The sequence below is a fragment of the Streptomyces sp. NPDC051452 genome (assembly GCF_044454765.1).
GTDB lineage: Bacteria > Actinomycetota > Actinomycetes > Streptomycetales > Streptomycetaceae > Streptomyces.
This window is the reverse complement of record NZ_JBITEB010000021.1, coordinates 1-57671: the sequence shown is the minus strand read 5'-3', so window position 1 is coordinate 57671 and position 57671 is coordinate 1. Positions and strand designations below refer to the sequence as shown.

The window sequence follows — 57671 nt, the reverse complement described above, 5'->3', positions numbered from 1 at the left end:
GACACCGCCGCCGACAACCCGGTGGAGGTGGCCGAGGACCGGGAGCTGCGGCGGTTTCTCGCGCGGGCCATCAACACGCTGCCCGACCGGGAGAAGACCGTGGTCACGCTGTACTACTACGAGGGGCTCACCCTCGCCGAGATCGGCAACGTGCTCGGTGTCACCGAGAGCCGGGTCAGCCAGATCCACACCAAGTCGGTGCTCCAGCTGAGGGCCAAGCTGGCGAGCTTCGGGCGCTGAGTCGGCCTACGTCCTCCCCTGTGGGGTGAGGGGTCCGTAAAGTGGTCGACGTGCCAAGGATTCGAGCGGCCTCCGTGGCCGAGCACCGGTCGATGCAGCGAGCCGCCTTGCTGGACGCGGCTCGTTCCCTGTTGTCCGAGGGCGGGACGGAGGCGCTGACCTTCCCCGCGCTGGCCGAGCGGACGGGACTGGCGCGGTCGTCGGTGTACGAGTACTTCCGCTCGCGTGCGGCCGTGGTCGAGGAGCTGTGCGAGGTCGACTTCCCGCTGTGGGCCGCGGAGGTCGCCTCGGCGATGGAGCGCGCGGACTCGGCCGAGGGCAAGGTCGAGGCGTATGTACGACAGCAGCTGGCGCTGGTCGGCGACCGCCGGCACCGGGCGGTCGTGGCGATCTCCGCGAGCGAGCTGGACGCGGGGGCCCGGGAGAAGATCCGGGCGGCCCACGGTGGGCTGATCGCCATGATCGTCGAGGCGCTGGCGGAGCTGGGGCAGAAGGAGCCCCGGCTGGCGGCGATGCTGCTGCAGGGCGTCGTGGACGCCGCCGTGCGACGGATCGAGCTGGGCGCCGCGGAGGATCCCGCGGCGATCACGGATGCGGCCGTGACCATGGCCCTACGAGGCGTCGGGCGCTGACCCCAGCCTCGCTCGCTGCCCGCGGGGTGGGCCTGGAGGAGCGACGCCGGCTCGCCCCCGGTGCCCCCAGAGCGCCCGCCCCCGCTCATGGGGAGCGCCGCCTCGCCCCGTGTGGTGCTCCGCCCCGAGCGGTCTCCGCCCCGTGCGGGGCCCTACGAGGCGTCGGGGGCTGACCCCAGCCTCGCTCGCTGCCCGCAGGGTGGCCTGGAGCGACGTCGGCTCGGCCTCCGTGCCCCAGAAGCGCCCGCCCCCCGCCCACGGGAGCGCCGGCCGCCCCGTGCGGTGCTCCGCCCCGAGCGGTCTCCGCCTCGTGTGCCGCCCCGCCCCGAGCGGCGCCCCGCCCGGCGTGCCGCCCCGCCCCAAGCCGTGCTCCGCCCCGAGCGGTGCCCCGCAGCTCAAGCGGTGTCCCCACCCGAGTGATGCCGCGCCTCCAAGCGTCTCCCCGCCCAGGCGGAACCCGTCCGATGCGCGCCAGCCGGTGTCCGCCCGGGCGGACACGGGTCCGTCCGCCCTGCCGGGTAGGTCACCCGCCCTGCCGGGTAGGTCGCGCGCGCGTCCGGTCTGCTCGGACTGCGGCTGCCTCTCCATCCGGCCGGTGTCCGCGGATCCGACCGTAGGGGCGCCGGGCCGGTGGGGCCGCCTTCCCCGGGGGCGCCGCCCCCCGCATGGGCTCGCCTCCTGACCTCCCACCGGACCAACGGAACCCTGCTGTCCGAGGCAGGGGTACGCCCAGTACCGGTAGGAGTCTCGACGGGCCCCTCGTCAGGAGCCAAGCGGGCAGGAGGGCGAGCGGGTTCAGGTAGGTCTCGCCTCTGCGCAGGCCCCAGTGCACGCACGGCGTCGGCCCGCAGTGCGAGCCCGTCGGCTGTACGCGGCCCACCTCCTCGGCCGCCCTCACCGCGTCCCCCTCGCGCACCGACGGTTCCACCGGCTCGTACGTGATCCGCAGATCCGTTCCGGTCAGCTCCACGGACACCACACCCCGCCCCGCCACCCGGCCCGCGAAGGACACCCGGCCGGCCGCGACCGCCCGTACCGTGGATCCGGCGGGCGCCGCGAGGTCCACGCCCCGGTGGCCGGGACCGTAGACCGTCGCCGGTGGCTCCCAGCCGCGGAGGACCGGCGGGCGGACGCCCACCGGCCAGGCCCGCCCGATGGCCGGGACCGGCGCCGGTGGAGCGCTCGGCGCCACCGGAACCGGGGTGGCCGCCCGGGCTGCCGGAATGAGCGCGGCCACGGCCAGGGCCAGCACCACGACCGCCCAGACCGAGACATATCGCATCGCACATCGCATGCGAGAACCGTCCCGCATCCGCCTCGATCAAGGTCGCGCCCTGTGGACAACTTCCCGGTTGGGGACAGTGGCGTCACCCGGTGCCCCGCCGGTCCCGTACACTTCTTCTGGCGATCCGGGTCACCGGGTCGACTTCGCACGCCCCGGTACGACACCCGTCAACGGTTCGTACCAAGCGCCCCTCGGTCCTCAGTGGCATGGCGCGTCGCGGGCGTCAGGCGCGACCGCCGTCCGGCGGGCGCGGCACAACCGAGAAAACCAAGGAGAACGGCCATGGCCGTCGTCACGATGCGGGAGCTGCTGGAGAGCGGCGTCCACTTCGGTCACCAGACCCGTCGCTGGAACCCGAAGATGAAGCGCTTCATCTTCACCGAGCGCAACGGCATCTACATCATCGACCTGCTCCAGTCGCTGTCGTACATCGACCGCGCCTACGAGTTCGTCAAGGAGACCGTCGCCCACGGCGGCACGGTCATGTTCGTCGGCACGAAGAAGCAGGCGCAGGAGGCCATCGCCGAGCAGGCCACCCGCGTCGGCATGCCCTACGTCAACCAGCGCTGGCTGGGCGGCATGCTCACCAACTTCTCGACCGTCTACAAGCGTCTGCAGCGCCTCAAGGAGCTCGAGCAGATCGACTTCGAGGACGTCGCCGCGTCGGGTCTGACCAAGAAGGAGCTTCTCGTGCTCTCGCGCGAGAAGGCCAAGCTGGAGAAGACCCTCGGTGGTATCCGCGAGATGCAGAAGGTGCCCAGCGCCGTCTGGATCGTGGACACCAAGAAGGAGCACATCGCCGTTGGTGAGGCCCGGAAGCTGAACATCCCGGTCGTCGCGATCCTCGACACCAACTGCGACCCCGACGAGGTCGACTACAAGATCCCGGGCAACGACGACGCGATCCGCTCCGTCACCCTGCTCACCCGCGTGATCGCCGACGCCGTCGCCGAGGGCCTCATCTCCCGTTCCGGCGTCGCCACCGGCGACAAGGGCGAGAAGGCCGCGGGCGAGCCGCTCGCCGAGTGGGAGCGCGACCTGCTCGAGGGTGAGAAGAAGGCCGACGAGGCTCCGGCCGCCGAGGCCGAGAAGCCGGCCGAGGCCGCTGCCGAGGCCCCCGCCGACGAGGCTCCGGCCGCTGAGGCTCCGGCCGCCGAGGCCCCCGCGGCCGAGGCTCCGGCCGCCGAGGGCGAGCAGGCCTGACGTCAGTGTTGACGGCGGGGGCGGCGACATGAAGTCCGCCCCCGCTGTTCACCCGTAGGTCGGCACGAGGTCCGCGAACCGCGTCACCCAGGTGAACCGCGAACCGTACCGATCTCCCTTCTCCGAAGACTTCGAGAAAGACTCACAGACTCATGGCGAACTACACCGCCGCCGACGTCAAGAAGCTCCGTGAGCTCACCGGCGCCGGCATGATGGACTGCAAGAAGGCGCTGGACGAGGCCGAGGGCAGCGTCGACAAGGCCGTCGAGGCGCTGCGCATCAAGGGCCAGAAGGGCGTCGCCAAGCGCGAGGGCCGCTCCGCCGAGAACGGCGCCGTGGTTTCCATCATCGCCGACGACAACTCCTCCGGTGTCCTGGTCGAGCTGAAGTGCGAGACGGACTTCGTCGCCAAGGGCGAGAAGTTCCAGGCCGTGGCCAACGCCATCGCCGAGCACGTCGCCAAGACGAACCCGGCCGACCTCGAGGCGCTGCTGGCCTCCGAGATCGAGCCCGGCAAGACCGTGCAGGCCTTCGTGGACGAGGCCAACGCCAACCTCGGCGAGAAGATCGTCCTCGACCGCTTCGCGCAGTTCGCCGACGGCTACGTCACCGCCTACATGCACCGCACCATGCCCGACCTGCCCCCGCAGATCGGTGTCCTGGTCGAGCTGGACAAGCCGAACGCCGAGGTCGCCAAGGGCATCGCCCAGCACATCGCCGCCTTCGCGCCGAAGTACCTCTCCCGTGAGGACGTCCCGGCCGACGTCGTCGAGACCGAGCGCCGCGTCGCCGAGGAGACCACCCGCGCCGAGGGCAAGCCCGAGGCCGCGATCGCCAAGATCGTCGAGGGTCGCGTCAACGGCTTCTTCAAGGACGCCACGCTCCTCGGCCAGCCGTACGCGCTGGACAACAAGAAGTCGGTCCAGAAGGTTCTGGACGAGGCCGGTGTCACCCTGAAGCGCTTCACGCGCATCAAGGTCGGCATCTGAGTCCGTACCGCGATCGACGCGCGACCCGGCGAGAAAACTCGGTAGGGTCGACAGCGGTCGTCCGCGCACACCGCCACACCCGGGCGTGGGGCGGACGGCAGCAGAACTGACGAGGAGGCCATTGCCGCGCAGGGAGCGAAAAGCGACCCCATCGGCAATGGCCTTCTTCGTATGTGCAACACGTGAAAGAGGCGGGAACTCCCATGACCACCAAAGCCGAGAAGAGCGACGACGGCAAAGTAAGCGGCCGGTTTCTGCTGAAGCTGTCCGGAGAGGCGTTCGCCGGTGGCGGCGGCCTGGGCGTGGACCCGGACGTGGTGCACAAGATCGCCCGTGAGATCGCGGCCGTCGTCCGCGACGGCGCGCAGGTCGCGGTCGTCATCGGCGGCGGCAACTTCTTCCGTGGCGCCGAGCTCCAGCAGCGGGGCATGGACCGCGCCCGCTCCGACTACATGGGCATGCTCGGCACCGTGATGAACTGCCTCGCCCTCCAGGACTTCCTGGAGAAGGAGGGCATCGACAGCCGGGTGCAGACCGCCATCACCATGGGCCAGGTCGCCGAGCCGTACATCCCGCTGCGTGCCGTGCGCCACCTGGAGAAGGGCCGCGTGGTCATCTTCGGCGCCGGTATGGGAATGCCGTACTTCTCCACCGACACCACCGCCGCCCAGCGCGCCCTGGAGATCGACGCCGAGGCGCTGCTCATGGGCAAGAACGGCGTGGACGGGGTCTACGACTCCGACCCCAAGACCAACCCGGACGCCGTCAAGTTCGACGCCCTCGGATACGGCGAGGTCATCACCCGGGACCTCAAGGTCGCCGACGCGACTGCCGTCACGCTGTGCCGCGACAACAAGCTCCCGATCCTCGTGTTCGAGCTTCTCGCGGAGGGCAATATCGCCCGTGCCGTCAAGGGTGAGAAGATCGGCACGCTGGTGGGTGACCAGGACAGCCGGGACTGACCGGCACGCTCCGGCGCGCGGGGCAGTCACCTGTCCGGGTACGGACGGGACGCGCCCTGGCCGGGGGATGGACAATGTCCTGCCGGTCGGGAACCGTGCAGGAATAAGACGCGACGCAGCCGGCCGCCGCCCGTCACAGGAACCGCAGCCGGGCCTCACTCAAGACACGCAGGAGCAAGTGGTGATCGAAGAGACCCTCCTCGAGGCCGAGGAGAAGATGGAGAAGGCCGTCGTGGTCGCCAAGGAGGACTTCGCCGCGATCCGCACCGGCCGTGCGCACCCGGCGATGTTCAACAAGATCGTGGCCGACTACTACGGTGCCCCGACGCCGATCAACCAGCTGGCCTCGTTCTCCGTGCCGGAGCCGCGCATGGCGGTCGTGACCCCGTTCGACAAGAGCGCGCTGCGCAACATCGAGCAGGCCATCCGCGACTCCGACCTGGGCGTCAACCCCAGCAACGACGGCAACATCATCCGAGTGGTGTTCCCCGAGCTCACCGAGGAGCGCCGCCGCGACTACATCAAGGTCGCCCGCGGCAAGGCCGAGGACTCCAAGATCTCGATCCGCTCCGTGCGCCGCAAGGCCAAGGAGGCCCTCGACAAGCTCGTCAAGGACGGCGAGGTCGGCGAGGACGAGGGTCGTCGCGCGGAGAAGGAGCTGGACGACACCACGCACAAGTACGTCGCCCAGGTGGACGAGCTCCTCAAGCACAAGGAAGCGGAGCTGCTCGAAGTCTGATGAGCGACTCTTCCTGGGCGGTGCCGCCACCGGTGGGCCAGGCCGGGTACTGGGGGTCCACCGAGGGCAGGCCGGGCCGGCCTGCCCAGGGGGACGCCCCGGCGGGCCCCGCGTACGATGCGCCTGAAGCGCAGCGGACTCGCCCCATGCCCCTCGTGCCCGACGTACGCGCCTACGGCGGTGGCCAGGACGGCGTCCGGGGGGCCGCTCGGCCGGGCGGCCCCTCGCTGAGAGACCAGACCTTCCAGGACCGGCCCGTCCCGGCCGAGACCCAGAATCCGGAGCCCATGCCCGACGCCCCGCATCCGGCGCCAGCGCCGCAGAAGAAGAGCGCGGGCCGTGACCTGACCGCGGCCATAGGGGTCGGCGTCGGGCTCGGTGTGGTGATCATCGCGTCGCTGTTCGTCGTCAAAGCCGTGTTCGTCGGCGTGGTGGCGGTCGCCGTCGTCGTCGGTCTGTGGGAGCTGACCAGCAGGCTGCAGGAGCGCAAGGGCATCAAGGCGCCGCTCGTGCCGCTCGCGGTCGGCGGTGCGGCGATGGTCGTCGCCGGCTATGTGCGCGGCGCCGAGGGCGCGTGGGTCGCCATGGCCCTGACGGCCCTGGCCGTTCTGGTCTGGCGCATGACCGAGCCACCGGAGGGCTACCTCAAGGACGTCACGGCCGGCGTCTTCGCGGCGTTCTACGTGCCGTTCCTGGCCACGTTCGTCGCGCTGATGCTGGCCGCCGACGACGGCCCCTGGCGGGTCCTGACCTTCCTGCTGCTGACGGTCGTCAGCGACACCGGTGCCTACGCGGTCGGCTGGCGCTTCGGCAGGCACAAGCTCGCCCCGCGCATCAGCCCCGGCAAGACCCGTGAGGGCCTGCTGGGCGCGGTGGCGTTCGCCATGGTCGCGGGCGCGCTGTGCACGCGGTTCCTGATCGACGACGGCACCTGGTGGCAGGGCCTGCTGCTGGGGCTCGCGGTCGCGGTCAGCGCCACCCTCGGTGACCTCGGCGAGTCCATGATCAAGCGGGACCTGGGGATCAAGGACATGGGCACCCTGCTGCCCGGGCACGGCGGCATCATGGACCGGCTCGACTCGCTGCTGCCGACGGCGCCGGTCGTCTGGCTGCTGCTGGTGGTGTTCGTCGGCTCCACGTGAGCACACGCCGTACGGCTTGCGGGCCCCCGTCCTGGATACAGGCGGGGGCCTTCGCCGTTGTCCGGGCCGCTTCCGGGGCCGCCGGCCCCCTGCCATGCCCCGGACCCCGGATGCCGCAGCAGAAATCGCCGGGCCCGGCCGGTGGACGGCAGACTCCCTGAGAGGACGCTCGGTGTGCGGACGGCGTGTCCTCCGTCGCGTTCGACGCCGCAGGGTGCTGTCCGCCGTCGCCCCAGACGCCGCAGGGAGTGTGCGATGCCTCTCGACCCAGCTTCCGCGCCGGTCGACCCGGCTTCCGCGCCGGTCGACCCGGCCTCCGCGCCGCCCGCCCCGCAGGTGCGCTTCTGGCCCGTCGACGACCTGCCCGCGCTCGACCCCGACCCGTTCCTGGACGAACTGCTGCGCGAGGAGCCGGTGACCCGGATCAGGCTGCCGCACGGCGAGGGGGACGCCTGGCTGGTCACCCGCTACGAGGACGTCCGCTTCGTCACCGCCGACCCGCGCTTCTCCCGGGAGCGGCTCGTCGGCCGCGACATCACCAGCATGCGCCCGGTACCGGTGGCCTCCCAGACGGCGGGCCTGCAGTACATCGACCCGCCCCGGCACAACCGGCTGCGCCGGGTCGTCGCCCGCGCGTTCACCGGCAACAGCATGCGGCGGATGCGGCCGCTGGCCGAGCGCCGGGCCGGAGAACTGCTCGACGTGATGGAACGCCAGGGCGCCCCTGCGGACCTCATGGAGCATCTGCACGGCCCGTTCCCGATCGCCGTGATCCGGGACTTCCTCGGCGTGGACGAGAAGGACTGGCACCGGTGGGCGGCGACGGGAGAGGCCCTGCTGTCGGCGGGCACCGAGTCCGAGCAGCGCGCCCGCGAGGCCGCCCAGGACGCCCGGGCCCGCATCGTCGAACTGCTCCGCAGCCGTCGTGACGAGCCGCGCGAGGACCTCGCCGGGGTACTGGCGCAGGCCGTGGCGGCGGGGGAGCTCACCGACGACGAGGCGATCTCCCTCACCACCGCCATCCAGGTCAGCGGCGGCCACGCGGTCCGCAACAACAGCGGCTCGATGATGTACGCGCTGCTCACCCACCCCGAGCAGATGGACCGACTGCGCCGGGAGCCGGAACTGCTGCCGAAGGCCGTGGACGAGCTGTTCCGCTACGTCCCACACCGCAACGGCGTCGGTATCCCGCGCGTCGCGCTCGAGGACGTCGAGGTCGGCGGCCGGCTGATCCGCGCCGGTGACGTCGTCTACAACGCCTACCTCGCCGCCAACCGCGACCCCGAGGTCTTCCCCGACCCCGACGCCCTGGACTTCGACCGCGAGGGCGCCCCCCATCTCGCCTTCGGGCACGGCCCCCACCACTGCCTGGCCGCCATCATGGCCCGCATGGAGGCCGAGGTCCTGATCGGCACGCTCCTCACCCGGTTCCCGGCACTACGCCTGGCCGTGCCCCCCGAGGACGTCGAGTTCCAACGCCAAGGCCTGATCCGCGGCCCCCGAACCCTCCCCGTGACCTGGTAGATCCCCCCACGATCCTCACTCCCGGTCCTAACTCCCGGTTCTCGGCCACCGTCCTCACCATCGGAGATCACGCATGCCTGAGCAGAAGAGTTCGAACGAGGTCCCCCGGCGACAGTTCGTCGCGCTCTCCGGGGCCATCGGCGCGGCAACACTCCTGACCGGCGCCGGAGCGATCGGAAGCGCGTCGGCGGCGGCCGGCCCGGTACGGACGGGGCCCTCGCCCGATACGTGCCCCACCCCGCCCGCGCCTCCCGGTTCCGGTTCGAGTCCCTGCCCGCCCCCGCAGATGCGACCCCTGTGCGGCCAGCCCACCGACAACGACCCGCTGTGGAACGACGTCCAGTACTGCACCCACGGGACGGTCCCGCCGCCACCGCAGCCGAAGCCCGCCTGCCTGAAGACGACGCCGAACTACGTCGTCCTGCACGGCAAGCCGGAGAACCAGCACAACTACCTCCTGATCCCCACCTGCCGGATCACCGGCATCGAATGCCCGTTCCTGGAGACCTCCGGGGCGGAGAACTACTGGAACGACGCGTGGGAGAACGCGCGGAGCGGGGGGAGCTTCCCCGTGCAGTACCCCAACATCGGGCTGGGGATCAACTCGCAGGGCGCCCGCCGCTTCGACCAGCTGCACATCCACATGGCGGGTGTCCGGGCCAGTACCCAGCGACGGTTGCAGGAACTCGACACGATGGGCCGTCTGGCCACCCAGCCCTCGCAGTGGAACGCCCCGGCCAACCAGTCCGCCGTCTCGGGCCCCCCGGGCAGCGGGGACCGCACCTACCGGATCCTCAAACTCCCCAACCTCGCGCAGAACCTCTTCACGCTGCTCTACCGCTATGTGGTGGTGCCGTCCGGCCTGAACATGGCGGACCAGACCCTGATCGTGGTGCCCAAGATGACCACCGCCGGCTTCGCCGGATCGTTCTACGTCCTCAACAGCGACACTTCCCTCCACAACGGCACCAGCACCTGCGACTACCTGCTGGTGTACAACTGAGCCAAGAGGACGAAGACTCCGCACAGGACCCCTACGCCCACGAAGGCCCACCGGAACCACGGCGGGCCTTCCCAGCGCTCCGCCCGTCGCACCGCCGCGTAGGAGGAGGTCGTTCCTCGCGTGTGCCCGGCCGTACGGCCGGGCACACGCGGACGACAGCCTTCCGCATCAACATCGACGACGCCGGACGGGTGCGGGCCGTCCCTGGGCCGTCCGAGGTCGACCAACGCTGACAGTCGCCGCCCGCGGGTGACCACCCCCACCCCGCTCTGGCCTGGGCCCCCGGCGATGATCTGCGACACTGGACGTGTTATGCCTGCACCCGGAGAACTCACTTTCGTCGCCCCGCGCGGAGCCAAGAAGCCGCCGCGGCATCTCGCCGACCTCTCGCCCGCCGAGCGCAAGGACGCGGTGGCCGAGATCGGTGAGAAGCCGTTCCGCGCCAAGCAGCTCTCGCAGCACTACTTCGCGCGGTACGCGCACGACCCCGAGCAGTGGACCGACATCCCCGCCGCCTCCCGCGAGAAGCTGCGCGAGGCGCTGTTCCCGGAGCTGATGAGCGTCGTCCGGCATCTGTCGACCGACCAGGGGACCACGCGCAAGACGCTGTGGCGGCTGTTCGACGGCACGCTCGTCGAGTCCGTGCTGATGCGGTACCCGGACCGGGTCACCATGTGCATCAGCTCGCAGGCGGGATGCGGCATGAACTGTCCGTTCTGCGCCACCGGGCAGGCGGGCCTGGACCGGAACCTGTCCACCGCCGAGATCGTCCACCAGATCGTGGACGGCATGCGGGCGCTGCGGGACGGCGAGGTGCCCGGGGGACCGGCGCGCCTGTCCAACATCGTCTTCATGGGGATGGGCGAGCCGCTCGCCAACTACAAGCGCGTGGTCGGCTCCATCCGCGCGCTCACCGACCCCGCCCCGGACGGACTGGGGCTCTCGCAGCGCGGGATCACCGTCTCGACCGTCGGATTGGTGCCGGCCATCCACCGGTTCTCCGACGAGGGCTTCAAGTGCAGGCTCGCGATCTCCCTGCACGCCCCCGACGACGAACTGCGCGACACCCTCGTCCCCGTGAACACGCGGTGGAAGGTGCGCGAGGTGCTGGACGCCGGCTTCGAATACAGCGAGAAGTCCGGCCGCCGGCTGTCCATCGAGTACGCGCTGATCCGGGACATCAACGACCAGGCCTGGCGCGGTGACCGGCTCGGCCGGCTGCTGCGGGGCAGGCCGGTGCACGTCAACCTCATCCCGCTGAACCCGACGCCGGGTTCCAAGTGGACCGCCTCCCGGCCGGAGGACGAGAAGGCGTTCGTCGAGGCAATCGCCGCGCACGGGGTGCCGGTCACGGTCCGGGACACCCGTGGTCAGGAGATCGACGGGGCGTGTGGTCAGCTCGCCGCCACCGAGCGGTAACCTGGCCGGGTCCAGTCCACATATCTTCATATTCCGACAGGGGAGCGCCACAGCGCTGAGAGTGCGGCGATCGGGCCGCAGACCCTCTGAACCTCGCCCAGGTCATTCTGGGTAGGAAGTTCGGTCATCACTCATGCTGTTGCGCCCTGCCCGGGTCCCCTCGTGGAGCCCGGGCGGGGCCGCGTCTCTTCCTGGCCAACCCCCAGGAGGACATCCAGTGCACAACAAGACCTTCGTGGCCGTGGCGGCGGGGCTCTGCCTGGCCGCCCTCCCCGCCCTGACCGGGTGCGGGTCGGGCGGCACCGTGAAGGCCACGGACGCCAAGACCGTGACCCTCGTCAGCCACGACTCCTGGGCCGTCTCCAAGAACGTCCTCGAGGACTTCGAGAAGCGGTCCGGGTACAAGGTGAGGGTCCTCAAGGACGGCGACGCCGGACAGGCCGTCAACAAGGCCCTCCTCACCAAGGACAACCCCCAGGGCGACGTCCTCTTCGGCGTCGACAACACCCTGCTCTCCCGGGCCCTGGACAACGGGCTGTTCCAGCCGTACCGGGCCAAGGACTCCGCTCTGGTCCTGCCGCCGTACCGGGTCGACCAGGACAGGCACCGTGTCACGCCCGTCGACACCGGCGACATCTGCGTCAACTACGACAAGGCCTACTTCAGCGAGCACAAGCTGACCCCGCCGCGGACCTTCGCCGACCTGGCCGACCCCCGGTACAAGAACCTCCTGGTCACCGAGAACGCGGCCACCTCCTCGCCCGGCCTCGGCTTTCTGCTCGGCAGCGCCGCGAAGTTCGGCGACGACCGCTGGCCCGACTACTGGAAGAAGCTCAAGGCCAACGGCGTCAAGGTCGTCGACGGCTGGGAGCAGGCCTACTACCAGGAGTTCTCCGGCTCCTCCGAGGGCAGGAAGGCCGGCGGCGACCGGCCGCTGGTGGTGTCCTACGCCTCCTCCCCGCCCGCCGAGGTGATCTACGCCAAGAAGCGGCCCGCGACCGCCCCGACCGGGGTGTCGGCCGGGACCTGCTTCCGCCAGACCGAGTACGCCGGACTGCTGAGCAACGCGCGGAACGCCAAGGGTGGCAAGGCGCTCCTGGACTTCTTGCTCAGCAGGGAGTTCCAGGACGACATGCCGCTGAACATGTTCGTCTACCCGGTGCGCAAGGGCGCCCAGGTGCCGCCGGAGTTCGTGAAGTACGGCCCCCAGGCCGCGGACCCCCAGATCCTGGCCCCCGACAAGATCGCCGCCGACCGCGACCAGTGGGTCAAGACGTGGACGTCACTCGTACTGAAGTAGCCCCGCGCCGGAGCGGCGGCCGGACAAGCGCGGCACGGCTGGGCCTGATGGCCCTGCCCGTCGCGTTCTTCGCGCTGTTCTTCGCCTGGCCCGTGGCCGCGATCGTCGGCCGCGGCCTGAAGACGGACGGTGGCTGGCAGTTCGGGCGGATCACGGACGTCGTCACGCAACCGGACATCCGGCACGTGTTGTGGTTCACCACCTGGCAGGCGCTCGCCTCCACCGCGCTCACCCTGCTGCTCGCCCTGCCCGCCGCCCATGTCTTCGCCCGTCTGGACTTCCCGGGCAAGCGGCTGCTGCGGGCCGTCGTGACCGTTCCCTTCGTGCTGCCGACCGTCGTCGCCGGCAGCGCCTTCCTGGCGCTCGTCGGACGGGGCGGACTGCTCGACGAGCTGTGGGGGGTACGGCTGGACACCACCGTGTGGGCGATCCTGCTGGCCCACGTGTTCTTCAACTACGCCGTCGTCGTGCGCACGGTCGGCGGTCTGTGGGCCCAGCTCGATCCCCGGCAGGAGGAGGCCGCCCGGATGCTGGGCGCCTCGCCGTTCGCGGCCTGGCGGAAGGTCACCCTGCCCGCGCTCGCGCCCGCGGTGGCCGCTGCCGCGCTGATGGTGTTCCTGTTCACCTTCACCTCCTTCGGTGTCGTGCAGATCCTCGGCGGCCCCACCTTCTCCACCCTCGAAGTGGAGATCTACCGGCAGACCTCCGAGGTCTTCGACCTGTCCACGGCCGCCGTCCTCACCCTCGTGCAGTTCGCGGCCGTCGGCGCGATCCTCGCCGTGCACGCCTGGACCGTACGGCGGCGGGAGACCGCGCTGCGCCTCGTCGACCCGGGAACGACCGCCCGCAGGCCGCGCGGCGTACGGCAGCGGGCGCTGCTCGGAGCCGTCCTCGCCACCATCGCCCTGCTCCTGGTGCTGCCGCTCGCCGTCCTGGTCCGCCGCTCCCTGGACGCGCCCGGCCTCGGCTACTATCGGGCGCTGACGAACTCCGACGGCGGTACGTTCCTGGTGGCGCCGGTGCACGCCGTGTGGACCTCGCTGCAGTACGTGGCCGCCGCCACCGCCATCGCCGTGGTGATCGGCGGCCTCGCCGCCGCCGCGCTGGCCCGCCGGGACGCGGGGCGGCTGGTACGGGGCTTCGACGCGCTGCTCATGCTCCCGCTCGGCGTGTCCGCCGTGACCGTCGGCTTCGGGTTCCTGATCGCCCTCGACAAGCCGCCGCTGGACCTGCGCCAGTCCTGGATCCTGGTGCCGCTCGCCCAGGCGCTGGTGGGCGCCCCCTTCGTCGTACGGACCATGCTGCCCGTGCTGCGTGCGGTGGACGGCCGGCTCCGGGAGGCGGCGGCCGTGCTCGGAGCCTCGCCGTGGCGGGTGTGGCGCGAGGTGGACCTGCCGATGGTGCGGCGGGCGCTGCTGGTCGCGGCCGGGTTCGCGTTCGCCGTCTCGCTCGGCGAGTTCGGGGCGACCGTGTTCATCGCCCGGCCCGACAACCCGACGCTCCCGGTCGCCGTGGCCCGGCTGCTGAGCCGTCCCGGCGATCTCAACTACGGCCAGGCGATGGCCCTTTCGACGATTCTGATGGTGGTGTGCGCGCTCGCGCTGCTCGTCCTCGAGCGGCTGCGCACCGACAGGACGGGGGAGTTCTGATGCTGCTGGGCCTCGACGCCGCGACGGTACGCTTCGGCGGGCGGCCCGTGCTCGACGCGGTCGACCTCGCGGTCGCCGAGCACGAGGTGGTGTGTGTGCTCGGGCCCAGTGGCAGCGGCAAGTCCACACTGCTGCGCGCGGTGGCCGGGCTCCAGCGGCTGGACTCCGGGCGGGTGCTGCTCGACGGGCGCGACCAGCGGGACGCGCCCGCGCACCGGCGGGGTGTCGGGCTGATGTTCCAGGACCATCAGCTCTTCCCGCAGCGGGACGTCGGCGCCAACGTGGCCTTCGGGCTGCGTATGCACGGGGTCGCCAAGGGCGAACGCGAGGCCAAGGTGGGGGAGTTGCTGGAGCTGGTCGGGCTGCCCGGTGCCGAACGGCGGGCCGTGGCCTCCCTCTCCGGCGGCGAGCAGCAGCGCGTGGCCCTCGCCCGGGCGCTGGCGCCCCGGCCCCGGCTGCTCATGCTGGACGAGCCGCTCGGGCAGCTCGACCGCTCGCTGCGCGAACGCCTGGTGGTCGAACTGCGCGAGCTGTTCGGCCGGTTGGGGACGACCGTGCTCGCCGTGACCCACGACCAGGGCGAGGCGTTCGCGCTGGCCGACCGGGTGGTGGTGATGCGGGACGGGCGGATCGCCCAGTCCGGGACGCCTCTGGAGGTCTGGCAGCGGCCAGCCGACGCGTTCGTGGCCCGCTTCCTCGGCTTCGACAACATCGTCCCGGCGACCGTCGCCGGGACCGCGGCCGACAGCGCCTGGGGCAAGCTGCCGGTGCCCGACGGCTGCGCGCAGGGCGACCGCACGCTCCTCGTCCGGCCCGCCGGGGTACGGCTCGTGGCGCCCGGCGAGGGTTTGCCGTGCACGGTGACCGCCCGCACCTTCAAGGGCACCCATGTGTCCGTCCGCCTGCGCCCCCAGGACGGCCCGCCCCTGGAGGCGGCCTCGGCGCTCCGGGACGCGCCCGGGGTCGGAGACGCGGTCGGCGTGGAGTTCGACCCGGCGGAGATCGTCCTGCTCAGCTGATCACGGGGCGCCATGACCGGGCACCCCGGCCTGGCGGGCGTACGACCGCGGCCCGTCCCCGGTGACGGGGACGGGCCGCGGTGTGGTGCGGGGGGCGAGGGGTCAGCCGTCGTTGCGGGCCCCGCGCCGGCGCATGCCGAAGAAGACCGCGCCGCCACCGACGACGACCAGGGCGGCCGCGACGCCCGCGATCAGGCCGGTGTTGGAGTCGGCGCCGGTCTCGGCGAGGTTGGAGTCGGCGGCCGCCGGGGACGGCGCGTTGCCGGGGGTGCCCGCCGGGGCGGGGGTGGACCGGGAGGCCGACGGCGTCGGGGTCGCCGACCCGGTCGGGGCCGACTTCGACGGCGTCGGGGTCGAGGAGGCCGGCGGCGTCGGGGTCGGGCTCTCCTCCTTCTTGCAGGCGGTGGACGGGGTCACCAGATCCGGCTTGACGTCGGCGTCGACGATGTTGCCCGCCTTGATGTGGACACGGTAGGTCGCGTTCGGCTTCCAGTCCTCCCGGAAGGTGGCCTGGGTGCCCTCCTTGGATCCCTTGACCACCTGGTCGGCGACCTTCGTCTCGACGCCGCCGGCACCCTCGAGGAAGACGCTGACGGCGGCCGGGACGCCGGAGGCATCGATGTCGGTGACGACGATGACGCCCTTGGCACCGTCGCACTTGGCCTCGGCCTTGAAGTCACCGATGGCGCAGGCGAAGGCGGAGCTCGACAGTCCGAGCACCACCGCGGCCGAGGCGGACGCGACACCGAGGGCGCGCACGGAACGGCGTGCACTACGACGAGTTATGGACACGTTTGTCCTTTACAGAGCATAACTGCGGGGGGCTGAGGGGGAGTTGGGACGACGGATGAGGTGATGTCCCAGCGCCCCCAAGTGGCTCACAGGTCTATAAGCGCTCCGTCGGCAGTGTCAATGCATATGCCGTCAACAGCGAGCGGCTTTGCCCGTTTATTAACCACCGAGACGTTTGATCGCGGCCGGAGCCTGCTCGATCCGGTCAACGAGGGTGATTCGGGACTCCATTGACCGCCCCCGCGCCAGCGACCGCAGCAACGGCCACGCCGGCAACTCCCGTGTCCAGTGCGCCTCGTCCACGAGCACCATCGGCGTCGGCTCGCCGCGCGACTCGTAGTAGTTCGGGGTCGCGTTGTCGAAGATCTCCTGTACGGTCCCGGCGGCACCCGGCAGGAAGACCACACCGGCGGTGGACCGGGCCAGCAGGCCGTCCTCGCGGGTGGCGTTGGCGAAGTACTTGGCGATGTGCGCGGCGAACGCGTTCGGCGGCTCGTGGCCGTAGAACCAGGTGGGGATGCCCACCGACTCCCCGCCGCCGGGCCAGCGTTCGCGGACCTCGAAGGCGGCCCGCGCCCAGTCGGTGACCGAGGGGCGGAACGAGGGGGCCGCGGCGAGGATCCCGAGCGCGTCGTCGAGCATGCCGTCGTCGAAGGGCGCGGCGTAGGCACCGAGGTTCGCCGCCTCCATCGCACCGGGCCCGCCCCCGGTGGCCACCGTGAACCCGGCACGGGTCAGCTCGCGGCCCAGCCGGGCGGCGCCGGCGTAGGCGGTGGTACCGCGCGCCATGGCGTGTCCGCCCATGACCCCCACCACCCTTGACTTGACGAGGAGTTCGTCCAGGGCGTCGGAGACGGCGTCGTCGTGGACGGCCCTGAGCATCGAGGCGAAGACGTCGCCGTCGGCCTTCGTCCGCTGGAACCAGGCGTAGGCCCGCGCGTCCGGTGTCGCCTCGTAGCCCTCGCCCAGTGACGCGAACAGCTCGTCCGGCGCGTAGACGAAGCCGCGGTAGGGGTCGAAGGGGAGGCCGGGCATCGGGGGGAACACCAGGGCGCCCGACGACCGGACCCGGGCGGCGGCCTCGGGTTCCATCGGGCAGCCGAGGAAGACGGCGCCCGTCGTGTCGAGGCCGAGCAGGGCGTCGGTGCGGGCGGTCAGGTCGACGGCCTGCACACGGAACCCGGTCAGTGAGCCGTGCGCGGCGACCACCTCGTCGAACTCGGCGAGGGACTCTATCTCGCGGTCGGGGGCGGGTGGTTGCGGCTGGGCGGGTATCGGATGCACCCGCCCATGCTGGCACGGTCGTCCGGCCGGACGGGTCAGCCCTGGACCGCCGACGGGTCCATCCACATGACCTCCCAGGTGTGGCCGTCGAGGTCGTCGAAGGCCCGGCCGTACATGAAGCCGTGGTCCTGGGTCTCGCCGCTCGCCGTGCCGCCGGCCGCGAGCGCCTTGTCGACCAGCTCGTCGACCTTCTCGCGGCTCTCCGCGCTCAGACAGAGCAGCACCTCGCTGGTCGTCGTCGCGTCGGCGATCTCCTTCTTGGTGAAGGACGCGTAGAACGGCTTGGTGAGCAGCATCGCGACGATGGTGTCGCTGATCACCACCGAGGTGGCCTTCTCGTCGCTGAACTGGGCGTTGATCGTGTAGCCGAGTTCCGTGAAGAACTTCTTCGAGGCGTCGAGGTCGTTCACGGGCAGGTTGACGAAGATCATCTGCTGGTACATGGGGGCTCTCCCGTCAGGGTTCGACATGGTCGTCCGTCCGCGCCGGATCGCGGTCGGTGGGTAGACCGGCGTACCCCGCCGAACTCATCGGCGGGGTGAGGGAATCGTCGAAACGGGACCGCTCAGCGGACCAGCGGCAGGGCCGCCAGCGCGGCGATCACCGCGGTGAGCGGGACGAACAGGCCGATCAGGACGGCCGCGCGGAGGGCGGCGGCGGCGCGCAGCATGGTGGCCGGCGCGCCGAGGCGGAGCAGGGCCGCGATGGTGTCGGCGCGGCACTGGCGGGCCTCGACCGCCGCGGTGAGCAGGGTCGCGACCGCGCAGCCGCCGACCAGGGCCGCGCCGAGGGTGGTCAGCGGCCCGACGGCGCGCGCCGAGTGGTCGTACAGGGTGGCCATGGCGTAGCCGGCGGACGCCACCGCGCAGACCACGCCCAGGGGCCGGCCGATCCGGCCGGCCTCCGCCATGAGGACCCGGCCCGCGAGCAGCCGTAGCGCACCCGGGCGCGCCGCCTGAAGCAGCCGGCCGCTCAGATCGGTGAGACCGGGGGCGGCCAGGACGAGCCCGGCGGCGGTGAGCGACCAGCCGAGCAGCACGGCGACGGCTCCGCCGGGGAGGGTGGTGAGGGAGGGGGCGGAGGTGGAGCGGTCGGCGTACGCCGGCAGGGCGAGGCCGGCGGCGAGGAGGGCGATGCCCCAGGGCAGGCCCAGTCCGGCGGAGACCCGGTCGGCTCCGGCCAGGGCGGCGTCGGCCGAAGGGGAGCCGGCGGACCCGGGGTCCTCCGGGGCCGGGGTCTCGGCCGTGACCACCGAGTCCGGGGCCGGGGGCTCGCCGGTGGGCGGACCGCCCGGGGCAGGAAGCCCGGACGGCCCCGCGCCGCGCGACACCGGCGTGGTGCCGTCGGCCACCGAGACTACTGCCGCGCCGCTCAGGGCGACGGCCGCCCCGCCCGTCGGCACGGCGGGGGTGGCGTCCCGCGTCCCGGTGGCGTCCGCTTCCTTCGGCGCGGCGTCCGCGGGCCGGGGGCGGCGCCTCGCCCCGAACCGTCCGTAGGCCCCGAACGTCTCGCGCCGCGCGGCGCGCCCGTACGCGCCGAAGCGCCCGTACCCTCGGAACCCCGCGGTGGGGCGGGGATCGGTCGGCCGGAAGGCGAGGGCCACGGCCGCCGAGGTGATGGCCGGCGTCAGGGACAGCAGGATGAGGGTGGCCGGGGCGGGCAGGGGCTGGTCCGCCGCCAGGAAGTCCGCCGCGGCGCCGTCGAAGGGCATCCCCGTCAGATCGCCGCGCAGATGCAGGAAGGCCAGCAGGGCCAGCGTCGAACCGAGAGCGCACGCCAGGGCCGTGGTGAGGGCCGAGATCGCCATCAGCCGGGCCGGTCCGAGGCCGACGGCGGAGAGTCCGGAGCGCTGCCGGGTGCCGGGGTCGGTGCGGGCGACCGCGAGCGCGAAGTACACCGTGGCGGCCAGCGGCAGCGCGCACCACGCCAGGCGCAGCGCGGCGGCGTCCGCCGCCGCGGGGTGCTTCAGGGCGTAGCCCAGGCAGGACAGCAGCAGGAATCCGGTGCCCGCCGAGGCCGCCGCCACCAGCAGGCGGCGCAGCTGGACGGCGGGGCGGGCGGCGCGGGTCAGACGGAGAGCGAGCACGCGGCCCGGCCCTCCGCGTCGGCGACGTCCGGCAGGTGCACGGTGTTCACACGCCGGCCGTCCAGCAGGCCCACCGTGCGGTCGGCGAGGGCGGCGGTGTCCGGGTCGTGCGTGGCGAGGACCACCGTGATGCCGTGCGAGCGGGCCGCCGCGGTGAGCATGCGCAGGACATGGGCGCGGTCGGCGCGGTGCAGCGGGGCGGTCGGCTCGTCGGCGAAGAGGACCGTGGGCGCGGGGGCGAGCGCGCGGGCGATGGCGACGCGCTGGCGTTCGGTGTGCTGGAGCTCGTGCGGCCGTCTGCGCGCCTTGTCGCCCACGTCCAGGCGCTCCAGCCACTCCAACGCGGCCACCTTGGCCCGCCGGCGGCTGGTGCCGCGCAGCATCAGCGGCAGCGCGGCGTTCTCCCAGACGTTCAGCTCGGGGATCAGGACCGGCTCCGGGTCGATCCAGCCGAAGCGCTCCCGGCGCAGCCGCTCCCGCGCCATCGGCCCGAGGGTGTGGACGGGCGAGCTGTTGAACCAGACCTCGCCGTGCCGCACCGGCACCTGGCCCGACAGACAGCGCAGCAGCGTGGTCTTGCCGCTGCCGCGTGGGCCGCTGACGGCGAGGATCTCGCCCTCCCGCACGCCGAACGAGACCCCGGCGAGACCGGGGGAGCCGTCGGGGTGCAGAAAGTGCAGTGAGCGTGCCCAGAGCACGTCGTTGTCCGGCGGGGCCTCCATGGGCGTACACCTCGGTTCAGATCCGTTTTCCCGTGCCTGTTCCCCCGTGCGGGGGAACGAGGGCTGGGCCGATCGGTCACTGGAACGCTAGGCAGCCGGTGCGGTGTGGCCGGACAGCACACGGCCCCGGGCCGCCGTTCCCACTCGAACGGACGGCACCGGGGCCGGGGTCGATCATCCAGTCGGATGATCAGAGCTTCGTCCACGCCTCCGTGAGGGTGGCGCGCAGGATCTGCTCGATCTCGTCGAAGGTCTCCTGGTTGGAGATCAGCGGCGGGGCGAGCTGGATGACCGGGTCGCCACGGTCGTCGGCACGGCAGTACAGGCCGTTGTCGAACAGCGCCTTGGAGAGGAAGCCGTACAGGACGCGCTCGGTCTCCTCGTCGTTGAACGACTCCTTGGTGTGCTTGTCCTTCACCAGCTCGATGCCGTAGAAGAAGCCGTTGCCGCGGACGTCGCCGACGATCGGCAGGTCGTGCAGCTTCTGCAGGGTCTGCAGGAAGGCGCCCTCGTTGTCCAGCACGTGCTGGTTGATGCCCTCGCGCTCGAACAGGTCGAGGTTGGCCACGCCCACCGCGGCGGAGACCGGGTGGCCACCGAAGGTGTAACCGTGCAGGAAGGTGTTGTCGCCCTTGTAGAACGGCTCGGCGAGCTTGTCGGAGATGATGCAGGCGCCGATCGGGGAGTAGCCCGAGGTCATGCCCTTGGCGCAGGTGATCATGTCCGGGACGTAGCCGAACTTGTCGCAGGCGAACATCGTGCCGAGGCGGCCGAAGGCGCAGATGACCTCGTCCGAGACGAGCAGTACGTCGTACTGGTCGCAGATCTCGCGCACGCGTTGGAAGTAGCCGGGCGGGGGCGGGAAGCAGCCGCCGGCGTTCTGCACGGGCTCCAGGAAGACCGCGGCGACCGTCTCCGGCCCCTCGAAGAGGATCTGCTGCTCGATCTGGTCGGCGGCCCAGCGGCCGAAGGCCTCCGGGTCGTCGCCGAAGAGCGGGGCGCGGTAGATGTTGGTGTTCGGCACCTTGTGCGCGCCCGGGACGAGCGGCTCGAAGGGGGCCTTCAGGGCCGGCAGGCCGGTGATCGACAGGGCGCCCTGCGGGGTGCCGTGGTAGGCGACCGCGCGGGAGATGACCTTGTACTTGGTCGGCTTGCCCTGGAGCTTGAAGTACTGCTTGGCGAGCTTCCACGCGGTCTCGACGGCCTCGCCGCCGCCGGTGGTGAAGAAGACCTTGTTCAGGTCGCCCGGGGCGTAGTCGGCGAGGCGCTCGGCCAGCTCGACGGCCTTGGGGTGGGCGTAGGACCACACCGGGAAGAAGGCCAGCTCCTGGGCCTGCTTGAACGCGGTCTCGGCGAGTTCCGTGCGGCCGTGACCGGCCTGGACCACGAACAGACCCGCGAGACCGTCGAGGTAGCGCTTGCCCTTGTCGTCGTAGATGTAGGTGCCCTCGCCCCGCACGATGGTCGGGACGGGGGAGTTCTCGTACGAGGACATGCGGGTGAAGTGCATCCACAGGTGGTCGTACGCGGTCTTGCTGAGGTCCTTAGAACTCACGGTTATCGGGTTCCCCACATGTAGGTCTGCTTCTTGAGCTTGAGGTAGACGAAGCTCTCGGTGGAGCGCACGCCGGGCAGCGCCCGGATGCGTTTGTTGATGACGCCCAGCAGGTGGTCGTCGTCCTCGCAGACGATCTCGGCGAGGATGTCGAACGAGCCCGCGGCCATCACCACGTACTCGACTTCCGACATGTCAGTCAGCGCGTCCGCGATCGACTCGACATCACCTTCGACGTTGATCCCGACCATCGCCTGCCGGCGGAAGCCCACGGTGAGCGGGTCCGTGACGGCGACGATCTGCATCACGCCCTGGTCCAGCAGCTTCTGGACGCGCTGGCGCACGGCCGCCTCGGAGAGGCCGACGGCCTTGCCGATCGCGGCGTAGGGCCTGCGGCCGTCCTCCTGGAGCTGCTGAATGATGGCGAGGGAGACGGCATCCAAGGTAGGGGTGCCGCTCCTGGACTCGCGGGACGAGTCCCTCTGGTCTGCGCTTCGACTGGCCACGACGCCACTGTGCACGAGGTCTCGACAGTTTCGCAAGCCCTGAGCGATGAAATTCGTTGTCTGGGAGCCCGCAGTGTGCGGATTTCGCAGAAGTGATGGCGGCGGGGGTGTTGAAAACGTCGGTATGGCGATTAGGGTGGGGTGTCTCAGCGATTGGACAGCCGGAGCGGGCTGCACCGGCTGAGCCGCTAGAACCCTCGAACCAGATCAGGAGGCCGGCAGTGAGCACCGAGCTGCGTCGTCTGCGCAACTACATCGACGGTGAGTTCCGGGACGCCGCCGACGGACGGACCACCGAGGTGGTCAACCCCGCGACGGGCGAGGCGTACGCGACCGCGCCGCTGTCCGGACAGGCCGACGTCGACGCCGCCATGGAAGCCGCGGCCCGCGCCTTCCCGGCCTGGCGCGACACGACCCCCGCCGAGCGGCAGCGGGCCCTGCTGAAGATCGCGGACGCCTTCGAGGAGCGCGCCGAGGAACTGATCGCGGCGGAGGTGGAGAACACGGGCAAGCCCGTCGGGCTCACCCGCTCCGAGGAGATCCCGCCGATGGTCGACCAGATCCGCTTCTTCGCGGGCGCGGCCCGGCTGCTCGAAGGCCGCTCGGCCGGCGAGTACATGGAGGGGCTGACCTCGATCGTCCGCCGCGAGCCGGTCGGCGTCTGCGCCCAGGTCGCCCCCTGGAACTACCCGATGATGATGGCCGTGTGGAAGTTCGCCCCCGCCATCGCGGCCGGCAACACGGTCGTCCTGAAGCCGTCCGACACCACCCCGGCCTCCACGGTCCTGATCGCCGACATCATCGGTTCGATCCTGCCCAAGGGCGTCTTCAACGTCATCTGCGGCGACCGCGACACCGGCCGCGCGATGGTCGAGCACCCGACCCCGGCGATGGCCTCCATCACCGGCTCCGTCCGCGCGGGCATCTCGGTCGCCGAGTCCGCCTCCAAGGACGTCAAGCGGGTCCACCTGGAGCTGGGCGGCAAGGCCCCGGTCGTCGTCTTCGAGGACACCGACATCGCCAAGGCCGTCGAGGACATCTCGGTCGCCGGCTTCTTCAACGCCGGCCAGGACTGTACGGCCGCGACCCGCGTCCTGGTCCAGGAGTCCATCCACGACGAGTTCGTGGCCGCGCTCGCCAAGGCCGCCTCCGAGACGAAGACCGGTCAGCCGGACGACGAGGACGTCCTCTTCGGCCCGCTGAACAACCCGAACCAGCTCAAGCAGGTCGCGGGCTTCATCGACCGCCTGCCCGCGCACGCCAAGGTCGAGACCGGCGGCGAGCGGGTCGGCGACAAGGGCTACTTCTACGCCCCGACCGTCGTCTCCGGCCTCAAGCAGGATGACGAGATCGTCCAGAACGAGGTCTTCGGCCCGGTCATCACCGTGCAGTCCTTCTCGGACGAGGACCAGGCCGTCGAGTGGGCCAACGGCGTCGAGTACGCCCTCGCCTCCTCGGTGTGGACCAAGGACCACTCCCGCGCGATGCGCCTGTCCAAGAAGCTCGACTTCGGCTGCGTGTGGATCAACACCCACATCCCGCTGGTCGCCGAGATGCCCCACGGCGGCTTCAAGAAGTCCGGCTACGGCAAGGACCTGTCGGCGTACGGCTTCGAGGACTACACCCGCATCAAGCACGTCATGACCTCGCTCGGCGAGTGACGCCCCGCGCTCCACGGGGGCGTACGGCATGACACGACCGGCCTCGGACGGGCTCGCATCCCCGTCCGGGGCCGGTCGTGTCCTCGTCCGGGGCCATTGATCGACAAGGTGTCCGGCAGGCCGGGGCTTGCTCGACGCAGCGTCGATTGTCCGGCCGCGCGCGGGGGCGACATGCTGCCGGGGTGCCCCAGACTTCGTCACGTACCCCCGCGCCGTCCCGCCGTTCCCTCCTGCGCGCCCTCGGCGGCACCGCCGCGCTCGGCGCCCTGGCCGGCTGCGGGGTCCCCGCCGCCTACGTCGCCCCCGGCGAGCGCGCGGTGGCCGACACCTCCGCGGCCGACAGAAGGCTGAAGTGGGCGAACTGGCCGCTGTACATCGACACCGACGACGACAACCCCAACCGGCGGCCCACGCTGGAGGGGTTCGAGAAGCGCACCGGGATCTCCGTGGACTACGTCGAGGAGATCAACGACAACGACGAGTTCTTCGGCAAGATCAGCCCCGCGCTGATGAACCATCAGTCCACCGGCCGGGATCTGATCGTCGTCAGCGACTGGATGTGCGCCCGGTTCGTGCGGCTGGGCTGGGTGCAGCAGATGGACCGGGCCCACCAGCCGAACGTGGCGAAGCACCTGGACCCGCTGCTGCGCTCGCCCGCCTTCGACAAGGGGCGCCGGTACACGGTGCCTTACCAGTCGGGCATCACCGGCATCGCCTACAACCGCAGGAAGCTCGGCCGCGAGATACGGCACGTGAAGGACCTCTGGGCGAGCGACCTGAAGGGCCGCGTGACGCTTCTGTCCGGCCTGGACGAGTCCTTCGCGCTGCTGATGCAGGGCAACGGGGTGGACATCACCCGCTGGACCGCCGACGACTTCCACCGGGTCTGCGACCAGGTCGAACGAGAGGTCCGGCGGGGCCAGATCCGCCGCTTCACCGGCAACGACTACACCAAGGACCTGGTCAGCGGCGATGTCCTCGCCTGTCAGGCGTACTCCGGTGACGTCATCCAGCTCCAGGCGGACAACCCCGACATCCACTTCGTCGTCCCCGAGGAGGGCGCCGAGCTGTGGTCGGACTCCCTGATGATCCCCGACCGCGCCCGCCACAAGGCCAACGCCGAGCGCCTGGTCGACTATTACTACGACCCCGAGGTCGCCGCGAAACTCGCCGCCTGGGTCAACTACGTCTGCCCCGTCCCCGCCGCCCGCGAGGTCCTGGCGACGGCGAAGGACAAGGACACCGCGGCCCTCGCGAACAACACCCTGATCTTCCCCGACTCCGGCATGCGCGAACGCCTCGCCATCGCCCGGGACATCACCTCCACGGAACGGGTGGAGTTCGCGAAGCGGTGGAACCGGATCGCGGGGCTGTGAGACGGCACGGTACGGCGGCCCGACCCGCACGAGAGGGTTTTGAACACGTTCAAATGTAGGCGTACTCTCTGATCATGAGCGACAGAGCCGCCCTTCTCCGGGGCATCCGTGTCTGGCTGGTCATCTTCGTCGTGTGTCTCGTGCTCAGCGGGGCCACCGCCTTCCCGCTGGTGCACGAACTGCGCTGGACCGAGGGCGCCTTGCGCGCGCTGTCCGTGCCCGAGCACCTGCCGGCCCTCGTGGAATGGATCGCGAGGGTGCGGCGCGGGCTCGACACCGTCGACGCCGAGTACCCGTTCGTGCTCTACGGGACCGACTGGCTGGCGTACGCGCACCTGGTCATCGCGGTCGCCTTCTACGGCCCGTACCGGGACCCGGTCCGCAACATCTGGGTGATCGAGTTCGGGATGATCGCCTGCGCGGGGATCGTCCCGCTCGCCCTCGTGTGCGGACCGGTGCGCGGCATCCCCTTCTGGTGGACCCTGATCGACATGTCGTTCGGGATCTTCGGTGTCGTCCCGCTGTACGTCGTACGCAGGAAGATCAAACGGCTGGAGGCCCTCGGTGGGCCGCCCGTGCCCACCGCCGTCGCCGTGACCGGGTGACCGAGCCGGGGCTCAGCGGTTGAACGCGGGGTAGCCGAACCGCTCGGCGGTGGGCCGGCCGTCGCCCTTCGCGTCCGTCGACTCCACCGAGTAGACGAGGGTGCGGGACAGGTCGCGGGTCGCGGCGATCACGGTGGCGTAACCGGGCCGCGATCCCGTCTTGCCCCAGATCACCTTGCCGTTCAGGTCGAACCGCTCCAGGCCGGCGCTGTAGCGCGCGCCGGGCACGTCGGGAAGCGTGAACATCTCCTTCAGCTGTGGTTCGGGCACCACCCGGCCCCGGAACAGGCCCACCAGCAGCCGCTCCAGATCGGCGGTCGTCGAGATCAGATCGCCGGCCGCCCAGCGGTCGGACATGTTCCAGTCGGTCACGTCGACCAGCTTGCCGTCGATCCAGTCGTAGCCCCGGTCGTGCGGCCCGTGGATATAGGGGTCCGCGCCCACGGGGAAGGAACTGTCCCGCATCCCCAGCGGCCTGAAGATCCGCACCGCCGCCTGGTGCGCGTACGAGTCGCCGGTCACCTTCTCGATGAGCATGCCGAGCACGGTGTAGTGGATGTTGTCGTACTCCTGGTGGGTGCCCGGCTCGTACCCCGGTCCCTGTGCCACGGACGCCGCCACGACCTGCCGGGGCGTCAGTGTCTCGAAGCGGTGCGGGTAACCGTCCTCGACCGTGTCGCCGAGGGACGCGCCCGAGTGCAGGCCGCTGGTGAAGTCGAGCAGCTCGCGCACGGTGATCGGGGCGAAGTCCTCGGTCAGCAGGCCCGGCAGGTAGTGCTGCACGGTGCCGTCGAGGTCGAGGCGTTTCTCGGCGGCCAGCTGCAGCACGATCGCCGCCGTGACCACCTTGGTCACCGAACCGGCGCGGAACCGACCGTTCTCCAGGGCCGGCGCCCCGCTCCGGATGTTCCGCACCCCGGCCGTGCCGCGCCAGGTTCCCTGGCCGCCGACGCGCAGTTGGGCCGCGGTGGCGTCGTGGTCGGGAAGTCCGGCTATCGCCGCGGCGAGGGCCTCGGCGTCCGGGCCGGAGGTCGTGCCGTTCGCCCCGCCGGCCCGCGCGAGGGCCGGAGCGCTTGCCGTCGTCGGCCGGCCGGGTGCGGCGAAGGCGGGCGCGGCCAGCGGGCCGGCGGCCAGCGCGACGGCGAGTCCGGCGGCCAGGACGGTGGCGCGGCTGTCTCGGCGCATGGGTGACTCCTCGAATGATCGCGGTGACGGTTCGCGATCATCCTCCGTCCGCGCGCCGGGCCACGGATCCTCACCAGGAGGGAGCTGCGACCCGGACGTGTCCCTGCGACAACGCCCCGCGGAGGTAGCGGAGTTGTCCGGGGTGTCCCCTACGGGAACAGGTTGCCCCCATGGGGGATGCCGAGGAGTCAGACGTCCTGGGTGCGCAGGGCGTGCAGGACGTCGATCCGGTTCGTCGTGATCGAGTCGACCCCCAGGTCCAGCAGCCGGCGCAGGGAGCGGCGGGTGTCCGGGGTCCACACCGACAACAGCCGGCCTTCGTGGTGGACGCGCGCCGCCAGGTCCCGGGTCACCAGCGAGAAGCGGTAGTTGAGCCAGCGCGGCTCGACCGCGTCCAGCAGCGCCGGCCGGGGCGGGGCCAGGCTCGTCCAGGTGAGGGCGATCTCGGCGGCCGGGTCGGCGGCACGGACGGCGAGCATCGCCTCGGCGCCCGCGCAGTAGTAGACGCGGTCCCGCGCCCCGCTCTGCCGGACCACGTCCACGACCCGGTCCGCGAACCGCCGGTCCACCCGCCCGCACAGGTCCACCATCACCCGGCTGTCCCCGGTCGCGGCCAAGGCCTCCGCGAACGTCGGCACACCGCCCGCCGTGAGTCCGCGCAGCTCCTCGGCCGACAGCGCGCGCAGCGGCCGCCGCACCTGCCACAGCCGCTCCAGGCTCCCGTCGTGCAGCAGCACGGGGACACCGTCACGGGTGAGCCGTACGTCGACCTCGACCGCGTCCGCGCCCTGGTCGAGCGCGGAACGCAGCGAGTCGATCGTGTTCTCGCGGAAGCGGTAGGGGTCGCCGCGGTGGGCCACGGCGGTCACGGTCTGCATGCCTCCATTGTGGCCGTGCCGTGAGGCCTGCCGTGCCGTGAGGTCGCCGCGGCCGTGTCGCCGTGGCGGTGGCGGGTGGCGGGGAAGGGCGCGGTGGGGCGGGGCGCGGTGGGCGGACCTCAGCCGGCGAGCCGGTCGGCGGTGTAGGTGTCGATCTCCGCCGCGAGTCGCGCCTTGCCCTCGGGATCCAGGAACGACGCCTCTACGGCGTTCTTGGCGAGGTCGGCGAGGCCACGCTCGTCCAGGTCGAGCAGACGGGCGGCCACCGCGTACTCGTTGTTGAGGGCGGTGCCGAACATCGGCGGGTCGTCCGAGTTGATCGTGACCAGCACCCCGGCGCGGGTGAACTCCTTGAGCGGGTGCTCCTCCAGGGTGCGCACCGCGCGGGTGGCGATGTTGGAGGTCGGGCACACCTCCAGCGGGATGCGGTGCTCGGCGAGGTGCGCGAGCAGCCTGGGGTCCTGCGCGGAGCTGGTGCCGTGCCCGATGCGCTCGGCGCGCAGGTCGTTCAGCGCGTCCCACACCGTCTCCGGGCCGGTCGTCTCACCGGCGTGCGGGACGGAGTGCAGCCCCGCCGCGATGGCCCGGTCGAAGTACGGCTTGAACTGCGGCCGGGGCACACCGATCTCGGGCCCGCCGAGGCCGAAGGAGACCAGGCCCTCCGGGCGGATCCGGTCGTCGGTGGCCAGCCGCACGGTCTCCTCCGCGGATTCCAGGCCGGCCTCGCCGGGGATGTCGAAGCACCAGCGCAGGATCGTCCCGAAATCGGCCTCGGCCGCCTTCCGGGCGTCCTCGATCGCGGCCATGAACGCCGTCTCCTCGATCCCGCGCCGGGTGGAGGAGAAGGGGGTGAGGGTCAGCTCGGCGTACCGCACCTGCTGGCGGGCCAGGTCGCGGGCCACCTCATAGGTGAGCAGCCGGACGTCCTCCGGGGTGCGGATGAGGTCGACGACCGACAGATACACGTCGATGAAGTGCGCGAAGTCGGTGAAGGTGAAGTAGTCGGCCAGGGCCTCGGGGTCGGTGGGCACCTTGGAGTCGGGGTGGCGGGCGGCCAGTTCCGAGACGATGCGGGGGGAGGCGGAGCCGACGTGGTGGACGTGCAGTTCGGCCTTGGGCAGCCCGGCGATGAAGGTCCGCAGATCGCGGGCGGCCGTGCCGGCGGCGGGTACGGAGCTGCTGTCGGTCATGGGGTCCTCCCCGGGACGGGCGCCCGCGGAACGGAGTCCGGTCCGGGCGCGGTGATCGGCTGATCGATGACGCGGGATCATCGTAGGCCCCGGTCCGCGCCGTCCTGAGCCGGCCGTAACATGACGGGACGTCCAGCAGAAGGGGTCCTCCAGCATGTCCGACGAGGTGCCGCAGCCCATACCGTCGGAGCGGAGCGCCGGGGGAGCACCGGCGTCACCTCGCGTGTCCCTGGACAAGCCGACGGCACCACCGACGCCCGCCGAGCCGCGGGACGCGGCACCGGCCCAGCTCCCTGTTTCCGACTCCGCCGTCGGCTCGGGTTCCGGCGCCGGTCCGGTCCCCGGCTCCCCGCCCGGGCCCGCCGGTTCCGCCCAAGGCCCCGTCCCCGGTCCGCGCTCCGCCCCCGCCGCCGACCAGCGGACGCTGCCCTCGCTGCCGACGGCTCCGCCCGTGAGCGCCGAGGCCGGCGCCGGGGCCCCGTCCGGGCCCGGCTCCGGGCCCGCGTTCCGCCCCGCACCGTGGGCCGGTCCGGGCGCCCCCGCCGCGCCCGCGGTGCAGGCGTTCGCGCCGCCGGCCGGGCCCGTCGCCCCTCCGCTCTACCCACCGCCGGCGAACCCCTTCGCCCCGCCCACCGCGCGGCAGGGGGGAGTGGAGCCGGTCCCGCCGCCCCCCATCGCGCCCGACGGTCCGGGGCAGGTGCCGTACGGATACCCGGGCGGCCCGTCGGCCTACGGTTACCCCGGGCAGGGACAGCAGCCGGCGTACGCCGTCCCCTACCCGGGTCCGAGCGGTTACGGCTGGCCCGGTCTGCGGCCGCCGCCGCGCGACGGCTTGGGAACGGCCTCCCTGGTGCTGGGCATCCTCGCGTCCATCGGCTTCCTGCTGTGGCCGGTGGCGCTGGTGCTGGGCATCCTGGCGGTCATCTTCGGCGCGATCGGCCGGGGCAAGGCCCGTCGGGGCGAGGCCACCAACCCGGGCGTGGCGCTGGCCGGGCTGATCTGCGGAGCGGTCGGCATCGTCCTGGTACTCGGACTGTTCGCCTTCGTCATCGCGCTCAACCCCTGAGGGGCAGCCCCCTGAGGCGGGCCAACGCCTGAGGGGAGCAACCCCTGAGGGAGGGCAACCCCTGAGGGGGGTCCCTGAGGCGGGGCCGAGCGTCAGGGGTTCAGCAGGCCCGGGGCTCGGCAGGTCGGGAGCTCGGCATGACGCCCGAGCCACCGCGCGACCCTAGGCACCCCTCGGCACCCCCCCCCACCGAACCCAACACCCCTCAACCCGCCACCCTCAGCCCCTACCCCTCAACCCTGCCCCCCTCAACCTCTCCCGCGCCTCCATCAAAGCGAAGCCCAGCAGGTTGGGGCCGCGCCATCGCTCCGGGTCCGAGGCCGCCTCGTCCGTCGCCGCGAGGCCGATGCCCCAGACGCGGTCCACGGGGCTCGCCTCCACCAGGACCCGGTCGCCGGTGCCGAGCAGGAACGCCCGCAGGTCCCCGTCGGCCGCGAACTTGTGCACGCTGCCCTCGACCACGACTGCGAACCGCTCGCGCCGCCATATCGCGTCGTCGAAGCCCCGGACCAGTCGCCCCGCCTTCTTGGCCTCGGACGGATGCGTGGCCTGAAGGACCCGGCGCTCCGCCTCGGCGTCCCCGAACAGCCGCGCCTTGCCGGCCATCATCCAGTGCTCGGCCGTCGCGTACCGCACGCCGTCCACCACGAACGGTGACGGCCACCACTGGCTCAGACAGCTCGCGCCGATCCCGCCGTCGGGCCGCGGCCGGTGTCCCCAGAAGTGCAGGTACTTCACGCGGCCGCCCGCCCGGACCTCGCTGATCAGCGCTTCCCGCCCATCGATCTTCCCCATGCACGCGAGTCTGGCACGCACCACTGACACTCCGTCCGTCCTTTTCCGCCGTGACTCGACACCTGGTCGACAGATTCCGTTGCGTAACCAAAAGGCAACAACGGAATCACTTGTTGCAGCCCTATGGCTCTGTCAGGATCGGCACTCAAATCGAGCTGGAGCTACGCCACCCGCCCCCCGGGACGGGCGAACGGCGGAGGAGAGCGACATGCAGAACCCGGGCACCGCCACCCCGGAACGATTCCCCGCGCAGGACCGATTCGCGGACGGCGCGCAATTCGTCGCGGGACGCCTGAGCAAGGGCACCTCGGGTCGATCCCATTCCGTGGTCGACCCCGCCACCGGCGCGGAGGTGTACACCTACGAGCTGGCCGGCGCCGACGACGTCGACGCGGCCGTCGCCGCCGCCCGTGAGGCCTTCCCCGCCTGGGCGTCGACCACCCCGGGCGAGCGCTCGGACGCCCTGCACCGGTTCGCCGCCGTGGTCGCCGAGCGCGCCGAGGAGTTCGCCCGTGCCGAGTCGCTGCAGTGCGGAAAGCCGCTGAAGCTCACGCGTGAGTTCGACGTGCCCGGGACGATCGACAACATCGCCTTCTTCGCCGGTGCCGCCCGGCATCTGCAGGGGCAGTCCGCCGGTGAGTACTCGAGCGACCACACCTCGTACGTCCGGCGCGAGCCGATCGGCGTCGTCGGGTCCATCGCCCCCTGGAACTACCCGCTCCAGATGGCCGCCTGGAAGATCCTTCCGGCGATCGCCGCCGGCAACACCATCGTCCTGAAGCCCGCCGAGCTGACCCCGCTCACCTCGCTGCTGTTCGCCCAGGCCGCCACGGACGCCGGTATCCCCGCCGGTGTGGTCAACATCGTCACCGGTACCGGCAAGGAGGCCGGCGAGCGTCTCGTCGGCCACCCCGACGTGGCCATGACCTCCTTCACCGGGTCCACCGGCGTCGGCAAGCGCGTCGCCGAGATCGCCACCGCCACCGTCAAGCGGCTCCATCTGGAGCTGGGCGGCAAGGCCCCCTTCGTCGTCTTCGACGACGCCGACCTGGAGGCGGCCGCCAACGGCGCGGTCGCGGGCGCGCTCATCAACACCGGGCAGGACTGCACCGCCGCCACGCGCGCGTATGTGCAACGACCGCTGTACGACGCCTTCGTGGAGCGGACCGCGGCCCTGATGGAGACCGTGCGACTGGGCGACCCGTTCGCGCCGGGCACCGACCTCGGACCGCTCATCTCGCACCTCCAGCGGGACCGGGTCGCCGGTTTCGTGGACCGGGCGCGTGACTACGCGCGCGTGGTGACCGGCGGCGAGGCTCCGCTGGGCGACCTGGAGAAGGGGGCCTACTACCGGCCCACCCTGGTCGCCGACGCGGCGCAGGACAGCGAGATCGTCCAGTCGGAGATCTTCGGACCCGTACTGGTCGTGCTGCCGTTCGACGATGACGACGAGGGCATTCGGCTGGCCAACGACACCCCCTACGGCCTCGCCGCGTCCGCGTGGAGCGGCAACGTCTTCCGCGCGAACCGGGCCACCCGCGAGATCAAGGCGGGCTGCGTCTGGATCAACGACCACATCCCGATCATCAGCGAGATGCCGCACGGCGGTTACAAGGCCTCCGGCTTCGGCAAGGACATGTCGGCGTACTCGTTCGAGGAGTACACGCAGGTCAAGCACGTCATGTTCGACAACACCGCGGTGGCCAGGAAGGACTGGCACCGCACCATCTTCGGGGACCGGTAGAGAAGTTCCCGGCCACGTACCAGGCCGACCCCTCCCGAAAGGGCACCACGCGCATGGAGCAGTACGAGCCCGACCGCCTGTCCCCGGCCCAAGTGGCCGCCATGCGGCGCAGCCTGCGAAACGGCCGGGCGGCGATGACCCGGCGGTCGTTGCTGCGCGCCTCCGCGGGCGGCGCGCTCGCGGTCGGCGGACTGGGGACACTGAGCGCCTGCGGGATCCCCGCGGCCGGCAAGACGCAGGGCGGCACGTCCGCCGAGGACCACTCGGCCACGGAGAAGCGCGTGAGCTTCTCCAACTGGACCGAGTACATCGACGTCGACGACAGCGGCAAGCGCCACCCGACCCTGGAGACCTTCCGCAAGCGGACCGGCATCACCGTCGACTACACCGAGGACATCAACGACAACAACGAGTTCTTCGGCAAGCTCAAGCCGCAGCTCGCCGCGGGCCAGGACACCGGCCGCGACATCATCGTCCTCACCGACTGGCTGGCCGCCCGGCTGATCCGCCTCGGGTGGGTCCAGAAACTGGACCCGTCCAACCTGCCGCACGCCTACAGCAACCTCTCGCCCCAGTTCCGCAACCCCGACTGGGACCCCGGCCGCGCCTACTCCTACCCGTGGCAGGGCATCTCGACGGTCATCGCCTACAACAAGAAGGCGCTGGACGGCATCGAGGTGAAGTCGGTCTCCGACCTGCTCGACAACCCCAGGCTCAAGGGGCGCGTCGGCTTCCTGTCGGAGATGCGTGACAGCATCGGCATGACGCTGCTCGACATGGGCAAGGACCCGGCGAAGTTCACCGGCGACGACTTCGACGCGGCGATCGCCCGCCTCCAGAAGGCCGTCGACAAGGGGCAGATCCGCCGCTTCACCGGCAACGACTACACCTCCGACCTCACCAAGGGCGACTTCGCGGCCTGCGTCGCCTGGGCCGGCGACGTGGTCCAGCTCAAGGCGGACAGCCCCGACGTGGACTTCGTCATCCCGGACAGCGGCTATGTGACGTCGACCGACAACATGTGCGTCCCCAACCGGGCGCGGCACAAGACGAACGCCGAGCGGCTGATCGACTTCTACTACGAGCCCGAGCAGGCCGCCGCGCTCGCCGCCTACATCAACTACGTGACTCCGGTCGACGGTGTGAAGCCCTACCTTGCGAGGATCGACAAGGACGCGGCGAACAACCCGCTGATCGTTCCCGACAAGGCCATGCAGGCGAGATCCCATGCCTTCCGCTCCCTGAGCCCGAAGGAAGAGACGGCCTACGAAGAGAAGTTCGCGAAGCTCACAGGGGCGTGACGACGATGAAGACGACACCAGACAACAGCGGCGACGTCCGCCTCTCCGGTATCTCCAAGACCTACGACAACGGCTTCACCGCCGTACAGCCGCTGGACCTGACCGTGCCGCAGGGCTCCTTCTTCGCCCTGCTCGGTGCCTCCGGCTGCGGCAAGACCACCACGCTGCGCATGATCGCCGGTCTGGAGGAACCGTCCTCCGGCACCGTGCACCTGGGCGACCAGGACGTCACCCACCTGCCGCCGTACAAGCGGCCGGTCAACACGGTGTTCCAGTCCTATGCCCTCTTCCCGCACCTCGACATCTTCGAGAACGTCGCCTTCGGTCTGCGCCGACGCGGTATCAAAAGCGTGAAGACGCAGGTGGGGGACATGCTGGAGCTGGTCCAGCTCGGCGAGCAGGCGCGCAAGAAACCGCACCAGCTCTCCGGCGGCCAGCAGCAGCGCGTGGCGGTGGCCCGGGCCCTGATCAACCACCCCAAGGTGCTCCTCCTCGACGAGCCCCTCGGCGCCCTGGACCTGAAGCTGCGCCGCCAGATGCAGCTGGAGCTCAAGCGCATCCAGACCGAGGTCGGCATCACCTTCGTGCACGTCACACACGACCAGGAGGAGGCCATGACCATGGCCGACACGGTCGCCGTGATGAACGCGGGCCGCGTCGAGCAACTCGGCGCGCCCACCGACCTGTACGAGAACCCGCGGACGACCTTCGTCGCCAACTTCCTCGGCACCTCCAACCTCATCGAGGCCGAGGTCGACACCAAGAGCGGCGACGACATCGTGCTCAAGGCGGGCGGCGGGAAGCTCGTGCTGCCCGAGGCGCGATGTTCGGCGCCGACGACGGCCGGCGGCAAGGTGCTGGTCGGCATCCGCCCGGAGAAGATCGCCCTCACCCACGCCGACGACGCGGGCACCATCCCCGAGGGCCGCAACCGCCTCACCGGCAGGATCGCCGACGCCAGTTTCATCGGCGTCTCCACCCAGTACGTGATCGACACCCCGGTCTGCGACGAGTTCGCGGTGTACGCGCAGAACATCGAGCGGGACGGCCGTCTCGTCCCCGGCGCCGAGGTCGTCATGCACTGGAGCCCGGCCCACACCTTCGGTCTCGACGCGGCCCAGTCCCCGCTTGCCGGCACGGTGGGCTCCGCCGGCGCCGAGGAAGAGGCGGCCGCCTGATGTCGACGCTCACCGAGGCGCCCCCGCCCCTCGCCCCGGCCGCAACTGGGAAGAAGCCCGCGCGCAAGCGCGGCCGGTTGACGCCGTACTGGCTGCTGCTGCCGGGCATGCTGTGGCTGATCGTCTTCTTCGCGCTGCCGATGATCTACCAGGCCTCCACCTCCGTGCAGCAGGGCTCCCTGGAGAACGGCTACAAGATCACCTGGCACTTCGCGACCTACTGGGACGCGCTCGCCGAGTACTGGCCGCAGTTCCTGCGTTCGGTCTTCTACGCGGCCGCCGCGACGATCCTGTGCCTGGTGCTGGGCTACCCGCTGGCCTACCTCATCGCCTTCCGCGCCGGCCGCTGGAAGAACCTGATCATGATCCTGGTGATCGCCCCGTTCTTCACCAGCTTCCTGATCCGCACCCTGGCCTGGAAGACGATCCTCGCCGACAACGGCCCGATCGTGCACACCCTGAACACGCTGCACATCCTCGATCTCACCGACTGGCTCGGCTGGACGGCCGGCGACCGCGTCCTGGCCACCCCCATGGCGGTGGTCTGCGGCCTCACCTACAACTTCCTGCCGTTCATGATCCTGCCGCTCTACACCTCGCTGGAGCGGATCGACGGCCGACTGCACGAAGCGGCCGGCGACCTGTACGCCAAGCCCTCGACCACCTTCCGCAAGGTCACCTTCCCGCTGTCGATGCCGGGCGTGGTCTCCGGCACGCTGCTGACGTTCATCCCCGCGGCCGGTGACTACGTCAACGCCGAACTCCTCGGCTCGACCGACACCCGCATGATCGGCAATGTCATCCAGACACAGTTCCTGCGCATCCTGGACTATCCGACGGCGGCGGCCCTCTCCTTCATCCTCATGGCCGCCATCCTGGCCATGGTCACGATCTACATCCGCCGCTCCGGGACGGAGGACCTGGTCTAAATGACCGTCGTCACCTGGCTCAAGCGCCATCTCGTCGTCATCGCGGGCCTCATCACGCTCGCCTATCTCCTGCTGCCGAACGTCATCGTCACGGTGTTCTCCTTCAACAAGCCGAAGGGACGCTTCAACTACGAGTGGCAGCAGTTCTCCACGGCCGCCTGGAAGGACCCGTGCGGCGTCGCCGACATGTGCGGCTCGCTGTCCATCAGTCTCCAGATCGCGGTCTGGGCGACGGTCGGCGCCACCCTCCTCGGCACGATGATCTCCTTCGCGCTGGTCCGCTACCGCTTCCGCGCGCGCGGTGCCGTGAACTCGCTGATCTTCCTGCCGATGGCGATGCCCGAGGTCGTCATGGCCGCGTCCCTGCTCACCCTGTTCCTCAACATGGGCGCGCAGCTGGGCTTCTGGACGATCCTGATCGCCCACATCATGTTCTGCCTGAGTTTCGTCGTCACCGCCGTCAAGGCGCGCGTGATGTCGATGGACCCGCGCCTGGAGGAGGCCGCCCGGGACCTGTACGCCGGCCCGGCGCAGACCTTCGTGCGGGTCACCCTGCCGATCGCGGCACCCGGAATCGCCGCGGGCGCGCTGCTCTCCTTCGCGCTCTCCTTCGACGACTTCATCATCACCAACTTCAACGCGGGCTCGACCGTCACCTTCCCCATGTTCGTGTGGGGATCGGCCCAGCGCGGAACGCCCGTGCAGATCAATGTCATAGGTACGGCCATGTTCCTGGTCGCCGTCCTGTTCGTCCTGACCTCCATGGTCATCAGCAATCGCCGCAACAAGTACAAGGCGTAAAGCTCTGTAGGGAGTTGAAATCATGGCCCCAAGCGCCATGAGTCGTGGCAAAGGCAACTGGATCGCCTCTCTTTCCGAAGCCCAGCCGGTCCCGTACTGGCTGGAAGACCCCGGCAAGCCGCACGCCGAGCCCGCCCTCACCGGCAGCGAGACCTGCGACCTGCTGGTCGTCGGCGGCGGCTACAGCGGGCTGTGGACCGCGCTCAACGCCAAGGAGCGCGACCCGCGGCGTGACGTGGTCCTGCTGGAGGGCCGCGAGGTGGGCTGGGCCGCCTCGGGCCGCAACGGCGGCTTCTGCGCCGCCTCCCTCACCCACGGCCTGTCCAACGGCCTGACCCGGTGGCCCGGGGAGATCGACAGGCTGGAGGAGCTGGGCCGGCGCAACCTCGACGAGATCGAGGCCGCCGTCGCCCGGTACGGCATCGACTGCGACTTCGAGCGCACCGGCGAGATCGACGTCGCCACCGAGCCCTACCAGGCCCGCGAACTGCGCGACTGGCACGACGAGTTGGCGGAGCGGGGCCTCGCCGACGGTGTCGAGTTCCTGGACGCCGAAGCGGTGCGCGAGCAGGTGAACTCGCCCACCTTCGAGGCAGGTCTGTGGGACCGCCGGGGCGTGGCCATGCTGCACCCGGCGAAACTGGCCTGGGGCCTGAAGCGGGCGTGCGTCGAGCTGGGCGTCCGGGTGTACGAGCACACACCCGCGGTGAGCCTGAAGAGCCACGGCGCCGGCATGGCCGTACGCACCCCGTACGGCCGGATCCGGGCCCGCAGGGTCGCCCTCGGCACGAACATCTTCCCCAACCTGGTCAAGCGCGTGCGCTCGTACACCGTCCCGGTCTACGACTACGCGCTGATGACCGAGCCGCTGACCGAAGGCCAGCTGGCGGACATCGGCTGGAAGAACCGGCAGGGCCTGGGCGACAGCGCGAACCAGTTCCACTACTTCCGGCTGTCCGCCGACAACCGCGTCCTGTGGGGCGGCTACGACGCGATCTACCCGTACGGCGGACGGGTGCGCGCCGAGTACGACGACCGGCCCGAGACGTACGCCAAGCTAGCCGGGCACTTCTTCACCTGCTTCCCGCAGCTGGAGGGCGTCCGCTTCAGCCACGCGTGGGGCGGCGCGATCGACACCTGCTCCCGCTTCTCCGCGTTCTTCGGCACCGCCCACCAGGGCAAGGTGGCGTACGCGGCGGGCTACACCGGTCTCGGCGTCGGCGCCACCCGCTTCGGCGCGGACGTGATGCTGGACCTGCTGGACGGGGAGCGCACCGAGCGGACCGAGCTGGAGATGGTGCGCAGGAAGCCGCTGCCGTTCCCGCCGGAGCCCTTCGCGTGGACGGGCATCGCCCTCACCAAGTGGTCCCTGGCCCGCGCCGACGAGCGGGACGGCCGCCGCAATCTGTGGCTGCGGACGATGGACCGGCTTGGCCTGGGCTTCGACAGCTGACCGGGCCGGCGACCCCTCTCCGGCCGAGGCCGGTATGTGAGCCAGGTCACTCCAAGAGGGGTGCGCAAACCGCGTAACGCTCCCGGGAAGCCTCCCTCTCTCCTCCTGACGCGACCGCGTCGCACGAGGAAGAGGGAGGCGCATCGATGACTGGGGCGAAGACGGCGGTCGACTGGCTGGCATCCGTCGCACCGGACCCCGAGGCCTGCCGCCGGGAGTGGGAGCGCAACCCCCTCGGGGTCGCCCTGCTGCCCGCCGGTCGGGCCTGGGACGTCCTGATCCTGCCGGGCGCGCTCGGCTATCCGACCCTGGACGTGCTCACCCGCGTCCTCGACCAACCCGGCCCGGTGCTCGCCGACTTCGGCGACAACCGGGTCGGGTTCTTCGTGCCGCCCGGCACCGCCGCCCGTTGGCTGGGCACCGGCATCCGTACCGCGGGGCCCGGCACCTGGATCGTCGTGCCCTACCCGGGCCGGGCGACCCATGGGGTGCGCTGGCTGGTCCCGCCGGACGGCACGGGCCTGCTGACCGACCCCGCGCTGCTGGAGCTGGCGATGCACGAGGCGGCGGCGGGGCCGGCCGCGGAGCGGGAAGCGGACGGGTAGCGAGCGGGGGAGGGGCCGATGGCGCAGCGGACGTGAGGCGGACGTGAGGCGGACGGACAGGGGGCGGCTGGTGGGCGGCGGGCCGACGGTCGGCGCCGGAATCCCTTGACAAGAGGATTGGTCTGGACCAAGTTGAGTGCGCTCCACCCCTCCAACTCCCCCTGCCTCGGAGGCCCTTGTGGAACGTGCCCGACCCCCTCATGGTGCCCGGCGCCCCAGAACCGTCCTCGCCCTCCTCACCGCCGCGCTGCTGGCCGTGCCCGGCGTCACCGCGCTCTCGTCGGCCGCCCGTGCGGCCGACGCGGACGTGAGCCGCAACGGCGGCTTCGAGTCCGGTCTGACCGACTGGACCTGCCCGGCCGGCACCACGGTGAACACACCCGTGCACAGCGGGAGTTCCGCCCTGCGGGCCACCCCGGAGGGCGGCGACAACGCCCAGTGCGCGCAGACGGTGACCGTCCGGCCCGACGCCCAGTACACGCTCTCCGGCTATGTCCGCGGCTCCTACGTCTACCTGGGCGCGAGCGGCACCGGCACCACCGACGTCTCCACCTGGACCCAGTCCGCCCCCGACTGGCAGAAGCTGAACACCACCTTCCGCACCGGCGCCACGACCACCAAGGTCACCATCTACACCCACGGCTGGTACGGCACCGGCGCCTACTACGCCGACGACATCTCCCTGGTCGGCCCCGGCGGCGACGGCACCGGACAGCCGCCCGCCCCGCCCACCGGGCTGCGGACCACCGCCGTCACCTCGTCCTCCGTCGCCCTGTCCTGGACGGCGGTCACCGGCGCCACGAGTTACGCCGTCTATCGCGACGGCGTCAAGTCCCAAACGGTGAGCGGCACTTCGGCGACCGTCACCGGCCTCGCGGCCTCGACGGCGTACGGCTTCCAGGTCACCGCGAGCAACGACACCGGCGAGTCGGCGAAGTCCGCGGTCGTGACGGCGACCACCACCGCCGGGACCGGCGGCGGTGGCGGCGGCTCCGCCGGCCTGCCGACGCACGCCCTCGTCGGCTACCTCCACGCGAGCTTCGCCAACGGCTCCGGCTACACCCGGCTCGCGGACGTCCCCGACAGCTGGGACGTCGTCGACCTGGCCTTCGGCGAGCCCACCTCGGCCACCTCGGGCGACATCCGCTTCGACCGCTGCCCGGTCACCCAGTGCCCGAACGTCGAGAGCGACGCCGACTTCAAGGCCGCGATCAAGGCCAAACAGGCGGCCGGCAAGAAGGTGCTGATCTCCATCGGCGGCCAGAACGGCCAGGTCCAGCTGACCACGACCGCGGCCCGGGACACCTTCGTCTCCTCCGTCTCGAAGATCATCGACGACTGGGGCCTGGACGGCCTCGACATCGACTTCGAGGGCCACTCGCTGTCCCTGGACACCAACGACACCGACTTCAAGCACCCCACCACCCCCGTGATCGTGAACCTGATCTCGGCCCTGAAGACCCTGAAGGCCAGGTACGGCCCGGCGTTCGTGCTGACGATGGCGCCCGAGACCTTCTTCGTGCAGAACGGCTACCAGTACTACGGCACCGGCAAGTGGGGCGGCCAGGACCCCCGCTGCGGGGCGTACCTGCCGGTCATCCACGCCCTGCGCGACGACCTCACCCTGCTGCACGTCCAGGACTACAACTCGGGCCCGATCATGGGCCTGGACAACCAGTACCACTCCATGGGCGGCGCGGACTTCCACATCGCCATGACCGACATGCTGCTCACCGGCTTCCCGGTGGCGGGGAACCCGGACAACGTCTTCCCGCCGCTGCGCCCGGACCAGGTGGCGATCGGCATGCCGGCGTCGACGAACGCGGGCAACGGCTATGTGTCCCCTGCCGAGGTCACCAAGACCCTGGACTGCCTCACGAAGAAGACGAACTGCGGCTCGTACCCGACCCATGGGACCTGGCCGGCCCTGCGGGGTCTGATGACCTGGTCGGTGAACTGGGACCGCTTCGCGAACTGGGAGTTCCAGAAGAACTTCGACGCCTACTTCGGCTGAGCACGAGGGACAGGGTGGCCAGCAGCACCGTGCACAGGCACCAGCCGGCCACCACGTCCAGCGGCCAGTGCCAGCCGCGGCGCACCAGGCCGTACGACACCGCGAGCACCAGCGCCAGACAGCCCGCCACCAGCGTCCGGCGGGCGGCGGGCGAGCGCAGCCACGGCAGCAGAAGCAGGGTCGCGGAACCGTACGCGATCCCGGCCGTCGCCGTATGGCCGGACGGGAAGTAGCCGACGCCCGGGGGCATCACGGGGGTCCCCGGGCGCGCGGTCCACTCCTTCAGCGGTACCACGATCGCCGGGACCAGCGCCATCAGCACGGCGGCGGCGAGCGGCGGCCACCACCACCGTTCCATGCCGCTGCGGTGTCCCCGCCAGGCCGAATACCCGAGGGTCGCGGCCAGCACGGGCACGGCGACCTGGACGTTGCCGAGGTCGGAGAGGAGTTCGGAGAACCGGTCCGGATGGACCAGGGACCGGCTGAGCCGGGCGTCCAGCCCGAGGAGCGGGCCGTGGGCGAGGACCTGCCAGGTGATCAGGGCGAAGAGGACGGCCGGGACGCCGAGGAGCGGCACGCGGCGGGCTGGGGTCGACACGCGCCCAGCTTCGCAGGTCCGCTCGCGCGGGGGGCGTACCGGTGCGGTCCCGCTCGGGGCGGCGGAGAAGGAGGTCGGCCGCCCCGGAACAGGGGGGGATGGTTCCGGGGCGGCCGTCCGGACCGGAACGTCGCACGCCCCGGGGGGTTTGGGGCGGCGACCGTCCGATCGGTGAGGAGATCCCGGCGTCAGGCGCCGGTTGTGTGCGCGAGGGCACGACCAGGTCGAAGCTGGGGAGGCCCCGGCCTGAGATCGCCCACAGTCGCCTGCGGGCGGGGTGTATCTCTCATCCGGGTAGAACCTACGGCAGGCCGAGGCGCTTGGGCAGACGGAAGAACGTCCCGACATCCACCCCGCACACCTTCTTCACATGGCCTGCCGGAGGCACCCGTCAAAGGTGCGGACCACTCGCTCAGATGCGCGAAAAGGCCTGCTCGATGATGTCCAGGCCCTCGTTCAGAAGGTCCTCGCCGATGACCAGCGGGGGCAGGAAGCGCAGCACGTTGCCGTACGTGCCACAGGTGAGGACCAGCAGTCCCTCGGCGTGGCAGGCCTTGGCGAGCGCGGCGGTGGCCTCCGGGTTCGGCTCCTTGGTGGCGCGGTCCTTGACCAGCTCGATGGCGATCATGGCGCCACGGCCGCGGACGTCGCCGATGACGTCGAACTTCTCGGCCATGGCGGTGAGGCGACCCTTCATGATCTCCTCGATGCGCCGGGCCTTGCCGTTGAGGTCCAGCTCCCGCATCGTCTCGATGGCACCGAGCGCACCGGCGCAGGCGACGGGGTTGCCGCCGTAGGTGCCGCCCAGGCCCCCGGCGTGCGCGGCGTCCATGATCTCGGCACGGCCGGTCACGGCGGCCAGCGGCAGACCGCCGGCTATGCCCTTGGCCGTGGTGATCAGGTCGGGGACGATGCCCTCGTCCTCGCACGCGAACCACTGGCCCGTACGGCAGAAGCCGGACTGGATCTCGTCGGCGACGAAGACGATGCCGTTGTCGTTGGCGAACTTCACGATCTCCGGCAGGAAGCCCTTGGCCGGCTCGATGAAGCCGCCCTCGCCGAGGACCGGCTCGATGATGATCGCGGCGACGTTGTCCGGGCCGACCTGCTTGGTGATCTGGTCGATGGCCTGCGCGGCGGCCTCGGCGCCGGCGTTCTCCGCACCGGTCGGCCAGCGGTAGCCGTAGGCGACCGGGACGCGGTACACCTCGGGCGCGAACGGACCGAAGCCGTGCTTGTACGGCATGTTCTTCGCCGTCAGCGCCATGGTCAGGTTGGTGCGGCCGTGGTAGCCGTGGTCGAACACGACGACGGCCTGCCGCTTGGTGTACGCGCGGGCGATCTTGACGGCGTTCTCGACGGCCTCGGCGCCGGAGTTGAACAGCGCGGACTTCTTGGCGTGGTCGCCCGGGGTCAGCTCGGCCAGCGCCTCCGCGACCTCCACGTAACCCTCGTAGGGGGTGACCATGAAACAGGTGTGGGTGAAGTCGGCCAGCTGGGCGGAGGCCCGGCGCACGACGGCCTCGGCGGAGGCGCCGACGCTCGTCACCGCGATACCGGAACCGAAGTCGATGAGCCGGTTGCCGTCGACGTCCTCGATGATCCCGCCGCCGGCGCGCGCGGTGAACACCGGCAGCACGGAACCCACACCCTGGGCGACCACGGCGGTACGGCGGGCCTGAAGCTCCAGCGACTTCGGGCCGGGGATGGCGGTGACGACGCGGCGCTCCTGCGGAAGTGCGGTCATGGTGGCTCCCTGATGATCTTGCGTACCGGGCGGTCCCGGGCTGTACCGGGCGGTGCGTTTTCGGACGCTTACCTATCTTTCTTCGCAGGCTAGGGCCGGGTGTGCGGGGTGGGCATGCTCCATGTGGGCGTTGTCCACGGCATCCATTGTCCGCCGTGGACATAGCAGCGGGGGCGCCATACGCCCGGTCGGCGGCCTTTCTCGGCCGCGTAAGCGGTGAACTCCCCTTGCCGGGGCGTTAGATTGCTCGCTGACGGTGGACGGAACGGCTGGTCAGGGGGCAAGGCGGATGGACAGCGACGGCACACGGGACCCACGCGCCACACACCCGAACCCGGTACCGCGCCCGGCGGAGCCCCGTGAGGGGCCCGCCGTGCCACCGATGCCCTCGAACCCGCCCAGGCCGGACGGCTCCACCTTCCTGACCTGGCTACGCACCCCCCGCCCCGAGGCCCCCCCGGGAGTATGGCGCCTCGGCCACCGGCCGCGGCCTGAGGAAACCGACAGCCGGGTCTCCGACCGCTCACTACTCACGGGAGCAGTGGGCTCACTCGTTGCGGCGCTGCTCGTATGGTCGCTGTGGGTCAATAATCTCGTCCCCCACAAGAGGATCCTGCTCGAGCTGGTCACACCGTCCGACTGGTGGGGATTCGACCCGCCCCGGGCCGCGCTCACCGCGAGCGCCGTCTACGACAGCGTCTTCGCCACCCTCGTGCTCTATTACTTCGCGCGCGTGGGCAACTGGAAAGAGGTGGTCCGGCGGTACGTGACCGACCGGCCACAGCCGTCGCGCGCACTGCGCGCCGCCGCCCTCGGGGGGCTGGTCGTCTGGCTGGTCGTCTGGCACGGGCTGCTGTCGTATTACAAGCTCGCCGTGAGCGTGACGCCCTCCGACTGGTTTGTGTCGCCCGGTGACCCGGTAGGCACCCTGCACCGCCTCCGGGTCTTCAAGACCGTGCTCACTGTGCTGGTCCTGGTGCCGTTCGCCAGAGCGGGTGATTGGGCGGGGCTGCTGCGCGGTCTGCCGCGTCCGCGGACGGAGACCGAGAGCCACGCGGGGGGAGCGCACGAGCCCGTCGTGGACTGGCCCGAGCTGCATGCCTACGGTCAGAAGGTGACAGCCGAAAGGCTGACCGAGGATGCTCGCAACGGCCGCATGAACGACGTGGACTGCGCGAGGATCCGGCGTGCCTGGAGCTCCGTGGTCGCCGACCCCGCACGTCTGCCCGCGTTCACCTCGGCCGTGCTCAGCAGCGGAGCGCGCGCGTGTCTGCACCCCTCCGGCCATCGCGACCTTCCCGGCCGGACGGCCCTTCACGACCTGCTGACCTCACAGGTACGCATTGGCCGGTACGCGGACGCCGAGCGGACCCCGGCCGCCCGCCGCGCGGCGGGTGCGGCCGTGGACCCCGGCACGCTGGGCACTTCCCTGCTGGTGGTCGGGCCGCCCGGCTCGGGCAGGACCGAGCGTCTGGTGCGTCCCGTCGCGGAGTCCGTCGCGCTCCAGGCGCTCGCGGGGCAGGCCGCCCTGGTCACGGTGTGCGCCGCCGGCGCGCCCATGGGACCCGATCAGGCCTACGACATCGTGATCAGGCCCGGGGACAGGGCTTCGGCACACGACCTGGATCTCTACGGCGGGGCGCAGGACCCCGACGAGGCGGCCGCGCTCCTCGCGGATGTCCTCGCGGGCGACTGGCCAGAGGTGGAGCTGCGGCGTGCGGTCACCGTCATGGCTCAGCTCCTCGGGCCCTTCCGGGCTGTCCACGGCCGGTTCCCCTCCGTACCTGAGCTCCGACAGCTGTTGGACGGCGAGCCGTCGGCGCTGGACCGGCTGAAGGCGATGCTAGACCCGCACGATGACCCGGCGCTGCGCCGCGAATTGGACGCGCGGGCGCGGCAGACGGGCGCCCCCGGGGATCCCGGGATACTGCTCGCGGATCGGCTCGCCTGCTTCGACCGCCCAGCTTTCGCCGGTTTCTTCGACACGTCCGCCGACGCTCGGCCGTTCACGCTGCGATCGCTCGATCACCCGCTGCGCGTCAGGGTCGACCTGCCCGAACGAGCCCATCCGGAGGCGGCCCAGCTGCTGGCCCGGCTGCTGCTCGCGCAATTCACGGCAGGCATGACCACTCGTTCGGACCGGTCCCTGTTCGCCTGCCTCGTCCTGGACGACGCGGCACATGCGATCACCGCCGGGTCCGTGCGTGCTCTGCGCAGGCTGCGGGAGAGCCACGCGGGAGTGGTGTTGAGTCTGCGGGCCCTTGGAGACGTGCCGGAACACCTGAGGCAGCCTCTGATCGCCGCGGTCGGCTGTCACGCCGCCTTCTCGGGCATCACCACATGGGAGGGCTCGCTGTTCGCGCAGGCCTGGGGTACGGAGTGGGTGGAGACGACGGAGGTCGCCAAGCACACGGTGTTCGCGGACCAGCCGCTGACTCGGTTGATCCACGCTGTACGGAAGTTGGGCACGGGTAAGCCGGTCACAACAGATGCCGTCACCGTGCGGCAGGTTGAGCGGGAGCGGTGGTCTGCTTCCGAGTTGGCTCACGGGGTGCCCCCGGGGCACGCGGTGCTGTCGTTGACGACCGTGCGCGGGGAGCACGCGCCCCCCCTGCTGGTGGATCTGCGGGGATGAGACGGGGCCAGCGGGCGACCGTACGGTGAGGCAGAATCGGCCTAGGTCGTTCATACGCGGCGGCCAATAGATCACCGCGCTCGCCGGACCCCCTCACCGTGAAGGCCTCATGCCCCCGACCCTCGCCTCGCTCGTCCACCACTCCGCGCTCAAACTGACGGTGCGCGCGGGCGAGGACCGCCTCGACGTACCCGTCCGCTGGGCGCACGTCAGCGAGCTGGCCGACCCCGTCCCCTACATGGAGGGCGGCGAGCTGCTGCTGATCACCGCCCTCAAGCTGGACGCCGAGGACCCGGAGGCGATGCGGCGGTACGTACGGCGACTGGCCGACGCCGGCGTCGTCGGGCTCGGCTTCGCCATCGGCGTCAACTACGACGAGATCCCCACGGCCCTCGTCGACGCCGCAAGGGAAGCGGACCTGCCCTTGCTGGAGGTGCCCCGCCGCACCCCCTTCCTCGCCATCAGCAAGGCCGTCTCCGCGGCGATCGCCGCCGACCAGTACCGGTCGGTCACCGCCGGCTTCGCCGCCCAGCGCGAGCTGACCAAACAGGCCCTCAACACCGGCCCCGAGGGCCTGCTGGCCGCGCTCGCCGCACAGGTCGACGGCTGGGCCGCCCTCTACGACGCCTCCGGCGCCGTCGTGGCCGCCGCCCCGGAGTGGGCCGGCCGCCGGGCCGCCCGGCTGACCGCCGACGTGGAGCGGCTGCGCGAGCGGTCCGCCCCGGCGTCCTCCGTCGTCGGCGGCCCCGAGCACGAGGACCGCGTCGAGCTGCACTCCCTGGGCACCGGACGGCGACCGCGAGCGGCGCTCGCCGTCGGCACGGCCGCCGCACTCGGCACCGCCGAGCGCTACGCCGTCCACTCCGCCATCGCCCTGCTCACCCTCACCACCGAACGCTCCCGCTCCCTGCACGCGGCCGAGCAGCGGATCGGCACGGCCGTGCTGCGCATGCTGCTCGCCGGGGAGCCCGACCACGCCCGCGCCGTCGCCGGGGACCTGTACGGCGCCCTGCTGGACGCCCCCTTCCGGGTGATCGTCGCCGAGTCGGTGCCCGGCCCGGCGGCCCGCGCCCACGCGGACGCCCATCCGGACGCCCACTCGGCCCGACTGCCCACCGCGGCCGCCGGGCCGGCTCCCAAGCAGGCCGTGAAGGCGGGTGCCAAGCCGGGCGCCGCCGCGCTCACCGCCGTCGGCCCCGGCGGAGATCCGCTGGACGGCCTCGCGGAGACCGTGGAGTCCGCCGCCGCGCGCTCCGGGGAGGCCGTGCTGGTGGTGCCCGACGGCGAGCGGCTGGTGGTACTCGCCGCGGACGGCGGCGCGGCGGCGGCCGCCTGCGCCGAGTACGCCGCAGCGCTGGAGACGGCCCGCTCGGCCCCGGATCAGACAGGCCCCGCCGACGCCGGTGAGCTGGTCGTCGGCCTCTCCGCGCCCGCCGGACCGATCGCCGCCGCGGCGGCCTACAAGCAGGCCGAGCAGGCGCTGTCGGTGGCCCGGCGCCGGGGGCGGGTCCTCGTCGAGCACGAGCGGCTGGCCGCCGGATCCGTGCTGCCGCTGCTCGCCGACGACGCGGTGAAGGCGTTCGCGGACGGGCTGCTGCGGGCGCTGCGCGAGCACGACGCGACCGGGCGGGGGGACCTGGTCGCCTCGCTGCGGGCGTGGCTGTCGCGGCACGGCCAGTGGGACGCGGCCGCGGCCGACCTGGGCGTGCACCGGCACACACTGCGCTACCGGATGCGGCGGGTGGAGGAGATCCTGGGCCGCTCGCTGGACGACCCGGACGTCCGGATGGAGCTGTGGCTCGCCCTGAAGGCGACCTCGGCCGACTGACCGCGCGCGACACCCGGGTGCCAGGCGGCGACCTCGCCATTCCGGCGTACCCCCCGCCGTGACTGCTACGACTCGGACAAGCGACCGTCGGCCGCCGCCGCCCTACCGTGGAGCACGAAAGCCAAGCACACCTCCAACGCGGAAGGGCCGGGACTCGCACATGACTTCCACCCACGCCTTCTGGCTCGCCGGCCGCCAGGTCACCGGCTCGGAAACCTTCGACGTCACCTCCCCGTGGGACGGCCGGGTCGTCGGCAAGGTCAGCGTGCCGACCGACGCCCAGGTCGAGGAGGCCGTGGCCGCCGCGTACGCCGTGCGCGACGAGTTCGCCGCCACCCCGGCCCACGTACGCGCCGCCGCCCTCGACCACGTCAGCAAGCGGCTGGCCGAGCGCACCGAGGAGATCGCCCAGCTGATCTCCGCCGAGAACGGCAAGCCGATCAAGTGGGCCCGGGGCGAGGTCGGCCGTGCCGTCTCCGTGTTCCGGTTCGCCGCCGAGGAGGCCCGCCGGTTCAACGGTGGCGAGGCCCAGCGGCTGGACACCGACGCCGGTGGCCAGGGCCGTCTGGCGCTCACCCGCCGCTTCCCGAAGGGTGTCGTGCTCGGCATCGCGCCCTTCAACTTCCCGCTGAACCTGTGCGCCCACAAGGTCGCCCCGGCGATCGCCGCCGGCGCCCCGATCATCCTGAAGCCGGCCCCGGCCACCCCGCTCTCCGGTCTGATCATCGGTGACCTGCTCGCCGAGACCGAGCTGCCGGCCGGCTCCTGGAGCATCCTGCCGGTCGCCAACGACAAGATGCCCGCCCTCGTCCAGGACGAGCGCCTGCCGGTCATCTCCTTCACGGGTTCCGAGAAGGTCGGCTACGCGATCATGGACTCGGTGCCGCGCAAGCACTGCACGCTGGAGCTGGGCGGCAACGGCGCGGCCGTCGTCCTCGGCGACTACGCCTCCGACGCCGACCTGGACTGGGCCGCGACCCGCATCGCGACCTTCTCCAACTACCAGGGCGGCCAGTCCTGCATCTCCGTGCAGCGCGTGATCGCCGACGCGGCGGTGTACGACCGGCTGCTGCCGCGCGTCGTCGCCGCCGTCGAGGCCCAGGTCACCGGCGACCCGTCCGACGCCAAGACGGACGTCGGCCCGCTGGTCAGCGAGGACGCCGCCAAGCGCGTCGAGGCCTGGGTGAAGGAGGCCGTCGAGGCCGGCGCCACCCTCCACACCGGCGGCGACCGGGACGGCGCCTCCTACGCGCCGACCGTCCTCACCGACGTACCGGCGGACACCACCCTCGCCTGCGAGGAGGTCTTCGGACCCGTCCTCACCGTGCAGAAGGTGGACGGCGAGGACGAGGCGTTCGCCGCGGTCAACAGCTCCAAGTACGGCCTTCAGGCGGGCGTGTTCACCCACGACCTGCAGGTCGCCTTCCGTGCCCACCGCGCCCTGGAGGTCGGTGGCGTGGTGATCGGCGACGTTCCGTCCTACCGCGCCGACCAGATGCCCTACGGCGGCGCCAAGCAGTCCGGCGTCGGCCGCGAGGGCGTGCGGTTCGCGATGGAGGACTACACCTACGAGCGCGTACTGATCCTCACCGGTCTCGCGCTCTGACCTGCCACGGACAGGTCGAGAACCGGAACGGCCGCAACCCACTGTGCGGGGGTTGCGGCCGTTTCCCTTGCCCGGACGACTCGCAGGGGACGTTCGGTCAGGCGGTTCGAGGCCGGGTGCGGACGGTTCTGCCCCGGTACAGGCGGCCCGTGACGCCGGTGAACTCCAAGTCGAGTCCGAGGCCGTCGCGTTCGGCATGGAGGTGCAGGTGGGGCATCGTGCTGTTGCCGGAGTTGCCCACCTCGCCGAGCACCTGCCCGGCGCGCACGCGATCGCCCGTTCTCACCGTCACGGTTCCCCGGCGCAGGTGCGCGAGCTTGACGACCTCCGCGCCGGTGTCGATGAACACGTGGTTGCCATAAGGGGGTTGGTAGCGGATCGTGCCGGGTTCCTGGTCGTCCAACCGGCCCGCGGCGGAGATCACCGTGCCGGCGCAGGGCGCGTGCACGGTCCGGCCGTACACGAGGTGACCGTCGTTGCCTGCCCGCATGCCGCTGCCGGGCATCCGGACCCCACGGGAGCCGACCTGGATCACGTCCAGGGCGCCGCGCTGCTCGGGGAAGGGCGTGTGGTGGTTCAGGCCGTGCCCGCCCCCTTGTGCCACATACCAGTCGCCGCCCCGCAGGGGGAAGGTGAGGGGCCGTGACACCGCGACACCCCAACGGTGGCGGCGGGCCCGGGCCAGGAACCAGCCGAAGGCGGTGAACAGGGCGGCCCCCACGATCGGTTCCGCCACGCCGCTTCCCGACCACGGCAGTCCCGGCAGCCGCCACGCGGAGGCGAGGGCGACCGGCGCCCCGCTTTCCACGGCCCGGCGTATCCACCGCGGCAGCAGGGCCGGGGCGCTCCAGCCCTCCAGGAGCAGATAGCCGGCGGCGACGATGAGCAGGCGGCCGCACCAGGCGACGCGGGAGGGAGCCTGCCAGCACGCCTCGACCAGCGCGGCGAGGAGCAGTACCCAGATGAGCCAGGCGAGGGCGGCGCGTGCCCCGGGGGGAACGCGCAGGCGCGGTGCGCGGTAGGCGCCAGGGGAGATCAACAGGCCGTCGAGCACCCGCCCGTCACCCGTGACCGCGAAGGCGAGAGCCCGTCCCTTGGAGCCTTCGATCACCAGCCCGTCGGGGCCGTCCCGGACGCCGGTGATCTCGCCGACGCGCTCGAGGGTCCCGTCCGTGATCCGGTCGAGCCGCTCACGCCCCACGGCGGCGGCCACGCCCGGCGCGAGCGACTCCCGGTCCGCGCGCTTGGCGGTGAGGAACCCGAACAGGGCCTCGGCCGCCGGCCGCGCGGTCCCCCCGAAGTCCGCCGGCCCATCCGTCCGTCCGTGCATCCGTCGTACCGTCCCCCCCGGCCGTCACCGGCACCATGGCCGGCGCGCCGCCCGCGGGTGTCCTACCCGCGAGCCCACCCCCGTCATGATGCCCGGGCGCTCGCCCCCACGCCGACCGGGGGTCCCCCGGGCTGACCAGGTCGCTCGCTGTCGCCCTTCCCTCGGGGTGGGTTCGGGTAAAGGATTCGGCATCTACCGTTCAATTGTCTTGTCCTGTGCATGACTCGCCCGATGGGATGCGCGGAGACCACTTCGTCCCTCTCGGGACGTCTCGGCACCACTCAGGGGACTCCATGCACATAGCCCGTACCGGGCGCGGCGTCGCGGCTTCGACGGCCGCCGTCACCGCACTCGTCGCCGCCGCGCTGGCCACCACCTCGCAGGCCGGCGTCAGCGCCGCCGCGCCCGCCGCCGTGCCGCACACCAAGGCGGTTCCGGCCCTCGCGGGGCACGTCCTGGCGCATGACGTCGCCGCCCCGCTGCCCATCGCGCAGTGCCAGGCCAAGTGGCACATCGCCTGCTACAACCCGCTCCAGTACCGCACCGCGTACAACCTGAACGCGCTGTACCGGAAGGGCATCACGGGCAAGGGCCGCACGATCGTCATCGTCGACTCCTTCGGCTCCCCGACCGTCCAGCACGATCTCGACGTCTACAGCAAGCAGTTCGGGCTGCCCAGCACCAAGGTGAAGGTCGTCAAGTGGGGCCACGTCCCCGCCTTCGACCCCAAGAACTCCGACATGACCGGCTGGGCCGGGGAGACCACCCTGGACGTCGAGATGGCCCACGCCGTGGCGCCCGGGGCGAAGATCGTCGTGGTGGAGACGGGGGTGGCCGAGACGGAGGGCACGACCGGCCTGCCGGAGATGATGAGCGCCGAGAAGCATCTGATCGACCACGGCGTCGGCGACGTCATCTCGCAGAGCTTCGGCGCCACCGAGAACACCTTCCCCGGCTTCGGCCGGGGCGACTTCTCCAGCATCAAGAAGCTGCGCTACGCCTTCCAGGCCGCCGCTCGCAAGAACGTCACCGTCCTCGCCTCCTCCGGCGACGGCGGCGCCACCGACAACACCGCCGACGGCAAGGACTACTACAAGAAGCGCGTCAACTCCTGGCCCTCCTCGGACCCGCTGGTCACCTCCGTCGGCGGCACCCAGCTCCACCTGGACGACAAGGGGCGGCGCGTCAAGCCGGACAGCGTCTACAACGACTACGGCGCGGGCGGTGGCGGCCAGTCCCACGTCTTCCCCCGGCCGGCCTTCCAGAACGGCGTGAAGAAGGTCGTCGGCGCCCGGCGCGGCACCCCGGACATCTCGATGGCCGCGGCGGTCGACGGCGGCGCCTGGATCTACTCCAGCTTCGACCCGACCGCCACCGGCTGGGACGTCTCCGGCGGCACCAGCGAGGCCGGCCCGCTCTTCTCCGGCATCGTCGCCCTCGCCGACCAGGCGGCCGGCCACCGGCTCGGCGACATCAACGCCGCGCTCTACACCCTGTCGCGCCACGCCGGCACGGGTGTGGTGGACGTCAAGGACGGCACGGACAACAGCTACGCCGGAGTCAAGGGCTACAAGGCCGTCAAGGGCTACGACATGGCCACCGGCGTCGGCACCCTGGACGCCCTCCGCTTCGTACCGGCCCTGGCCAAGGCAGCCCGCCACGGCTGACCCCGCCCACCCAGGGGCACCGCCAGGGCGCCCCTGAACCACCCGAGCCACCCACCCGGCCTCGCCGCACCCATGCGGCGAGGCCGGACCCGTGAGGCCCCCACGAGGGCGGTACCGCACCCGTCCCTCATCCGCCACTCATCCGCCACCCCCACCCCCATTTCGACCCGATCGGACCGCGAGGGGTGGTGGAGACGGGCCGTTTCAGGTACCAACGATCCAGTAGCACTGGTCGGTAATGAACGGTCCGCATTCATCCCCCTTCGCGGCGAGGTGAGCCTCAATGTCCGCCACCACCACCCCACGCACCACCGTGACCGAGCGCGAGGCCCGTCAGGTGGCGGAGGCCGCCCGGCAGCAGGACTGGCACAAGCCCAGCTTCGCCAAGGAACTGTTCCTCGGGCGCTTCCGGCTCGACCTCATCCACCCCCACCCCCTGCCCGACGAGGAGTCCGTCCGGCGCGGCGAGGAGTTCCTCGCCCGGCTGCGCACCTTCTGCGAGACGGCCGTCGACTCCGCCCGCATCGAGCGCGAGGCCCGCATCCCCGACGAGGTCGTCGCCGGGCTCAAGGAACTCGGCGCCCTCGGCATGAAGATCGACCCCAAGTACGGCGGCCTGGGCCTCACCCAGCTCTACTACAACAAGGCCCTCGCCCTGGTCGGCTCCGTGAGCCCCGCCGTCGGCGCGCTGCTCTCCGCCCACCAGTCGATCGGCGTACCGCAGCCGCTGAAGATGTTCGGCACCCAGGAGCAGAAGGACGCCTTCCTGCCCCGCTGCGCCCGCACCGACATCTCCGCCTTCCTGCTCACCGAGCCCGACGTCGGCTCCGACCCGGCGCGCCTGGCCACGACGGCCGTGCCCGACGAGGGGGGAGACTACGTCCTCGACGGCGTGAAGCTGTGGACCACCAACGGGGTCGTCGCCGACCTCCTCGTCGTCATGGCGCGCGTCCCGAAGTCCGAGGGGCACAAGGGCGGCATCACGGCGTTCGTGGTGGAGGCCGCCTCCGAGGGCATCACCGTCGAGAACCGCAACGCCTTCATGGGCCTGCGCGGCATCGAGAACGGCGTCACCCGCTTCCACCAGGTCCGCGTGCCCGCCGCGAACCGCATCGGACCCGAGGGCGCCGGCCTGAAGATCGCGCTGACCACCCTCAACACCGGCCGGCTGTCCCTGCCCGCCATGTGCGCCGGCGCCGGCAAATGGTGCCTGAAGATCGCTCGCGAGTGGGCGGCCGAGCGGGAGCAGTGGGGCAAGCCGGTCGCGTTCCACGAGGCCGTCGGCTCCAAGATCAGCTTCATCGCCGCCACCACCTTCGCCCTGGAAGCCGTCCTCGACCTGTCCTCGCAGATGGCCGACGAGGACCGCAACGACATCCGCATCGAAGCCGCCCTCGCCAAGCTCTACGGCTCCGAGATGGCCTGGCTGATGGCCGACGAACTGGTCCAGATCCGCGGCGGCCGCGGCTACGAGACGGCCGAGTCGCTGCGGGCCCGCGGCGAACGCGGTGTCCCGGCCGAGCAGATCCTGCGCGACCTGCGCATCAACCGCATCTTCGAGGGCTCGACGGAGATCATGCACCTGCTGATCGCCCGCGAGGCCGTCGACGCCCACCTCTCGGTCGCCGGCGACCTCATCGACCCGGACAAGACCCTGTCCGACAAGGCGAAGGCGGGCGCGAACGCCGGCCTCTTCTACGCCAAGTGGCTGCCCAAACTGGTCGCCGGTCCGGGCCAGCTGCCCACCGCCTACGGCGAGTTCAAGCACGACGTCGACCTCTCCGGCCATCTGCGCTACGTCGAGCGCACCGCCCGCAAGCTGGCCCGCTCCACCTTCTACGCCATGTCCCGCTGGCAGGGCCGGATGGAGACCAAGCAGGGCTTCCTCGGCCGGATCGTGGACATCGGCGCCGAACTGTTCGCCATGAGCGCGGCCTGTGTGCGCGCCGAGCGGCTGCGCGGCGAGGGCGTACACGGCCGGGAGGCCTACCAGCTCGCCGACGCCTTCTGCCGCCAGTCCCGCATCCGCACGGAGGAGCTGTTCGGCCGCCTGTGGACCAACACCGACGATCTCGACCGCAAGGTGGTCAAGGGAGTCCTCGGCGGTGCGTACGAGTGGTTGGAGGAGGGTGTCATCGACCCGTCGGGCGACGGACCGTGGATCGCGGACGCGAGCCCCGGCCCCTCCGCCCGGGAGAACGCCCGCCGCCCCTTCGGCGGCTAGCGACACCGGCCGCACGCGGCCACCGCCCGCGCGGGGCAGGGAGGGAGACCGCCCTGGCCCGCGCGGTGCCGGGTACCGGACGTCGACCGGACGTCACCGTCGTGGGAGCCGGCGTCGGGAGGGCCCCGCACCCCCCGGTCCTCACCGCCGTCCCACAACGGGAGCAACGTCCCGTTCGCCGATGAATGCGGTCAACGCACCCGCCCGAGGGATGCGCTGTCCCGGCGGCCGCCGCTTACCGCGACAATGGGGGGATGACCGAACGTCCCGCCCATCCGGCACCCCTCGCCGATCCGCACCTCGTCTACGACCCCGTCGCCGGGGACGGCCCCAAGGACGTGGTGATCCTCGGCTCCACCGGATCCATCGGCACCCAGGCCATCGACCTCGTGCTGCGCAACCCCGCCCGCTTCCGCGTCACCGCCCTGTCCGCGAACGGCGGCCGGGTCGCCCTGCTGGCCGAGCAGGCGCACCGGCTCCGGGTGCGCACCGTCGCGGTCGCCCGCGAGGACGCCGTACCCGCCCTGCGCGAGGCCCTCGCCGGCGAGTACGGCGCGGGGGAACCGTTGCCCGAGATCCTCGCCGGGCCGGACGCGGCCCGCGAGGTCGCCGCCTCCGACTGCCACACCGTGCTCAACGGCATCACCGGGTCCATCGGCCTCGCGCCCACCCTCGCCGCCCTGGAGGCGGGACGCACCCTCGCCCTGGCCAACAAGGAGTCGCTGATCGTCGGCGGCCCGCTGGTCACCGCGCTCGCCAAGCCGGGCCAGATCATCCCGGTCGACTCCGAGCACGCGGCCCTCTTCCAGGCGCTGGCCGCCGGCACCCGCGCCGACGTCCGCAAGCTCGTCGTCACCGCCTCCGGCGGCCCCTTCCGCGGCCGGACCAAGGCCGAGCTGGCGGACGTCACCGTCCAGGACGCGCTCGCGCACCCCACCTGGGCGATGGGGCCGGTGATCACGGTCAACTCCGCGACCCTGGTCAACAAGGGCCTGGAGGTGATCGAGGCGCACCTCCTCTACGACATTCCCCTCGACCGCATTGAGGTGGTCGTGCACCCGCAGTCGTATGTCCACTCGATGGTCGAGTTCACCGACGGTTCCACGATCGCCCAGGCGACGCCCCCCGACATGCGCGGGCCGATCGCCATCGGTCTGGGCTGGCCCGAACGTGTTCCCGACGCCGCGCCCGCTTTCGACTGGAGCAAGGCCTCCACCTGGGAGTTCTTCCCGCTGGACAACGAGGCCTTCCCCTCGGTGGACCTTGCCCGGCACGTCGGGCGGCTCGCGGGGACGGCTCCGGCGGTGTTCAATGCGGCCAACGAGGAGTGCGTCGAGGCCTTCCTGGGCGGCGCGCTGCCCTTCAACGGGATCATGGAGACCGTCACCCGGGTGGTCGAGGAGCACGGCACCCCGGACACGGGAACCTCGCTCACCGTGTCGGACGTCCTCGAAGCGGAGACCTGGGCGCGGGCCCGGGCCCGCGAACTCACAGCCACGACGGCGACCGCGGAGGCGCGTGCATGACGACCTTGATGTTCATCCTCGGCATAGTGGTCTTCGCGGTGGGCCTGCTCGTCTCGATCGCGTGGCACGAGCTGGGGCACCTGTCCACGGCCAAGCTCTTCGGCATCCGCGTCCCGCAGTACATGGTCGGCTTCGGCCCGACCGTGTGGTCACGGAACAAGGGCGAGACCGAGTACGGCATCAAGGCCATACCGCTCGGCGGCTACATCCGCATGATCGGCATGTTCCCGCCCGACGAGGAGGGCCGGGTCTCCGCCCGCTCCACCTCCCCGTGGCGCGGCATGATCGAGGACGCCCGCTCGGCGGCCTTCGAGGAGCTCAAGCCGGGTGACGACACGCGCATGTTCTACACGCGCAAGCCGTGGAAGCGGGTCATCGTCATGTTCGCCGGACCGTTCATGAACCTGGTCCTCGCGATCGCCCTGTTCTTCACCGTGCTCATGGGCTTCGGCATCCAGCAGCAGACCACCACCGTCGCCTCCGTCTCGCCCTGCGTCATCGCCCAGAGCGAGCACCGCGACAGCTGCAAGAAGTCCGACCCCGCCTCCCCGGCCCAGGCCGCCGGCATCCGCAAGCGCGACAGGATCGTCTCCTTCGACGGCAGGTCCACCAAGGACTGGAACACCCTCTCGGACCTGATCCGCGACAGCGCCGGCAAGACCGTGCCGATCGTCGTCGACCGCGACGGCGAACAGCTCACGCTGCACGCCAGGATCGCCACCAACCTGGTCGCCAAGAAGGACTCCAGCGGCACCTACGTCCAGGGCAAGTACGTCGAGGCCGGCTTCCTCGGCTTCAGCTCCGCCACCGGCGTGGTGAAACTGGACTTCGGCGACTCCACCACCTGGATGACCGACCGCGTGGGCGACGCCGTCGACTCACTGGCCGTCCTGCCCGGCAAGATCCCCGCCCTGTGGGACGCCGCCTTCGGCGACGGCCCGCGCGAGCCGGACTCCCCGGTGGGCATCGTCGGCGCGGCCCGGATCACCGGCGACATCGCCACCCTGGACATCCCCGCCTCCCAGCAGGTGGCGATGTTCGTGATGCTGCTCGCCGGGTTCAACCTCTCGCTGTTCCTGTTCAACATGCTCCCGCTGCTCCCGCTCGACGGCGGTCACATCGCGGGCGCCCTGTGGGAGGCCCTGCGCCGGAACCTGGCCCGGGTGCTGCGCCGGCCGGACCCCGGTCCGTTCGACGTCGCCAAGCTGATGCCGGTGGCCTACGTGGTGGCCGGGATCTTCGTCTGCTTCACGCTCCTGGTCCTGATCGCGGACGTGGTCAACCCGGTGAAGATCTCGTAGCCACGCGCTGTGCCAGGCGGCCCGGAACCCCCGTGGTTCCGGGCCGCCTTCCATCGAGTGGGTTTGGCGGGTGGGATGTGCTCGTGCCGGGGCCGGTGCCGTAATCTCGAAGCCTGGAGCCCGCCGTCCACGGGACGGCACTTTGATCCACGACTTGGGGTTGCACAGCAGATGACTGCGATTTCTCTCGGCATGCCGTCCGTCCCGACCAAGGTTGCCGAGCGCCGGAAGAGCCGGCAGATCCAGGTCGGAAGCGTGGCGGTCGGCGGAGACGCGCCCGTCTCGGTGCAGTCGATGACGACGACCCGTACGTCCGACATCGGCGCGACCCTCCAGCAGATCGCCGAGCTGACGGCGTCCGGCTGCCAGATCGTCCG

The 57671-nt window shown here is 71.4% G+C and carries 45 protein-coding genes, 4 pseudogenes and 1 riboswitch (1 of these 50 running past the window's edge); of the genes and pseudogenes, 34 read left to right on the top strand and 15 right to left on the bottom strand.

What is annotated here, in order from left to right:
• Positions 1 to 240 carry the end of an RNA polymerase sigma factor WhiG gene (whiG, locus tag ACIBA9_RS34150; RefSeq protein ID WP_399369180.1) on the top strand. 603 nt of this gene lie to the left of the window's left edge, so the window shows 240 of its 843 coding nt (coding positions 604-843); the start codon falls outside the window, past its left edge; it ends in the stop codon at positions 238 to 240.
• 74 nt (positions 241 to 314) lie between these two features.
• Positions 315 to 872, top strand: a complete 558-nt coding sequence (locus ACIBA9_RS34145; RefSeq protein ID WP_399369267.1) for a TetR/AcrR family transcriptional regulator — start codon at positions 315 to 317, stop codon at positions 870 to 872.
• A 715-nt stretch (positions 873 to 1587) separates the two neighbouring features.
• On the opposite strand, the pseudogene ACIBA9_RS34140 reads toward ACIBA9_RS34145, so the two are convergent.
• A pseudogene (locus tag ACIBA9_RS34140) lies at positions 1588 to 2184 on the bottom strand (murein hydrolase activator EnvC family protein); the annotation flags it as partial.
• A gap of 255 nt (positions 2185 to 2439) precedes the next feature.
• Between ACIBA9_RS34140 and rpsB the strand changes: the two are divergent.
• The 11 genes from rpsB (at position 2440) to ACIBA9_RS34085 (ending at position 15106) form a co-directional block, all read left to right on the top strand.
• The gene (gene rpsB, locus ACIBA9_RS34135; RefSeq protein WP_399369178.1) at positions 2440 to 3360 is read left to right on the top strand and encodes a 30S ribosomal protein S2; all 921 of its coding nucleotides are present in this window, start codon (positions 2440 to 2442) and stop codon (positions 3358 to 3360) included.
• Between the two features lie 152 nt (positions 3361 to 3512).
• Positions 3513 to 4349, top strand: a complete 837-nt coding sequence (gene tsf, locus ACIBA9_RS34130) for a translation elongation factor Ts (protein ID WP_393902722.1) — start codon at positions 3513 to 3515, stop codon at positions 4347 to 4349.
• A gap of 203 nt (positions 4350 to 4552) precedes the next feature.
• Positions 4553 to 5311: a UMP kinase gene (gene pyrH, locus ACIBA9_RS34125; protein ID WP_362161063.1), complete on the top strand. Its 759-nt coding sequence runs from the start codon at positions 4553 to 4555 to the stop codon at positions 5309 to 5311.
• Between the two features lie 181 nt (positions 5312 to 5492).
• Positions 5493 to 6050 carry a ribosome recycling factor gene (gene frr, locus ACIBA9_RS34120; protein ID WP_161294514.1) on the top strand — a complete coding sequence of 186 codons (558 nt, stop codon included), beginning with the start codon at positions 5493 to 5495 and terminating at the stop codon, positions 6048 to 6050.
• Positions 6050 to 7192 (top strand): phosphatidate cytidylyltransferase, encoded by a 1143-nt coding sequence (locus tag ACIBA9_RS34115; RefSeq protein ID WP_399369175.1) that lies wholly within the window; start codon positions 6050 to 6052, stop codon positions 7190 to 7192. The genes frr and ACIBA9_RS34115 overlap by 1 nt, the downstream gene beginning before the upstream one ends.
• A gap of 255 nt (positions 7193 to 7447) precedes the next feature.
• Positions 7448 to 8716, top strand: a complete 1269-nt coding sequence (locus tag ACIBA9_RS34110; protein ID WP_399369173.1) for a cytochrome P450 — start codon at positions 7448 to 7450, stop codon at positions 8714 to 8716.
• A gap of 286 nt (positions 8717 to 9002) precedes the next feature.
• The gene (locus ACIBA9_RS34105; RefSeq protein WP_399369171.1) at positions 9003 to 9719 is read left to right on the top strand and encodes a CDP-diacylglycerol diphosphatase; all 717 of its coding nucleotides are present in this window, start codon (positions 9003 to 9005) and stop codon (positions 9717 to 9719) included.
• A gap of 312 nt (positions 9720 to 10031) precedes the next feature.
• The gene (gene rlmN / locus ACIBA9_RS34100; protein WP_399369169.1) at positions 10032 to 11138 is read left to right on the top strand and encodes a 23S rRNA (adenine(2503)-C(2))-methyltransferase RlmN; all 1107 of its coding nucleotides are present in this window, start codon (positions 10032 to 10034) and stop codon (positions 11136 to 11138) included.
• Positions 11139 to 11166: 28 nt separating this feature from the next.
• Positions 11167 to 11274: riboswitch (TPP riboswitch) on the top strand.
• Positions 11275 to 11355: 81 nt separating this feature from the next.
• Positions 11356 to 12438: a thiamine ABC transporter substrate binding subunit gene (locus tag ACIBA9_RS34095; protein WP_399369167.1), complete on the top strand. Its 1083-nt coding sequence runs from the start codon at positions 11356 to 11358 to the stop codon at positions 12436 to 12438.
• Between the two features lie 47 nt (positions 12439 to 12485).
• Positions 12486 to 14087 carry an ABC transporter permease gene (locus ACIBA9_RS34090; RefSeq protein ID WP_399369165.1) on the top strand — a complete coding sequence of 534 codons (1602 nt, stop codon included), beginning with the start codon at positions 12486 to 12488 and terminating at the stop codon, positions 14085 to 14087.
• Positions 14087 to 15106: an ABC transporter ATP-binding protein gene (locus tag ACIBA9_RS34085; protein WP_399369163.1), complete on the top strand. Its 1020-nt coding sequence runs from the start codon at positions 14087 to 14089 to the stop codon at positions 15104 to 15106. Before ACIBA9_RS34090 ends, ACIBA9_RS34085 begins: the two co-directional genes overlap by 1 nt.
• Before the next feature lie 102 nt (positions 15107 to 15208).
• On the opposite strand, the gene ACIBA9_RS34080 is transcribed toward ACIBA9_RS34085, so the two are convergent.
• From ACIBA9_RS34080 to ACIBA9_RS34050, 7 genes are all read right to left on the bottom strand, one after another.
• Positions 15209 to 15898 (bottom strand): LAETG motif-containing sortase-dependent surface protein, encoded by a 690-nt coding sequence (locus tag ACIBA9_RS34080; protein WP_399369161.1) that lies wholly within the window; start codon positions 15896 to 15898, stop codon positions 15209 to 15211.
• A 159-nt stretch (positions 15899 to 16057) separates the two neighbouring features.
• Complete coding sequence (locus ACIBA9_RS34075) at positions 16058 to 17182, bottom strand: LOG family protein (RefSeq protein ID WP_399369159.1); 1125 nt, start codon at positions 17180 to 17182, stop codon at positions 16058 to 16060.
• 35 nt (positions 17183 to 17217) lie between these two features.
• Positions 17218 to 17625 carry a VOC family protein gene (locus ACIBA9_RS34070; protein WP_362161090.1) on the bottom strand — a complete coding sequence of 136 codons (408 nt, stop codon included), beginning with the start codon at positions 17623 to 17625 and terminating at the stop codon, positions 17218 to 17220.
• 122 nt (positions 17626 to 17747) lie between these two features.
• Positions 17748 to 19268, bottom strand: a complete 1521-nt coding sequence (locus ACIBA9_RS34065; protein WP_399369157.1) for a hypothetical protein — start codon at positions 19266 to 19268, stop codon at positions 17748 to 17750.
• The gene (locus ACIBA9_RS34060; RefSeq protein WP_399369155.1) at positions 19250 to 19990 is read right to left on the bottom strand and encodes an ABC transporter ATP-binding protein; all 741 of its coding nucleotides are present in this window, start codon (positions 19988 to 19990) and stop codon (positions 19250 to 19252) included. Before ACIBA9_RS34060 ends, ACIBA9_RS34065 begins: the two co-directional genes overlap by 19 nt.
• Positions 19991 to 20180: 190 nt before the next feature.
• Complete coding sequence (locus tag ACIBA9_RS34055) at positions 20181 to 21563, bottom strand: aspartate aminotransferase family protein (protein ID WP_362161099.1); 1383 nt, start codon at positions 21561 to 21563, stop codon at positions 20181 to 20183.
• Positions 21548 to 22066, bottom strand: coding sequence for an Lrp/AsnC family transcriptional regulator (locus ACIBA9_RS34050; RefSeq protein WP_362161102.1), 519 nt, complete (start codon positions 22064 to 22066; stop codon positions 21548 to 21550). Before ACIBA9_RS34050 ends, ACIBA9_RS34055 begins: the two co-directional genes overlap by 16 nt.
• Positions 22067 to 22272: 206 nt before the next feature.
• Here ACIBA9_RS34050 and ACIBA9_RS34045 point away from each other — a divergent pair, with 206 nt between their 5' ends.
• From ACIBA9_RS34045 to ACIBA9_RS34035, 3 genes are all read left to right on the top strand, one after another.
• On the top strand, positions 22273 to 23712 hold the full coding sequence (locus ACIBA9_RS34045; RefSeq protein ID WP_399369153.1) for a gamma-aminobutyraldehyde dehydrogenase: 1440 nt from the start codon (positions 22273 to 22275) through the stop codon (positions 23710 to 23712).
• A 182-nt stretch (positions 23713 to 23894) separates the two neighbouring features.
• Entirely contained in the window at positions 23895 to 25088 is a 1194-nt protein-coding gene (locus ACIBA9_RS34040; protein WP_399369151.1) for an extracellular solute-binding protein, read from the top strand.
• A 74-nt stretch (positions 25089 to 25162) separates the two neighbouring features.
• Positions 25163 to 25693, top strand: coding sequence for a hypothetical protein (locus tag ACIBA9_RS34035; protein WP_399369149.1), 531 nt, complete (start codon positions 25163 to 25165; stop codon positions 25691 to 25693).
• Between the two features lie 12 nt (positions 25694 to 25705).
• Here the strand turns inward: ACIBA9_RS34035 and ACIBA9_RS34030 are convergent, their stop codons facing one another.
• The 3 genes and pseudogenes from ACIBA9_RS34030 to ACIBA9_RS34020 form a co-directional block, all read right to left on the bottom strand.
• Positions 25706 to 26878 carry a serine hydrolase domain-containing protein gene (locus tag ACIBA9_RS34030; protein ID WP_399369147.1) on the bottom strand — a complete coding sequence of 391 codons (1173 nt, stop codon included), beginning with the start codon at positions 26876 to 26878 and terminating at the stop codon, positions 25706 to 25708.
• 188 nt (positions 26879 to 27066) lie between these two features.
• On the bottom strand, positions 27067 to 27756 hold the full coding sequence (locus ACIBA9_RS34025; RefSeq protein WP_399369145.1) for a glycerophosphodiester phosphodiesterase: 690 nt from the start codon (positions 27754 to 27756) through the stop codon (positions 27067 to 27069).
• Positions 27757 to 27875: 119 nt separating this feature from the next.
• Positions 27876 to 29082, bottom strand: a pseudogene (locus ACIBA9_RS34020) (adenosine deaminase).
• Between the two features lie 18 nt (positions 29083 to 29100).
• On the opposite strand from ACIBA9_RS34020, the gene ACIBA9_RS34015 reads away from it, so the two are divergent.
• A complete protein-coding gene (locus tag ACIBA9_RS34015) occupies positions 29101 to 30012 on the top strand; it encodes a DUF4190 domain-containing protein (protein WP_399369143.1) in 912 nt (303 codons plus the stop codon).
• Positions 30013 to 30231: 219 nt separating this feature from the next.
• Here ACIBA9_RS34015 and ACIBA9_RS34010 read toward each other — a convergent pair whose 3' ends face one another.
• Positions 30232 to 30807 (bottom strand): NADAR family protein, encoded by a 576-nt coding sequence (locus tag ACIBA9_RS34010; RefSeq protein WP_399369141.1) that lies wholly within the window; start codon positions 30805 to 30807, stop codon positions 30232 to 30234.
• 208 nt (positions 30808 to 31015) lie between these two features.
• Here ACIBA9_RS34010 and ACIBA9_RS34005 point away from each other — a divergent pair, with 208 nt between their 5' ends.
• From ACIBA9_RS34005 to ACIBA9_RS33970, 8 genes are all read left to right on the top strand, one after another.
• On the top strand, positions 31016 to 32551 hold the full coding sequence (locus ACIBA9_RS34005; protein WP_399369139.1) for a gamma-aminobutyraldehyde dehydrogenase: 1536 nt from the start codon (positions 31016 to 31018) through the stop codon (positions 32549 to 32551).
• 53 nt (positions 32552 to 32604) lie between these two features.
• Positions 32605 to 33852 carry a spermidine/putrescine ABC transporter substrate-binding protein gene (locus ACIBA9_RS34000; protein WP_399369137.1) on the top strand — a complete coding sequence of 416 codons (1248 nt, stop codon included), beginning with the start codon at positions 32605 to 32607 and terminating at the stop codon, positions 33850 to 33852.
• 5 nt (positions 33853 to 33857) lie between these two features.
• On the top strand, positions 33858 to 35030 hold the full coding sequence (locus ACIBA9_RS33995; RefSeq protein WP_393901506.1) for an ABC transporter ATP-binding protein: 1173 nt from the start codon (positions 33858 to 33860) through the stop codon (positions 35028 to 35030).
• Entirely contained in the window at positions 35030 to 35959 is a 930-nt protein-coding gene (locus tag ACIBA9_RS33990) for an ABC transporter permease (protein WP_399369135.1), read from the top strand. Before ACIBA9_RS33995 ends, ACIBA9_RS33990 begins: the two co-directional genes overlap by 1 nt.
• Positions 35960 to 36760, top strand: coding sequence for an ABC transporter permease (locus ACIBA9_RS33985; RefSeq protein ID WP_362161137.1), 801 nt, complete (start codon positions 35960 to 35962; stop codon positions 36758 to 36760).
• A 22-nt stretch (positions 36761 to 36782) separates the two neighbouring features.
• On the top strand, positions 36783 to 38213 hold the full coding sequence (locus ACIBA9_RS33980) for an NAD(P)/FAD-dependent oxidoreductase (protein WP_399369133.1): 1431 nt from the start codon (positions 36783 to 36785) through the stop codon (positions 38211 to 38213).
• A 146-nt stretch (positions 38214 to 38359) separates the two neighbouring features.
• Positions 38360 to 38818 carry a hypothetical protein gene (locus ACIBA9_RS33975; RefSeq protein ID WP_393901502.1) on the top strand — a complete coding sequence of 153 codons (459 nt, stop codon included), beginning with the start codon at positions 38360 to 38362 and terminating at the stop codon, positions 38816 to 38818.
• Between the two features lie 178 nt (positions 38819 to 38996).
• The gene (locus ACIBA9_RS33970; RefSeq protein ID WP_399369131.1) at positions 38997 to 40832 is read left to right on the top strand and encodes a chitinase; all 1836 of its coding nucleotides are present in this window, start codon (positions 38997 to 38999) and stop codon (positions 40830 to 40832) included.
• Positions 40833 to 40887: 55 nt separating this feature from the next.
• Here ACIBA9_RS33970 and ACIBA9_RS33965 read toward each other — a convergent pair.
• Together ACIBA9_RS33965 and gabT are read right to left on the bottom strand one after the other, a co-directional pair.
• A pseudogene (locus ACIBA9_RS33965) lies at positions 40888 to 41082 on the bottom strand (phosphatase PAP2 family protein); the annotation flags it as partial.
• Positions 41083 to 41842: 760 nt separating this feature from the next.
• A complete protein-coding gene (gene gabT / locus ACIBA9_RS33960) occupies positions 41843 to 43177 on the bottom strand; it encodes a 4-aminobutyrate--2-oxoglutarate transaminase (protein ID WP_399369129.1) in 1335 nt (444 codons plus the stop codon).
• A gap of 541 nt (positions 43178 to 43718) precedes the next feature.
• Between gabT and ACIBA9_RS33955 the strand changes: the two genes are divergently transcribed.
• From ACIBA9_RS33955 to ACIBA9_RS33940, 4 genes and pseudogenes are all read left to right on the top strand, one after another.
• Positions 43719 to 45812 carry an ATP/GTP-binding protein gene (locus tag ACIBA9_RS33955; RefSeq protein WP_399369127.1) on the top strand — a complete coding sequence of 698 codons (2094 nt, stop codon included), beginning with the start codon at positions 43719 to 43721 and terminating at the stop codon, positions 45810 to 45812.
• Positions 45813 to 45921: 109 nt separating this feature from the next.
• Positions 45922 to 46239 (top strand): annotated as a pseudogene (locus ACIBA9_RS33950) (PucR family transcriptional regulator ligand-binding domain-containing protein); the annotation flags it as partial.
• A 1059-nt stretch (positions 46240 to 47298) separates the two neighbouring features.
• Positions 47299 to 47640: a PucR family transcriptional regulator gene (locus tag ACIBA9_RS33945; RefSeq protein ID WP_393901511.1), complete on the top strand. Its 342-nt coding sequence runs from the start codon at positions 47299 to 47301 to the stop codon at positions 47638 to 47640.
• Between the two features lie 160 nt (positions 47641 to 47800).
• Positions 47801 to 49246, top strand: a complete 1446-nt coding sequence (locus tag ACIBA9_RS33940; protein WP_399369125.1) for an aldehyde dehydrogenase family protein — start codon at positions 47801 to 47803, stop codon at positions 49244 to 49246.
• 97 nt (positions 49247 to 49343) lie between these two features.
• On the opposite strand, the gene ACIBA9_RS33935 is transcribed toward ACIBA9_RS33940, so the two are convergent.
• Entirely contained in the window at positions 49344 to 50576 is a 1233-nt protein-coding gene (locus ACIBA9_RS33935) for a M23 family metallopeptidase (RefSeq protein WP_399369123.1), read from the bottom strand.
• 293 nt (positions 50577 to 50869) lie between these two features.
• On the opposite strand from ACIBA9_RS33935, the gene ACIBA9_RS33930 reads away from it, so the two are divergent.
• From ACIBA9_RS33930 to ACIBA9_RS33910, 5 genes are all read left to right on the top strand, one after another.
• Positions 50870 to 52243 carry a S8 family serine peptidase gene (locus ACIBA9_RS33930; RefSeq protein WP_399369121.1) on the top strand — a complete coding sequence of 458 codons (1374 nt, stop codon included), beginning with the start codon at positions 50870 to 50872 and terminating at the stop codon, positions 52241 to 52243.
• 283 nt (positions 52244 to 52526) lie between these two features.
• Entirely contained in the window at positions 52527 to 54467 is a 1941-nt protein-coding gene (locus ACIBA9_RS33925; protein WP_362161164.1) for an acyl-CoA dehydrogenase family protein, read from the top strand.
• A 254-nt stretch (positions 54468 to 54721) separates the two neighbouring features.
• Entirely contained in the window at positions 54722 to 55993 is a 1272-nt protein-coding gene (dxr, locus tag ACIBA9_RS33920) for a 1-deoxy-D-xylulose-5-phosphate reductoisomerase (RefSeq protein WP_399369119.1), read from the top strand.
• On the top strand, positions 55990 to 57294 hold the full coding sequence (locus tag ACIBA9_RS33915; protein WP_399369117.1) for a M50 family metallopeptidase: 1305 nt from the start codon (positions 55990 to 55992) through the stop codon (positions 57292 to 57294). The genes dxr and ACIBA9_RS33915 overlap by 4 nt, the downstream gene beginning before the upstream one ends.
• Positions 57295 to 57465: 171 nt before the next feature.
• Positions 57466 to 57671, top strand: a 206-nt coding sequence (locus ACIBA9_RS33910) for a flavodoxin-dependent (E)-4-hydroxy-3-methylbut-2-enyl-diphosphate synthase (RefSeq protein ID WP_399369115.1), incomplete at its 3' end; no start/stop codon positions are given.

Excerpts from the sequence above, each read along its gene's own strand:
- ACIBA9_RS33985 (WP_362161137.1), top strand. The coding sequence starts at position 35,960 with ATGACCGTCGTCACCTGGCTCAAGCGCCATCTCGTCGTCATCGCGGGC.
- ACIBA9_RS34025 (WP_399369145.1), bottom strand. The coding sequence starts at position 27,756 with ATGCAGACCGTGACCGCCGTGGCCCACCGCGGCGACCCCTACCGCTTC.
- ACIBA9_RS33975 (WP_393901502.1), top strand. The coding sequence starts at position 38,360 with ATGACTGGGGCGAAGACGGCGGTCGACTGGCTGGCATCCGTCGCACCG.
- ACIBA9_RS34085 (WP_399369163.1), top strand. The coding sequence starts at position 14,087 with ATGCTGCTGGGCCTCGACGCCGCGACGGTACGCTTCGGCGGGCGGCCC.
- gabT (WP_399369129.1), bottom strand. The coding sequence starts at position 43,177 with ATGACCGCACTTCCGCAGGAGCGCCGCGTCGTCACCGCCATCCCCGGC.
- ACIBA9_RS34110 (WP_399369173.1), top strand. The coding sequence starts at position 7,448 with ATGCCTCTCGACCCAGCTTCCGCGCCGGTCGACCCGGCTTCCGCGCCG.
- ACIBA9_RS34105 (WP_399369171.1), top strand. The coding sequence starts at position 9,003 with ATGCGACCCCTGTGCGGCCAGCCCACCGACAACGACCCGCTGTGGAAC.
- ACIBA9_RS34115 (WP_399369175.1), top strand. The coding sequence starts at position 6,050 with ATGAGCGACTCTTCCTGGGCGGTGCCGCCACCGGTGGGCCAGGCCGGG.
- ACIBA9_RS33995 (WP_393901506.1), top strand. The coding sequence starts at position 33,858 with ATGAAGACGACACCAGACAACAGCGGCGACGTCCGCCTCTCCGGTATC.
- ACIBA9_RS34060 (WP_399369155.1), bottom strand. The coding sequence starts at position 19,990 with ATGGAGGCCCCGCCGGACAACGACGTGCTCTGGGCACGCTCACTGCAC.
- ACIBA9_RS33915 (WP_399369117.1), top strand. The coding sequence starts at position 55,990 with ATGACGACCTTGATGTTCATCCTCGGCATAGTGGTCTTCGCGGTGGGC.
- ACIBA9_RS33940 (WP_399369125.1), top strand. The coding sequence starts at position 47,801 with ATGACTTCCACCCACGCCTTCTGGCTCGCCGGCCGCCAGGTCACCGGC.
- ACIBA9_RS34090 (WP_399369165.1), top strand. The coding sequence starts at position 12,486 with ATGGCCCTGCCCGTCGCGTTCTTCGCGCTGTTCTTCGCCTGGCCCGTG.
- ACIBA9_RS33935 (WP_399369123.1), bottom strand. The coding sequence starts at position 50,576 with ATGCACGGACGGACGGATGGGCCGGCGGACTTCGGGGGGACCGCGCGG.
- ACIBA9_RS34035 (WP_399369149.1), top strand. The coding sequence starts at position 25,163 with ATGAGCGACAGAGCCGCCCTTCTCCGGGGCATCCGTGTCTGGCTGGTC.
- rpsB (WP_399369178.1), top strand. The coding sequence starts at position 2,440 with ATGGCCGTCGTCACGATGCGGGAGCTGCTGGAGAGCGGCGTCCACTTC.
- tsf (WP_393902722.1), top strand. The coding sequence starts at position 3,513 with ATGGCGAACTACACCGCCGCCGACGTCAAGAAGCTCCGTGAGCTCACC.
- ACIBA9_RS34030 (WP_399369147.1), bottom strand. The coding sequence starts at position 26,878 with ATGCGCCGAGACAGCCGCGCCACCGTCCTGGCCGCCGGACTCGCCGTC.
- ACIBA9_RS33925 (WP_362161164.1), top strand. The coding sequence starts at position 52,527 with ATGTCCGCCACCACCACCCCACGCACCACCGTGACCGAGCGCGAGGCC.
- ACIBA9_RS33990 (WP_399369135.1), top strand. The coding sequence starts at position 35,030 with ATGTCGACGCTCACCGAGGCGCCCCCGCCCCTCGCCCCGGCCGCAACT.
- ACIBA9_RS33930 (WP_399369121.1), top strand. The coding sequence starts at position 50,870 with ATGCACATAGCCCGTACCGGGCGCGGCGTCGCGGCTTCGACGGCCGCC.
- ACIBA9_RS34005 (WP_399369139.1), top strand. The coding sequence starts at position 31,016 with ATGCAGAACCCGGGCACCGCCACCCCGGAACGATTCCCCGCGCAGGAC.
- ACIBA9_RS33980 (WP_399369133.1), top strand. The coding sequence starts at position 36,783 with ATGGCCCCAAGCGCCATGAGTCGTGGCAAAGGCAACTGGATCGCCTCT.
- pyrH (WP_362161063.1), top strand. The coding sequence starts at position 4,553 with ATGACCACCAAAGCCGAGAAGAGCGACGACGGCAAAGTAAGCGGCCGG.
- ACIBA9_RS34010 (WP_399369141.1), bottom strand. The coding sequence starts at position 30,807 with ATGGGGAAGATCGATGGGCGGGAAGCGCTGATCAGCGAGGTCCGGGCG.
- rlmN (WP_399369169.1), top strand. The coding sequence starts at position 10,032 with ATGCCTGCACCCGGAGAACTCACTTTCGTCGCCCCGCGCGGAGCCAAG.
- ACIBA9_RS34000 (WP_399369137.1), top strand. The coding sequence starts at position 32,605 with ATGGAGCAGTACGAGCCCGACCGCCTGTCCCCGGCCCAAGTGGCCGCC.
- ACIBA9_RS34070 (WP_362161090.1), bottom strand. The coding sequence starts at position 17,625 with ATGTACCAGCAGATGATCTTCGTCAACCTGCCCGTGAACGACCTCGAC.
- dxr (WP_399369119.1), top strand. The coding sequence starts at position 54,722 with ATGACCGAACGTCCCGCCCATCCGGCACCCCTCGCCGATCCGCACCTC.
- ACIBA9_RS34015 (WP_399369143.1), top strand. The coding sequence starts at position 29,101 with ATGTCCGACGAGGTGCCGCAGCCCATACCGTCGGAGCGGAGCGCCGGG.